Source organism: Paenibacillus turicensis, from assembly GCF_017873435.1.
Taxonomy (GTDB): domain Bacteria; phylum Bacillota; class Bacilli; order Paenibacillales; family Paenibacillaceae; genus Fontibacillus; species Fontibacillus turicensis.
Genome location: NZ_JAGGKG010000001.1, coordinates 230,687 through 288,357, shown reverse-complemented (window position 1 = coordinate 288,357; position 57,671 = coordinate 230,687). Strand labels below are relative to the sequence as shown.

Genomic DNA, 57,671 nt, shown 5'->3' with positions numbered 1-57,671 from the left:
ACTAAAGCTTCTGTAGCGACACTAGCAGAACTTAGCTTCCCGATGGTGAGTGTATTAATGAACTGGTTTATTATGAATGAAGTGATCACATGGGCACAAGCCTTTGGTTTTGTATTGATCTGGTTGGCATTGTTCTTTATTTCTAAAAAAGGGCAAGCCAAAGCACCACAGCTTTCAGTTACAAATAAATAAATAAATGAACATTAAATCAATATATTGAGGAAATAAATAAAATGGCTTGATTTTTACAAAGACGCCTTTTACAATAGGTGTTATAAATTGGAATTTGGTGAAGCACACCAGAATCATTTGAGGTATCATTTGATGTCATTAAGATGTCACATAGATATACCTGATGAGAGGTGTGCTTTTTATTTTGCGCATATTCCTGTATTTCTCAATTTATCCTGATTGAAGGAGGTAAAAAGGGAGATTTTGTCGAAAACATATAGCTAGATGGGAATGGTGTCCTAGGAGAAAAGGAGGAAAAGCTTAGAGGTGGTATAGATGAAACCATAGAAGTGGTATTAATAAAAAACTGTAGCAGTGGCATCCATGAAACTATAGTAGAATCAAACAACTTTGTGTAACAGCGTACATAGTTTGGGAATTAAAGAGATTTAAGAACTTAAAGAAGAACTTAAAGAATCTAAAGCATTTAGAGGATTTAAAAGAAAAGAGAATCCCGTTTTAAAGAGCTTTATGAAATCTTTGAGAAGACATTAATCAGAGTTTATGAGTTCTTTACCATAATTGAATTGCAAAGGAGAAGGGAAATGAATAAAAAGGCGATTAGTATTATTTTAGGGATGGCGTTGGTAGCTGCAAGTGGAGGCACACTTTGGGGAAATGGGAATGAGGTGAAAGCACTAGATAGTGAGAAAGCAGGTACATCCGCGACATCAACAACAACAGCGGAGAAAAATGATACAGCAACTAAAACAAATTTAGATACTTCGGTGGAAAAGACCAGCACCAATGAAGACCTGACAGACAAGGATCGTACTAGTGGAGAAAATAATGGGGAAAAAGATAACGTCAATCAGGAGAGTAGTAGTCCAGAGGCTAACGTATCGAACCAGCAAGTGACCTCCTTTTCAGATATAAAGGATACACATTGGGCCAAAAAAAGCATTACGGCTGCGATTGAAAAAGGGTATGTAAGTGGCTACCCAGGTGGTATTTTTAAGCCTGAGCAAGCGATTAAACGTGATGAGTTCATAAAGATGGTGGTTACAGCGTTGAATCTACCTGTTGAAACAGAGGGAGCATCTACATGGTATGAGCCTTATGTAAAAGTGGCAAAAGAGAACAAGTTTTATGCAAGTAGTGACTTTTCAGATAGTGATCTAGGTTGGAATAAAGTCATTACACGTAAGGAAATGGCGCGTATTGCTGTACGTGCAGGACTCGGAGAAGAGGCAAAAGAGGATAGCAAATGGATGTATTTAGCGACCAAAGCAGGTTTAGTTACAGGGCTAGGTAAAGGTGAGCTGGGTGAAACAAAGACAACGACCCGTGCGCAATCTGTGACGATTATTGAGCGTATTTTAGCCGTGAAAAATGGGGAGAAGTTACCTGTAGATAAGTATGCCGTAGGGAGTGCAGAGTTAGCTTGGCATGGGACAAATATATTTACAGTGATGCCTGAGATTATGGTGACGAAGGGAGAGGATTATAAGGGGAAAACGATTGAGGAGTTGTGGAGACAGGATAAGATGACAGTGGAGACACGGGACGGAAAGTATAAAGGTGTTCTTGATGCTTTAATTGCGATTGATTTAGAGGATCCTAATGACCCGAATTTGAAGTTGGTGCCGCCGGTGAATGAGTTGAAGTGGATGGGACATGGCGGTGTAATTAATTACGTCCCTATCGAACAATATCCCATTAGTAAATGGAAAAAAAGCTATCTCCTATACTATAAGGGAAGAGAAATTTATAACAAGGATGAAACAAAGTATAGATCAGATGCTTTCGGTCCTTCTAGAATGCTAAACGGATTTTCATCTCCTGATATGCAGAAATTTTCTAATGGCACCCTGAATCGTTCAACTATGGTTTATCATAAAAAAATCAATGATTTACCTATTCAGATTGTCCCCAAAACAGGCTGGGAACAGATGGAGACGATTAAAATTAAACTTAGCGCACCTAATCTTAGCGCTGCTGGGTATCACTCCAATTTGTTATTAGAGTTAGATGGCCCTGAGTTAAATAAATAGTAAATCATTTTAAAACATAAGGAGAAAACGGTTGAAACTTATTCCTAAAATTAGTGCGTTTATGGTATTGGTCCTATTCATACTGTCCTTTCCGTTAGGACAATTAACTAATGCTACAGCAGCAGAAGAAGAACAATCATTTCCTATTAAGAAAATATCTGATTTTGAAGTAAATGGGGATGTCATTCGTGATAAGAAGACACAGAAAGATGAACGTTATAAGGGGAAAATTTCTGGGCTTCCAGATACTTTTAAGATGGAATATCAGGATGGACTCTTCACAGCCTTTCCAACCATGCAGGCGGAACTTAATGAGGATGCAGGACAAGGCAATATTATTACCAAGATTGAGTTTTTAGAGGGAACTAAAGTGGTAAAGACTCAAAATGTAGAACAACAAAAATTTAATAACAAGGTGTCTCTGACAGGAGAGGAAGTATTAGTTGTCTCAAAAGATAATGAGACGCCTTCAGGTGCTACAATAGCCTTTCAACGCAGTGGGAATAAATGGGTAATGAGTAAATCGTCTAGTTGGTACAACCCACTTCCTGATAAAGCAGTAAAGCCAACCAAGAAGAAAGGTAGCAATATGGATGCTTATCCTGGAACATTTATACAGCACCGAGCTGACTTTCCTAGACAGGAGCCGTATAAAAGTGAAAAGTATCCTGGTGTAGATCGATTTAATGAAGATGTCATTGATCACCGAGAGACAACGTTAAAAAAGTTAAATCAGGCAATTACAGATCCAAAAAGTTCTGAAGCAAATGTTAAGGTGGCATGGGAAAAAGAAGATATTAGGTATCCACTTGGAATAGGCGTTACTGATAAAACAACAACAGTATATGATTTGAAAGTTCCTTCTCTAGGACGTGCTTATGTTTTCTTTACACAGTTTTACGATCATCCAGGTTATGAGCATGGCTCAGTGATGTTCTATCTCTCTGCTTATCAGTACACAATTAAATCGAATACTTATCGCTATCCAGATCGTATAAAAGTATATTATAAAAAAGGAAAAGATAAGCCGAAACCATCAGATCCTAAATGTACTGATCCTATTCCTGCTCAAACGGTGGACGGAAGGGATTTAGATCCTGCTGTTCGTGCCGAGATCAAAGCAGATACACGTGGGGGCGAGCAATTTAACGTTCTTCAAGGTATCCCCACATCAGAGTCCTTGTACGGCAATGTATTCGCTAAAAATTACTTATATCAAAATAAATTTGTACAGATGACAGGGAAATGTACGTTTGAGGTCACGGTCAATAAAACATTTACGCTACAATGGGAGGAAACAACAACCGTCACCGATGCTAACGGAAATAGCACTGAAAAAACAGAAACGAAAACGAAACCACAAACGGTAACGAAAACGTATGAAGTTAAACGTCCCTTTTCCTACTGGATCATAGATAATTTAGAAGTCTATCAAATCGATGAAGCTAGACTGAGGAATTACGCCTTTGATGGGGAGGAAATTTCAATCAGTCCTCAAAACTATGATCCACCTCTATACAGTACTGAGGAAACAGGAGGTTATGAAGCCCCTGATCCTCCTAGCAGCATCGATACCACAGGGGGGGTAATCCTTGGTGAGGACGCTTCCGGTGAAGAATTTCCAGAAGATGCAGAGAACGCCGTAGACAAAGTCAGAGTCACCAACGACACCTTCACCTTCGAGGGTACGACGATCATGGACGGTGCTCAGACCGAAGAAAGTGGACCGACGCCAGGTCGCATCCAGCAAGCATCACAAATCGGAAAGGACGTTTTATATAGCCCTTACAATATGATTCCAACCACCAAAACCAACAAAGCGAATCAGCCAAGTACCGGAACGATTTTCTACGGACTGATGTCTGGCAATATCAATGGGGGCGAAAATAAGGAGTACCCGATCAACGGGATTAACTCCGTCACCGTACATACGCCAGTGGTGTTATATCCTTCGGTGTCCGACGACCAGGCACATAATCAAAAAACGGAGCCTGCACAACATCGCTCCGCCATTATTTTAGAGCGCCCGTTTACCGTTCATTTACCGAACCGTGGGCAACATACGAACTATAAAGGTTATGGCACCCGAGATTATGGCAAATATGTACGCGATAAGCAAGTGAAGTTTCCTTTTGATGTGTATGATGTATTCCGCACCACTTTTTATCCGAAAGGGACTTGGATTGATGTCGCAAGCTATGAAGAGGAAGTGGAGTTTTATTTACCCGTTTGGGTAGACGAAGGCTTTTACGATGTCGAGATGCGCACGTTTGCCGAAAATGCACCCGAAAATCCGAGTGAACAAACCAATGCGAACTTAGATTTAACACACCATGTTGCAAAGGCAACTGTACCTGTGGATGTTGTGGGCAGGTTGTACGATTTTCATGTGACGGACATCGCAGATTTTAACTGGGAATCCGTGTTTCGGATGGAGCAAGGGAGCCAGATGCATACGGGCAACAGCTATTGGGTCGGACAAGGGGATATCGATGGGGATCCAAGATATACTTCATCTCAATATACTCTACCCCTGCGTCCAGGAAGTCACCCTGTGTTTAAAAACCTGGTGACGAAAACAGGGTATCACTTTAAATTTGAGCTAAAAACAAAAGGAAATATGTTTAGTGCAAAGGATGGGATAGAGATCGTCCCTCGTTTTTACTTTATTCCGCTAGAGAAGGTGGAGGGCAACCCGACGCCACAGATCGGGGAACGGGTAGAGGTGGATTTGTATTACCATACGAATGATAAATACTTTATCCAGATCGGCTCGAAGGAGGATAAGGAAAGTAGATATGTTATTTTAAACGAACGATTACGCAATGTACCGCAGGTGGAGCTAGAGGATACGGCACGTTATCAGTATGATGTAGAGAAGAGCTTCTCAGAAGTCAATCAAATCAGCCGCGCTCAATATCTAGCGCAATATAAGGACAAAACGACAAAGCAAAAGACAATGGTGGGTGGGTATGGTGGTTTATTTTTAAGTGCACCCATCCGCACCTATATTGGACCAAAGACCGAGCTACCCACAGGCGTAGACCCTTACCGCGCGAATGCGGCGATCCAAAAATGGTATGGCGAATATAGCATCCCTGCTGGAGTGTATGCGGTAGAGAAAGGCACCAATATTGCAGAATATGGACGTACGCACCAAGGTCTTGATGATGCTTCCCCGATCTTTTTAAAGGAGGGCTACATTGTCGTGAACTTTGATCTTCGTAGCGTGCAAAATGGGCAGAGGGATACACCGCACCTGCAATATATTCAGGGCAAGCTCATGAATCAATGGAGCCAGATGGAGGGCTTTAAGAAGGATGTCATCGATCCCTATGGCAGAACCTTACCCATCCAGGATGGCGATGTGATTTATTACGATGGTAAATACTCGAGTCGCAGTGACTTTGTCCCGATGGTGACGCATTAAGCAAAGAAAATAGAATCATAGATGCTAGTTTTACTTAAAATAGGCTTCTCTTTCGTAGTGGTGTAAGGTGACACACCAACTGCGAAAGGGGGGCTTTTTCAATGTAGAAGAGGTCATTGTTGGTGTCGTACCCTAGAGAGTTACATCTATAATTGTGAATTTTTAAGGAATAAAGGATATATTTCCTATTCTTTATGTTATTATTTTCCTATAAATATAAAAATCATAGGACTTTTGGGGTTTTTTAGGATGTGGGTAGCAGATATGAACCTAGGTAAACAGGAATACATAGTAAGAGAAGAGGGAAATAACAGATGCAGATAGAAGTGAGAGCTTCGGATTTAGAAGAGCTTGGCTCGAAATTAAGAAGATCTGGACGCGAGATGGAGGACATCCGTGCTGAATTACAGCGAGCGATGCGCTCCCTCACCTTGCGAAGTCAAGGAAGAGCGGAGGTAGATGCGTCTTATCAGATGATTGAGCGGATGCTTCAGCAATTGGAGCAAGACCTTGATCGATTTAGTCGTGGGGTCAGTCAAAAAGGCAAAGGCTTTGATGAAGCGGATGGGAAGGCCCCTCCGTTTGAGTGGGGAAAGGTGTGGGAAGTATTTAAGGTTGTCACCAGCATGGCCTTAGATTTTGTTCCTATCGTAGGCAATATTAAAGGTGTGTTAGAGGCAATAACTGGGCGTGATTTGATTACGGGCGCAGAATTGAACTGGTATGAACGCGCATTAGCCTTAGTGGGTCCATTGGGCAAAGGTCTCAAAGGGGGCGCCAAAATCCTGAAGGCCAGCAATGAGGTGGTCACAGGGATTAACAAAATCGTGAAAGCCACCCATACCGTGGTTTCCGTGGTTGACGATGGCAAAGGGATTGTCGAGGCGATCACGGGCGTAGATATGATTACGGGTGAAAGGTTAGCGCCATGGCAACGACTGATGGCCATAGGGGGTACGGCAGCGAGTGCGGGGATAAGCAAGGTGAAGAATAAGAAAGATAAGCTGTTCCAAGCGGCAGATGAAGTGACAGAAGGCATGCCGAAGATGAAGAAAGCGGATGCGCCTTTGGATGGAATAAGAGAGGGGAGTATCCACAAGGAAAAAGGAAAGCATCCTGAAATTTCTGAGGGGAACCGAACTGGGGATGGAGGCCATCACGGACTTGAAGCAACTGCGGCAGGGACAACGGTAGCAGCGGCGAGTGCCATGAGAAATCCAAAGGACGGCAAAGCCAGTGTGTCAGATTCCTCTCCTAAGCAGGACAGGGGAACCCATAGGAATGAGACAGAAACACCTTCACAGCAAAGGGAGAAAAATTCAAACGAACAGCATGTGGAGCGTGCGAATAATGATGCTGAAATAAAAAAACAGGAAGATACGCGACGCGAATGTACGGGCGGAGACCCTATTCATATTGGTACAGGCCAGCAATTTATTAACCACACAGCCTTAAAGCTTTATGGTGCGACAACGTGGGATTTTATAATGTATTACAATTCTGGATTGTTACAAAAAAGTGGGCTAGGTTTAGCATGGACTCATAATTACGACATGCGGCTTGAACTTGGTGAGCGAAATGATACTAACACAAATACAGGCACAGAAAGCATTACCGTTTTTTGGACAGCAGGAAGAAGAAATCGATTTACACTCCATGAAGAAGGAATCTATCGCTGTGACGATACAGATGTGTTACTTGATACGTTATGTAAGCATTCCGAGGGCTATGAACTACGGGTAGGAAAAAGTCGAGAACGGTACTATTTTAATGAAAATGGTGTTCTTTTACGACATGTAAATGCTGCAGGCATGGTCCTACATGCTACACATAATGAGCAAGGACAGCTGGTGCGGTTAGAGGATGGTCTTAGTGGACGGGCATTTCAGCTTTCGTATGAAAAGGAATTATTAACTAAGTTAACTGATGGAGTCCGCTCTATTACATTTGACTATGATGAAGCAGGGTGGATGTCGCAGTTTATTGATGCCGTTGGGATGAGCACCACCATAACCTGTGATGAAGCAGGTCGAATTTTAACGATGTCAACGGATGGTCAGCTTGATTTAAGAAATGAATATGATGAATATTACCGGATTGTGAAGCAATACGATGCTAAAGGGAGCGTTACGACTTTATCCTATGATGCACATAGTCGGCCAGGCTATTTCTTAACCACCATTACAAATCGCGCAGGAGAAGTGGAGCATCATGTCTACAATGATCGCTTTGAGATACTTGAAATTCGTGGTGAAGAAGGCATAATAGCAAGTTATACGTACAACGAAAGAGGGCAACGGTTGACAGAGTCCCATGCGCTAGGTGAAGTGAGCCGAAGAACGTATGATGAAAAAGGGCTACTACGAAGTATTTGTGATGCGTTAGGAAATGAAACAACTTATGACTACAATGAATCAGGTGTATTGATTGCGCAAAAGGATGCATTAGGTGGTATAACCCACTACAGCTATGATGATCATGAGCGACTCATTGGGGTCACACGTCCAGATAGCTCATCCTGTCGTTGGGATTATAATGAAGTGGGACAACTTCTTGCCTATCATGATTATAACGGAGAAACGAAACGTTACATTTATAACGAATGTGGTGACGTGGCTGAAGTCCTTGATGAGGAAGGACGCCGAACTACGATTCTACTCGATGACGTAGGGCGAATCAAAGGCTTACAGCAGGCGCAAGGTAAGGCTACGATTCGTACCTATGACGAAAATGATAAGCTCATTCAAGTGAAGGATGAATTAGGTCGAACGTGGCAGCAAAGCTATGATTTGCATGGAAGAATCACAGAAAGTACTGATCCGACTGGGGCAAAAACAACTTATACGTATACGCCAACTGGGAATGTAGCTACAGTGCAGGATGCCCTTGGGGCTATTCAGCGTTATGAGTATGATGATGAGGATCGCCTCATCCAGCATGAGGATGCCAGAGGTGCCATTACAAAGCTAAAGTATGATCAACGAGGACGACTCTCTTCGGTCATAGACCCGCTAAATCGTAGTATCTATTATCATTATGATGCTGTAGGACGCTTAGAGGTGGTCATGGATGCCACAGGTAATCCCGTGCAGTCGTTAACCTATGACCAAAATGGGCAACCTATTGCCATTACCAATGCTTTAGGACATACGACGCGGCGCCGATTTAATGCTTTGTATCAGTCTGTTGAGCAGATCGAAGCAGATGGAGTAAAAACGGAATACCATTATGATGAATTGTCGCGGTTACATGAAGTGATCCAAGATAGCGAAACGTGGCGTGCCCGTTACACGCAAAATTATGATGCAGAGCATCGGATAACGATGTATCAAGATGCCAATGGCAACGAAACAAAGCTAACCTATAATCGTAGTGGACAGTTAACGGAAGAAACTAATGCTACTGGCCATGGACTTTCCTATCATTATGATGAGCGAGGACGTCTGAGTAGCAGTGTAAATGGACGTGGACAACTTAGCAATTACAAATATGATGCGGCAGGACAACTGCTTGCCCTCAAGGACGAAGTGGGCAAAGTGAAATGGACCTATGATGAAGCAGGTCGCTGGATTGAAGGGAAGGAAATTCATGCACAAATAGATGAGCCATGGAAGCGTCCAACCCATGATCGGAGGGCAAAACAAGGTCAAACAGAAGAACAGCATGGAGAGCAACATGATCAGCTTGCTGATAAGAAACAAGAGAACGAAGAGAATGCACAATCACTTTCACGTAAGTATGATGCTTTAGGTAGACTCATTGAACAACGGGATATATGGGGAAATGTGATTGGTTATCAATATGATGAAGCCCATAACTTAACTCACTTAACTTATCCTGATGGCAAAGTGGTAGAATACCGCTATAATCTAGCAAATGAACTTGTGGAAGTAAAGGACTGGGCAGGTAGACTAACGCGGTATCGTTACGATGAAAAAGGACATGTGATTGAAACTCACCGCCCCAATGGTACACGAGAACGCCGAAGCTACGATGCTTTAGGGCAACTATTACGACAACAGGATGTCACGAAGCAAGGGATGATGCTTCAGGATTTAAAATATGAGTATAACGAAGTCGGCCAAATCATACGAGAGCAAAATAAGCAATTTACGTATGACCAGCTACGGCGCCTAGTAAGTGGGGCAAATCAAGGGCAGATTACCTACTATCGCTATGATTTAGGTGGGAACCTGACGGAGCAAACGGAAAGTGATCCTGTAGGTCAACGTATAAGCAACTCGATGTCCACCTTAAGTTACAGCACAGATAATCGCTTGCATCGCATTGGCAAATATCCAACAGAGCTTGATGCAGATGGAAACCTGCTGTACTTCACGGATGGCGAAAAGATGGGCGCCTATGAATACGATGCGCGCAATCGCCTCATTCAAAGTGGAAGAATGAAATATCGGTATAACTGGAAAAATGAGCGAATCGAGACGATATGGCGAGGCAAAGTAACCCGGTATGTCGTGGACGATTCAAGCAGATTAAGCCGTGTGCTGATGGAACAAGATCGTGAAGGTAATGTCCTAACAAGATACGTATATGGACTTGGCTTAATTGGTCTAGAGGATGGTAGAACAGGGAAATATTTGAGCTATCATAGTGACCAAAGAGGAAGTACGACCATGCTAACAGATGAGCAAGGCATCGTAACAGACCGCTATTCATATGGCATTTATGGAGAAGTCGATCACTACGAGGGCAGCATAAACCAACCGTTCCAGTACAACGGTAGAGATGGTGTCATGACCGATGCCAATGGTTTATACTATATGCGAGCTAGGTACTACCATCCTGAACTGAAAAGATTCCTGAATCGGGATACTGTGCGAGGCGACATTACCGATGGGCAGACCTTCAACCGGTATGCATATGTGAATGGAGATCCCGTGAAGTATGTGGATCCGTTGGGGTTGTCGAAGGAAATAATACCGATGGGGAGTACTTGTCCTAAGGGGACGGGAAAAGATTTAGTAGGTAATAATTGGGAGTTTGATCCAAATAAAGATTTAGATTGGCGCGGTTCTGATAAGACCTACAAAGATGCACTTGATGAAGCATTCAATCGAACTGGTCTATCAAGAGACCAATTTACAGTAGAAAAATGGGGCAAAGATATCAATGGTAAAAGTGTTCCAGTAGAATGGTCAGGACCTAATGGAGCAAATGTAAATATGGATATACCGGAATGGAATAATGTTAAACCGAATGGGTCTTTAGGTGAAGGGCCACATCAACCACATATTGGTTATCAGACACCTGGAAAGGGCGCAAATCGAACTAGGGGACACTTGTTTGTAGATGATGTTCCAGCTACAAGGAGATGATTGAATGAATGTCAAACCAAATACACAGGAATTAATTCAAGTAAGTGCTGATCTAGGTATAGATATGGTTGTATTAGGCGAAAACGAATCTAAACAGTACATTAAGCAAGTAATTGATATCTACAAGCCTTTTAAGATAACTGGACACTTATCAATTGGCGAAAATATTAAAACAATTCCATTAAACGATTACGAATATTCATTCTCAACATTCTTAAGAAGTGAGCCAGCTTACATTTTCTTTGATCAAGAAAGTCGTGATAGAAATGTAGTCGTTGTTGTGAAGGATGCTAACTTGGTAGGAAGACTAATGGAAAATTCATATGGTATGGAGTACTTTGTATCTAATGAGAAAATGGAGTTCCTGATTTCCGTAAATTGGTATGTAATTGAAGTAGCAGGGACTGCAATAAATGCTCTGCCAACAGATAATTAAAAAAAAGAGAAAGACCTTGTCGGGCTTCATGCCCTTCAAGGTCTTTTTTAGAGTAAACCTATGATTCAACGAACAACACATATTACCTATGATAACAAAATAAAGATTAATCCATATTATTGTACGCTACTCAGTTACATTAGGCAGTTGATTAGGTGAATTTAACAATTCTGTTTAGATTAAATCATAACCGTAAACTACCTCGCTAGAAGGTATTATAAATGGTGTGGAAATTGATGTGCGCTATGAGTGCACTATTAAAGCTAAGGATTGATAGTGATTCAGTCTTTACTACAGATTTAGATCCATTTGAAAAAGAAATGACATTAAAGTTTTTAAATGATAATGACTGGTAAAATAGTGTTGCAATTGTTTTCCTTGTCCTTACAAGATGGCGGAAAGTTCAAGCCATAATGATAAAAAAGGAGAGGATAGAGTGGAACTGAATTATTCTATTCTTGATGATAGTAGTGAGTTAATAATTGGATATTGCAAATCAATAGAAGGGTTAGATGGAAATATATTTAATGATGAAGATTTTTTCTATCATAAAATTAAATTGCTAGGGTTTGTTTTTAATAAGGAATTTAAAAAATATCTAATTAAAACAAAAGAATCCATAGGCAGACTTGCTTATATTTGTATCCTTAATAAGGAAAAAATTCGATTGGTAAAATTCCGGTTACTATATATGATGATATTTACTATCATAAGATTGGTTTTCCGGATAAGGTAATAGATATAACATGGAGAGGCTCTCTATGGGAAGAAGTATCAGATAAAGAAACTGAAATTTGGAACAAATGGAGAATCTCTTACCAAGTTCAAAAGAACGAATGGTCTAGTCTTTCTAAAGATAGTAGAAAGGTATGGTTAAAAGTAGTTAAAAATTATAATAGCAATAATTCAAATTATTCTGAGGTAGAGGGAAATAGTTTTTGCTTAGACGGAACATATATAACAGACTACTCTTCTTTCTTTTGTGCACTAGGAGAAGCAATGAATGGTCCCGGAGGTTATTATGGTTTTGATCTTAATTCATTAGTTGACTGTTTTTATGGAGGATTTGGCGCAAAAGCTCCCTTTACTCTATTGTGGGAGAACCATCAGGTGGGAAAAAGGTATTTAGATAAAAACTGCTGGGTCGAGGAAATTAATTATAAGCGTATTTTAGAAAATAAACTTTTAGACCATTCTGGATTCGAAGAAAAAGGGGACAGACCTTTGTTTGAAGCACTTATTGAGAACATACAAAATAGTGGAGTAACAGTAGTACTAAATTAAAGAGTATTTTTAATTTTTAAACCTATGTTTTATATTCCTCTTGCACCCTAAAATACACCAAAATAGCAGTTACCTACTCAGGTAATGAATTTAAGCTTAAAAAAATAAAAAGGCTGGAGATAAAACAAATTTTTGTTTTTACCCAGCGTTTTTTGATTATTTATTGTTTTACATAGGAGTTTTCCCACTATACCCTAGCCTTTAACCTCTACTCCTCATCCAACCACAAAATCGCCGTAACCCCTCTAGGGTAATATTTACTTCCGCATGCTACGCCAGCGAGCATTTGGTCGCTCCAGCTCCAGTATGCATTTTCAGGGGCAAGCAGCCAATCTACATGGGCGGCATCTGCGGCTTGACCTTGCTCATCCCATGGTAGTTCAAGAATTTGTCGTGCGATGAATTGGCACAAGTAAATTTTGCTCAGCCATGAGTTGTTGCTTGTTGAAGACAACTTCCAGCCCCCATCTTCAAATAAGCAAACGCCGGGTTGCAACACATTGGTTAAATGCTGCTTTAACACTTCTAAATATTGACTGTATGTGCCATTTGGATCTAAAGCTTCTTTACAGCCTGTATAAAGTGGGAAAATTAAGCCTTCGATCGCAGGAATAATTTTAGAAAAATTATTTTCCGCAATAACAGCAGGGATATAGCCTTCTGGTGTCATATGGGCGCTAATCGTAGCTGCACATCTTTGAGCTTGAGTCGCTGCGGTTTGTGCTTGTGCATTTAGACCAGCGTCATTAAAGAGCTTCTCTAATGCCACATAAGCTGCCCAACATTTCCCAGATAAATAAATGTTATTACGTGCTTGCCCTAACGAAATATCTAAGCTGTCATAGGTTGTAATTTCTGCACCACCCATACAACGCGAGCTATCTAGTCCCATAATGCCGTTCCGCTTAGCTTCATCTGGATGATCCCGATTAATCATACTCGTTAAGCATTCTTCCATTAATGAAAGATTTTCCTTGAGCCAAGCTTGATCACCTGTATGCTCAATATAGGCCGCCGCACATAAAATCCAATTGACTAATTGCTCATGTGTCATATGTGAGAAGCAATCATCTAAAGCATGCAGCTCATAGGAGGAATAACCCTTGCGTGAGAACGCATTTGCTACACCCATATCATGTGTAAAGCTCACTCCACCAGGATATTCCTTGGAATCCCCAGGGAAGGACACGGTATCGTAATAACGGTATCTTGTAATAAACTGCTCTAATTCATTTTTAACGGTCCAAGCATTCATTTTTAGCTCAAAAAACAGTTGATCAACAGTCAGGTCAAAGGTGTTCATCATGCGATATTCGCCTTCATTAACGACCCATAATGGCTTATCCTCATGCAGAAGGAACTCCGTACAGCCATAATAGCTACGAATGGCATGTGCAAGCATGAACTTTTGATCTTCATTTAAGGAAGAATCGCTCACCAGTTGATTTGTTTTGTGTGACTCTGCAATTTTTTGATCACTATGCTTAAGCGTATAATCGGCAACGTCCTCAATATCTTTGAAAAACTTTGTATAATAATAACTCGTGTCTAGACCCGTTGTTACGTAACCACCACGATAGAAGCAAAGTGCAAAACGGAAGGTTTGCTTTTCTCCAGCAGGTACATCCATTAATAATGCCCCAACCTGACCTAGTCCAAAATGTAAATTTTCTTTTACACGTGGTTCAAGAATCCCTTCCATTGTAAAAAAACTAGCACTTGTTACGCGTTTATCTAACGTTGCAATTGCAACATGTCTTCCTTGTCCTACGCCACACAGCTTGCCATCCGTTGTATCTGATAAATGGCGCATAGAAGAATAAGGATCATTGCCTTGGAAACCCAAAAAGGCTTGTCTTGTATTTTTCCCCTTCGTATTGTCGATGGTCAATTCTGCGATAATAGAAGGAACAATCGCTTGCTTTAGCTCATCCTCTTGGGCAAGAGCTGGATCAGGCACACTAGTAAACGGAGAGTATAACTTAAACGAAATGTCACCCGCTTGCCATTCATCTGTAGCCGCTTCAAAAGTACGTTTAATCTCTTGATCAGAGAAAGGTTCTATATAAATCGAGGTAGCATTGTTTACTTGATGGTGAATTTCAGTTTGAATGCCATCCTCAGTTTTAAACCCTTCTTCAGCTTGATCTAAAGCTTCTATTCCCGCAGCAGTCTCTTCTTTAATTGCATCTTGTTCAGACGTATAACGTGCACGCTCATCCTCACCTTGGCCAAAGAATGGCAACGCCAAATACTTTTTGCTCCCATCTTCCTGTAATCCGATATATATATTTTGATCAGGGGGATGCCCAAGCTCAAGATCGAAGCCTCCAGTATTCCCTTTGTGACCTAATGTAAAGCTAGCAAATGCCCCAATAGGGGAATGGTGTGCATTAAAAAATATATTTTTACCCATATTTATTTCCTCCTATTCATTATCATTTTTATATGATAAGTTGATTATAACAAGCTAAAATTAAAGGGCCTATGTCCAGATCAGTTAACTTTTTACCCAAATTAATCAGCCAAATCAGTAAAGTAGAGGAATAGACAAATAATTTAAGATGGAAATAGATGTGAAGTATTCAGTATCTTATAGAGGTAATGTAGGGGGAACCTATGGAGCAAAATATGAAACAAGATAAAGTGGATTATAATAAATACCATGTGACGGAATATATGCTTCCAGATATGGAATCGACCTTTCGCGTCTATGCGGCGCACATTCGTACAGTGACGAAGGATTGGGCGTATGAGGAGCATAGCCATCCTTTGTTTGAATTAAATGTTGTGTTGTCTGGTGCTCAGAAAATGATTGTGAATGGACAGGTTTATGTTCAGCATGCAGGGGACATCATGTTGTTGCTACCTGAGGATGTGCATCAGAGTGAGGCAGAAGGGGAGGAAGATTTATGTTATTATTGTCTTCATTTTAATGTGGATGATCGGATCGTTCGTGAACGGCTATTTCGCCTTATCGACCGATTTTATTCTGCTGAGCATGGCTTAACGAAAGTCATTTTACCTTCCCTTGACCAGTTAGTCATGATCACAACCCAAGTGGATTCAGCTAAAATTGATAACAAAATGAGAACCTTATCTATTATTTTTGCCCTATTTGCAAGTATAAGTGAATATGTTTCTGAACAAATGCTAGTCTATCGAATGGGAAAAAGCAGTGATGAAGTTGCGGTCATGATTGCCGAACGCTTGGAACGACTAGTGTCTGGTGCAAACGAAGACAGTTTAAATAATATCATATCGGACAACGAGCAAGGAGCGGTAGCGGCAGTCATTGCAGATACAGGGTATAGCGCATCATCTTGTAATCGGAGATTTCATGAGGTGTACGGCATGTCCCCAAGACAATATTTATCCTCCCTTAAATTAAAACGGGCAAAATTGCTGCTGATGAATCCTCAATTATCCATTGAACATATTTCTATCATTTTGGGATATAAGGATATTGCTCATTTTAGTAGACAGTTCAAGCGATGGACGGGGGAGCCCCCAGGGAAATTTAGAGCTCGGTTTCATAATTGAAGGTTTGCTAAATAGTGAAATCATGATGACTACGTGATAAATTGGTAATGTGGGTTTTCGTAATTAATATGAAAATATAAACTTAGATAGGAGAAAAAATTATGAAATTTATTTTTATTTCAGACATACATGGGTCTGCTCATTGGTTAAAGCAAGCATTGCAAAGAGCAAAGGAAGAACAGGCAGATGAAATTATTTTGCTAGGGGACTATTTGTACCATGGGCCAAGAAATCCGTTACCTGACGAATATGATCCTCAGCAGGTGACTGATCTATTAAATGACCTAAGTAATCGTATTGTTGCTGTACGTGGTAACTGTGATTCAGAAGTAGATCAAATGCTTTTACAATTCCCAATGATGACGGATTATACGATGTTATATGTGGAAGGGCGCCGTATTTTTGTTACACATGGACATGTGTATGATATGGAGCAGCTACCTGCTTTACGTCAAGGGGATGTATTTATTCAAGGGCATACGCATATTCCTGTTGCTGAACAAAGGGAAGGTGTATACGTTATCAATCCAGGCTCCATTGCTTTGCCTAAAGGTGGTTTTGCTAATTCCTATGGGGTGCTAGACAATAATCATTTCTATATCAAAGATTTTGATGGCAACGTGATTAAGGAAATTGAATTTTTGAATGAGTAAATGCCTCAAAACAAAAATTAGTGGATGAAAGTTAAGAGGAAAGCAGCTACGGGGCAGAGGGGGGCTTCGACCCCTGTTACAGCCTGATTTTCTTGAATTAGATTTTTATCGGTTGAAAAACAGTCTGTAAAGGCGGACGTGTTCACTTCTCCACCATCCCTCTACCCCTTCGCTATTTTGGCTTCCTCTCAACCACTAATTTCTAAGCATGATTGAAGTATATTTGTGGATGGAATTAGATTTTTATGATTGCGTTTACAATTGAAATAAAGTATAAAAATGATAGATTGCTTGAGGATGTGAATGGAATGAAAAAGATGATGTTTGTTTATATTTTGCTCATCTCGGCGTTTGTGTTATATGTGCTGAGGTTTGAATATACCAATCAAGCGAATCGCTCTTGGGAGGATCGGGGGCTTCGCGGGGATATTGGGGAGAACTACATTATGATTACATTCCAATCTGGACTAGAGTACTGGAAAAGTCCACTAAAAGGCTTTGAAGACGCGGCGGACGCACTTGGTGTAACCGTAGAATACCGCGGAGCAACTCGTTATGATGCTAAGGAGCAAATAACGGTGATTGAGCAGGCGATTGCGCGTAAACCTGCAGGCATTGCGATATCTGCAATTGATCCAAAGTCGTTACTTCCCGCCATCAACAAGGCGATTGATGCTAACATTCCTGTTGTTTTATTTGATTCGGATGCCCCAGGTAGCAAAGCTTACTCTTTTCTTGGAACTAATAACTACAAGGCAGGGGTAACGGCGGCGGACAAGATGGGAGAGCTGTTAAAAGGGTCTGGGGAGGTTGCTGTCTTAACGCTGTATGGGCAACAAAACCATGAAGAACGAACCAAAGGCTTTCGTGATACGATCTCACAAAAATACCCTGGAATTGAAGTGGTTGCGGTAGCGAACGGGCATGGTGATTCCATTGCTTCAAGAGATGAAGCCATCAAGCTGATGAAGGCACATCCTAATTTAGCTGGCATATTTGTAACGGAGGCAACTAGTGGGGCTGGTGTGGGAGAAGCGGTAGAAGGAGCCAATTTAGAACGTCCAATGCAAATTATATCGTTTGATACCAATAAATCCACATTAGATATGATCAAAAAAGGGACAATTTCAGCGTCAATTGCGCAAGGCACATGGAACATGGGGTATTGGTCGCTTCAATATTTATTTCATTTGCATCATCATTTAACGATTCCAGCCCCTTCTTCCTTTGGAGAAAATGCCCCCTTACCTGTTATGGTGGATACCGGTAATTCTGTCGTGACAAGCTCAAATGTGGATGATTATTATGCGAAATAAGGGAGAACGACAGGTTGGTTTTTGGGCTAGAAGGAAGCAGGATATTGGATCCCTGAAGTCATCGTTGAATTCAGCTTTGGATGGATTACGCTTACGCAATATGCCATTACGCTATCAGCTCATGCTTCTGTTTTTATTGTTTGCGATTGTGCCTTCCTTAGGCTTAGGTTTACTTGTGAATTATACAGTAGAGCGCGTCGTGGAGCAGCAGGTGGAAGGGCATACGATGCAGCTCATCGGAAAAGTGAATGAAGCGATTGACAGCAAGATGGAAAATTTGCAAAACATGACTTATTTGATTGCATTTGACCCAGATGTCCATTCATTTTTGCAGGGCAAGGTTCAACTTAAGAGTGACGAAGGTCGTAACGATATGAATAGTAATAAAGGTAGTATCGATCTAAATAGCGATGAGAATAGCAAAAGTATCCATCCCTCTGTAAATGATGAAAAAACTCAAGATTGGCTTTATGGCGTGAAACAGAAGCTACAAGGCTTTACGACGTTATATTCTGAAATAGCAGGCATTGCGCTTGTCAATGAAAAGGGGGATTACATTAGCAATGAGATGTATCCTCGGACAGAGCAAAATTTAACGCAGGAGCAGTGGTATTTACAGGCAGCAAAAAATCCTGGGATTTTTACGGTGCTTGGACAACCGCAAGATCGAAATATAACGACACATGTTCAATATAAAGATGATGAAATCGTCTCTGTAGCACGTTCCGTCACAGATGAAGGTTCTGGACAAATACAAGGTGTTATTTTAATCGACCTAAAGCTAAGAACGGTAGCACAGGCGGCTAGAAATGTTACGTTAGGCAAATCAGGTTATGTAATGGTAACCGATCAACACGGGCGAAGTGTATATAAGCCTCATAAATCTCTTATTGATCACATTCCAACACAGTGGTTTCCAACTAATGAAAATGGCACATTTAATGCTAATGCGGAGGGCAGAGACCTGTTATTCATGTATCAATCCTCTACCTTTACGGGCTGGCGGACTGTAGGCGTATTTCCTGTCAAGGAAACCATTCCAGAGGTGCGTCAAATTCAGTTTTATGTGGTTAGCTTTGTGTTTGTTGTCTGTTTATTTGGGCTTAGTGCTTCCTTATGGTTTTCAGGCTCGATTGCACAGCCTATTTTTAGATTGATGTCTTATATGCGAAGGGCAGAAAGTGGAGATCTTAGAGAGGGACGCTGGAGTGATCGCAGAGAGGAAATTGGTATGCTTGGTCATAGTTTTAACCGGATGTTAGCTCAAATACAGCAGCTTATCTCCCTGAACAAGCTTCGAGAAAAGCAGAAGCGAGAAGCAGAGATGCGTAGCCTACAAGAGCATATTAAACCTCACTTTTTATATAATACACTAGATACGATACATTGGATGGCACAAAAGGAAGGGGCGAAGGATGTCTCTGAAATGGTGGGAGCCTTGTCACGCCTGTTCCGCATTGGACTTAGCAAAGGGAATGATTTTATTCCTTTAAAAGCAGAAATAGAGCATATTACGAGTTACTTACAAATTCAACAAACAAGGTATCGTAATCGATTGCAAATTGAGTTAAATATTCCTGAGGCGTTACATGAACTCGTTGTACTTAAATTGTTGCTTCAACCCTTGGTTGAAAATGCAATTTACCACGGAATCAAGGGAAGACGAGGGCCAGGTAAAATCACTGTTGAGGCGACAGTGGAGCAAGGTAAACTGTTGTTACGAGTTCAGGATGACGGTGTAGGAATGTTGGCTGAACGGCTTGAAGAGATGGAACGTTTCTTAGCAGAGCCGATGGAAAGCTTGGACAGTAGCGGTTTAGCTAAAGATAAAGGAAGTAAAAGCTATGGCATGTTAAATGTGCAGGCGCGTCTTCGTCTTTCCTTTGGTCCAGAGTATGGGATCAAACTAGAGAGCAACGAAGGTCAAGGAACCTGTGTGACGATTATCCATCCATTACTGCAAGCGGTGCCCGTGATGCCATCTATGACGCAGGAGGAAGATTAACTGCTTGCTGATGACACTTACATGGAGGTGAAAATACTTGGTGACTGAAACAATTCATCTGAAAACGCACTATCGCGTGTTGATTGCAGATGATGAACCGATTATTCGAGAAGGACTACGAGATTGTATAGACTGGACGACACTTGGGATGGAGGTTGTGGGTGAAGCGGAGGACGGGGAAGAAGCATTAGAATTAGCAATGGAATTAAATGCCGATATTTTGCTCGTTGATATGAACATGCCCTTTTTAAATGGGATTGAGTTGATTCGCCGCCTTCAGGAGAAATGCCCACAATGCCGTTTTTTGATCGTATCAGGGCATGATGAATTTTCTTATGCTCAGGCAGCAGTTCGTCTTGGGGTAGATGATTATATCCTAAAGCCTGTGCAACCCACACAGCTTAATGATGCGCTTGCGAGCTTGCGTCAGCGAATGGATGAGGAACGTAAGCGACTTGCCTATGTAAAGCAAGCAGAAGGTCAGATTGAACGCAATATTCCGTTACTTCGCCAACGTTTTTGTCTGGAGTGGTTGGAAGGACAAGGAAGTGGAAAGGAAATTACTGAATATGAAATCACGGAACGGCTACTTTTTTTAGGGTTACCCTCAGCCCCTCCTAACTACGTTGGTGTCGTGCGATGGCCTTTGGCAGAAGCAAGGCAGACAATGATGTCAGAAAACGACCGCCAGTTGTACCTATTTGCGATAGAAAATATAATTGAAGAATTGGTTGCACCCACGCCATATGTTTTGTTTAGAGCATCTAATGGATTGATTGGGGTATGTTTATGGGGACAGATCACGGATGATCTGGATTCTTCTATTGAGCAGCATGTTCTCAGCTATTTAAACATTGCCATTCATGCCCATTTTGAGCATTATATTGGAGCTTTAGAGGGAGTAAGTGACCTTTACCGAAAGTGTCGTGAACGTATTTATGGTCATACACAGCTCTCCCCACTCGTTCGTCGCGCAAGGGGACTAATTCAAGCCAATTATGCCGATCGTGATTTAACGTTAGAGGAGCTTGCTTCTCGTTTACAGGTATCCTCAGTTTATTTAAGTCGGGTGCTGAAAAAGGAATTAAATGACTCATTTGTGACCTTGATGACCAAGGCGCGGATTCGCAAAGCGATACAATTGCTTGATACTACGACTTTACCTATTCATGAAATTGCAGAGCGTGTAGGTTATGATACTCAACATTATTTTAGTACAGCCTTTAAAAAAACAGTTGGCGTCTCACCGGCACAATATCGCAAAAGTAGTGGTACAGATATAAAATCGTTGTAGTATGACGAAATTTAGCCACAAAAAACTTAGTAATAACTTAGTAATAAAGGACTTATTTTGCTTTGCAAAAAGCGAATAAGTCCTTTTTGTGTTGTCTTTGAAACGAAGCCGACATTTAACCACAAAAGTTAAAATTTTATAAAAAAGGTTTCGTTTGTAGCAAAGACCTCCCAATGCCCCGATGCTACGATAGATTCAAATAGAAACAGTAGCTAGAAGCTATTTGTAAGCGTTATCTTTTTCTGTTCAAGCTAGTAGGCTTGATGCATTTCATGATTGGAGAAAGGGGAACTTCTGATGAAAAAAGGGGCAGTAATGATCTGGCTTCTCTTGGTGACAGTGCTTGTATCAGGCTGTAATTTGGCTGAAAGTAAAGTCGGCAGCAAGGAAAAAGGATATGTTGGAATTTCAATGCCAACTAAATCGTCCGAGCGTTGGGTGGGAGACGGAGAAAACATGGTTCGTCTGTTTCAAGAGCAGGGTTACAAAACAGATTTACAGTATGCGGAGGATGTAGTAGAAAATCAAATTTCGCAAATCGAAAACATGATTACTAAAGGTGTAGACGTCATGGTCATTGCTTCTGTGGATGGAAACACGTTAACAGATGCCATTAAAAAAGCACATGATCAAGGTATTCAGGTTATTTCATATGACCGACTTATCCGTAACACACCTTATTTAACCTACTACGCGACCTTTGACAACTTCAAGGTAGGGGTACTACAAGCCTCATATATTGAGGAAAAGCTTGGACTAAAGGAAGGAAAAGGACCATTTAATATTGAGCTATTTGGTGGCTCACCTGATGATAACAACGCTTATTTTTTCTTTAACGGGGCAATGTCGGTTCTGAAGCCATATATAGATTCCGGTAAATTAGTTGTGCGAAGCAAGCAAACCACCATGGCACAAATTGCTACATTACGCTGGGATGGTGCTTTAGCACAATCCCGTATGGATAACCTGCTTAGTGCCTATTATTCTGGAGAAAATTTGGATGCTGTGTTATCTCCATATGACGGAATTAGTATTGGGATCATTTCATCACTAAAAGGGGTAGGGTACGGCAGTGCCAAAAAGCCATTACCTGTCATTACAGGACAAGATGCTGAGCTTGCTTCGATTAAATCGATAGTAGCAGGCGAACAAACACAGACGATTTTTAAAGATACGCGCAAGCTAGCAGAGCAAACCGTACAGATGGCAAATAGCATTTTGCAAGGAAAACAAGCCGAAGTCAATGACGAGGAATCTTATGACAACGGGATTAAGGTAGTTCCGGCTTATTTGCTTGATCCTATTTCAGTGGATCGAAGTAATATTGAGAAGGATATTTTAGGCAGCAATTATTATACCAAGGAAGAAATCGGACTGAAGTGAACATAGAAGGGAGTTAATCCTATGAGTGATATCATTCTGGAAATGAAAGGCATCACCAAGACGTTTCCAGGCGTCAAGGCATTGGAAAATGTCAACCTCAAGGTCAAAGAGGGAGAAATTCATGCCTTATGTGGTGAAAATGGGGCGGGCAAATCTACGCTCATGAAGGTGCTTAGTGGTGTTTATCCGCATGGAAGTTATGAAGGAGATATTTTGTTCCGGGGGAAACGATGTGAATTTAAGGATATTAAGCAAAGTGAGGAATTAGGTATCGTAATTATTCACCAGGAGCTTGCATTGATTCCGTACCTCTCCATCGCAGAAAATATTTATTTAGGTAATGAACGTGCGAGTAAAGGGATTATTGACTGGAAGGAAACGTATGTTGGTACACGTGAATTGCTGACAAAGGTTGGTTTAAGTGAGGACCCAAATACTTTGGTGTCTAATATCGGAGTAGGTAAGCAACAGCTAGTGGAAATTGCGAAAGCGCTCTCCAAAAAAGTGCGCCTGCTTATATTAGATGAACCTACAGCGGCATTAAACGAAAATGATAGTGAAAATTTACTTCAATTAATGCTGGAATTTAAGAAACAAGGTATTGCTTGTATTTTGATTTCACACAAGTTAAATGAAGTATCAAAGGTTGCCGATTCCGTTACGATTTTGCGTGATGGTAAAACGATTGAAACTTTAGATATGCTAAAGGATAACGTGACAGAAGATATGATTATTAAGGGCATGGTAGGGCGTGACCTGACTCACCGTTATCCAGAGCGACATCCAAACATTGGGGAAATCTTACTTGAAGTAAACAATTGGACGGTTTATCACGAGCATCATGCAGATCGAAAAGTACTAGACAACGTAAACCTAAACCTTCGTCGTGGTGAAATTGTAGGTATTGCTGGGCTGATGGGTGCTGGACGAACGGAATTTGCTATGAGTCTATTTGGTAAATCGTATGGACGTAATATTACAGGCGAGCTCATTAAAGAAGGGAAATCTATTCAAAATAATAGTGTAGATGAAGCAATACAAAACGGTTTTGCTTATGTTACAGAGGATCGTAAGGAATATGGACTTATTTTAATGGATGATATTAAACGAAATATTTCTCTTACAGGCATAGATAAGCTGACCGCAAAGGGTGTTGTCAATGAAAGAGAAGAAGTGCTTGTAGCTGAAAAAATGAAAAAGGATATGAACATTAAAGCATCTAGTATTTTGCAAAAAACGAGTGATTTAAGCGGGGGGAATCAACAAAAGGTTGTATTAAGTAAGTGGATTTTTATGGAGCCAGACATTCTTATTTTAGATGAACCGACACGCGGGATCGACGTTGGTGCAAAATACGAAATTTATACTATTATTCACCAGCTTGCTGCCGAAGGAAAAAGCGTGCTTGTTATTTCATCGGAGTTGCCTGAGGTGCTAGGCTTGTGTGACCGAATTTATGTAATGAATGCTGGACGTATTACAGGGGAAGTAAACCGAGAGGAAGCAACACAAGAAACGCTGATGAGATATATGACGAATTCAGGAGGCGGGAAGCATGGAAACGATAACCAAACTGTTTAAAAATAATATACGTCAATATGGGATGATTATTGCACTTATTGTAATTATGTTATTGTTTGAGGTTCTTACTGGGGGACTACTGTTAAAACCAATTAATATTACGAATTTAATTTTGCAAAATAGCTACATTTTAGTGCTAGCGATTGGTATGGTGCTTGTCATCATCACTGGGCATATTGATTTATCTGTAGGTTCGATTGCTGCCTTTGTGGGTGCATTTTCCGCGATTATGATGGTAAATTGGCAACTACCAACTTGGCTTGCAGTGATTGCCGCATTGCTTGCTGGTGCTTTAATTGGGGCATGGCAAGGCTTCTGGGTAGCGTATGTGCGGATTCCCGCCTTTATCGTGACCTTGGCAGGGATGTTATTGTTCCGTGGACTAACGATGATTGTATTAGAAGGACAATCGATTTCACCTTTTCCAAGTGGTTTTCAAAAAATAAGCTCTGGTTTCTTACCGGATTTTCAGTTTGCAGGCGTTAGCTTTGTTTCGATTTTAATCGGTTTGGTCCTAACCGTCTGGTATATTTTAACGGAATTACGTGAGCGGCGCGCTCAGCGCAAATATGGCTTTGACGTCTCGTCTCAAACTATATTTTTACTCAAGCTTATTGTAGTTGGTGTTATCATTAATTTATTTATGTTCATGTTAGCAAGCTACGCAGGGATTCCGAATATTTTAGTCCTAATGTTTGTACTCATTATTATGTATTCCTTTGTGATGAATCGAACAGTCATGGGACGTCATGTGTATGCACTTGGTGGTAATGAGAAGGCGGCTAGCCTTTCTGGAGTAAAAACGAAAAAGGTAGCATTTTGGGTATTTGTAAATATGGGTGTGATGGCGGCGATTTCCGGGTTGATTTTTGCAGCACGGCTGAATGCAGCTACACCTAGGGCAGGTACAAACTTTGAGCTTGATGCAATTGCAGCATGTTTTATTGGTGGGGCTTCAGCATCAGGTGGGATTGGAACCGTGTTTGGAGCAATCATTGGTGGTTTAGTTATGGGTGTTTTAAATAACGGGATGTCCTTGATTGGCTTAGGGATTGACTGGCAACAGGGAATTAAGGGATTAGTGTTGTTGCTAGCCGTTGCTTTTGATATTTATAACAAAAATAAAAGATCAGCTTAAAAGGATAGTGTGAATGATTTGCTGTAAAAAATAAGAGGATACACTCGGAGCCGTTTTTTATCGCTTCGTGTGTATCCTTTTGCATTAATGAGACTACTTTAGGCTTGATTTGAGACCGTTAATGTTGACTTACGAGTAAGAGAGTATACTGCAAATACAGCTGCTATGATAATAATTCCTCCACCAAAGTAGGCGTTGCTTGCGACAGAGTTTGTTTGATCAAGCACCATTCCGCCAAACAACGAACCAAGCGCAATCCCGATTTGCAATGCAGAATAGTTAAAGCTTTGCTGGATATCCGAAGACTCAGGTGCGTATTTAATAAGATAGCTTTGTTGTGCTGGTGATAATGCCCAGCTTAAAATCCCCCATATAAATAATACAAAAGTAAAGACGTATAAATGAATCGTTGACCAAGGTAATACAAACATAACTGCAATAAAGGTACCTACAATGATAAGAATACTTTTTGTTGATCCAAGCTTATCTGATAAAATTCCACCAATTAACCCACCACTTACTGCGGCGATTCCGAATAGGAAATATGAAATACTAACTTGGAATGAGTCCAAATGAAGCAATGTTTCCATAAATGGTGTTAAATAAGCATACACCGTATAATGTCCTGCTAATGTTAAGGCGGTCACAATATGAGCGCTAGCAATTTTAGGATTACGTAGAGACTTCAATTGTGTTTTTAGTGGAACTGTTTGTTCAGTCATGTGAATCGGCTCAAGGAAAAATTGTACGGTCATCATTGCTACTAATGTTAAAATTGCAATAATGAAAAATAGCATTCTCCAGCTAATATAATCACCTGCCATGACGCCAAGTGGTACACCAAGCACAATTGCCGAGCTTACGCCCATCGAAATTACACCAATTACTCTAGCTTGAAATTCCTTTGGAACAAGCTTTACTGCAATGGTAAGTGATAAAGTAACGATTAAAGAGCCGCTTGTTGCAGTGATAATACGTGATATAAAAAGGACAGCATAGCTAGGGCTCCATGCAGCAAGGAAGCAACCTAATGTAAAAATAAGCATGGAAGAGATATATAGCTTTTTACGTTCAATTTTTCCCGTTAATGCAAGTAAAGTAGGTCCGGCAATTGCGTACATTAAGGCATAAATCGTAATAAGCTGTCCTGTCATACTAAGTGATACATCAAGGTCTTTGGCAATCGTAGGCAGCAAACCTCCGATAATAAGTTCAACAAGACCAACGGTAAATGTTGCAATCGTAAGTACATAAATTTTCAAGTTCATAATCTAGCTATATCCTCCTATTGATATATAAGTATTTCCATTTTTTTGTAGTGTCAGTTTTAAGGATGTTAAACTTCTTGATTGGCTACAGTGAAGTTTTGAAGGATTGTGGACAAGCGGAGCGGTCGCTTTTAAAATCTGAATTTCTACCTCATGCTAAAATTAAGGAAACTCAGATTTAAGGGCGATGGGAGCAACCTTCAAAACGTAACGCTGATGCTAATAAGTTGTAATATCCAATTTACAAACACAACAAAAAAATCCTGACCAAAAGGAAAAATGCAAAACGCATTTTACTTGTAGTCAGGATTTAAAATGATTGGTTCCTGGTAGAGACCCTCAAACCATATTATTGAGGTTATACAATTATTAAATTTTTTAAAAAAATAATAGTGTTCAGCTGGCACAATAGCCATTTTATCTAAAATTTTGTTTTAATTCAAGAGGAATTTAAAAACAATCTAACAAACGCTCGACTCTTATATGTGAATATGGTATCATGGAACTCTGATAACGTATTAACGAACTAAAGCGTTTTATACTTGGGGGAGAAAAAGATGAATAAGAAATTAACATGGATGAGTGTACTTATAGTTGTATTATTAATCACTGTTGTGGGATGTGGAAACAGTAATAAAGCAGGGAATAAAGGCGATAAAATTGTTATTGGGATTGATGACAAGTTTGCACCGATGGGCTTTAGAGACGACAACAATGAAATTGTTGGCTTTGACATTGATTATGCAAAGGCAGCAGCAAAGGAAATGGGCGTAGAAGCAACCTTCCAGCCGATTGATTGGAAAACAAAGGAATCGGAATTGTTAAGTGGTCGTATTGATTTGATTTGGAATGGCTATACAATTACAGATGAGCGTAAGCAAAAGGTATTGTTTACTAAGCCTTATTTGAAAAATAGTCAAGTAATCGTCACCTTAACGGATTCTTCCATCAACTCTATTCATGATCTTGCTGGCAAAAAGGTAGGCTTGCAGTCCTTATCCTCTGCATCAGATGCGTTAGATGCAAATGCAATTAAGTCTCAGGTTGCGAATGTTTCAGAGTTTCCTGATAATGTGCTAGCATTAAGTGATTTAAAAACAAAACGAATCGATGCGGTTGTCATTGATGAGGTTGTAGCTAGATACTATTTGTCTAAAGACACTGCTAGCTTTAAAATACTAGATGAAGCACTAGCACCAGAGGAATATGGCATTGGTGTGAAGAAAGGAAATGAGCAGTTATTAAATAACCTGCAAGCCGCTTTAGATAAGATCAATGCAGATGGAACTGCCGCTGAAATCTCTAAAAAATGGTTTGGTGAAGATAAAATTTTAAAATAAACTGCATCATTTAAAGGTTTACTATTAAATTAGTGATTGCCAATCACTGATTTTGAGCCTAATTAAAACCGGAGCAAGCTTCCGGTTTTTGTTTATGAAGGGGAATGTGAATATGGATTACATTACAAAGATTATTGGACCCATGCTTGAGGGGGCACAAACCACGGTTTTATTATTTTTCATTTGTATTATTAGCTCTATCCCATTAGGATTTTTAATTACGTTAATGGCAAACAGCAAGGTGAAGCCAGTCTCATGGTTTGCACATTCGTTTATTTATGTCATGCGTGGCACACCACTATTACTGCAAATGTTGTTTTTTTGTTATGGTTTGCCCGTTTTACCTGTAGTAGGCGAGTATTTGATTATGGATCGCTTCCTTGCCGCAGGCTTAGCTTTTGTTTTAAACTATGCGGCATATTTTGCAGAAATTTTCCGTGGGGGCTTACTTGCAGTGGACGGTGGGCAATATGAAGCGGCAAAGGTGTTAGGCTTAAGTAAGTTTCAAACGATGACACGCGTCATTATTCCGCAAATGTTCCGAGTAGTTATTCCTTCTGTATCTAATGAATCTATTACATTAATTAAGGATACAGCTCTCTTGTATGCTGTGTCTGTTCCAGATTTATTACATTATGCTTTAACCGCAGTAAATCGTGATTTTTCAATTGCTCCATTTTTTATCGCTGCTGTTATTTATCTATTGATGACACTAGTGCTAACGATCCTTTTTAAATGGTTGGAAAAGAAGTTTAAATTCCAGTAAGCTTACTGTAGGCAAGTAGTAGTAAGTTTTAGGTAAGGTTTATGTAGGTATATAAGGTATAGGAAGTAAATAGGTTCAGGTTTAATTTAAATCTAGTGAATATATTGAGGGAATGAAGTGTTATGACATTAATAGACGTGAATAATTTACAGAAATCATTTGATAAGCTTGAGGTGTTAAAAGGCATATCCTTTGAGGTTCAGCCGAGTGAGGTCATTGCGATTATTGGCCCGTCTGGCTCTGGAAAAAGCACAATGCTACGTAGCTTAGTGCACTTGGAGCAAGTAAACTGGGGAACGATCAGTATTGGTGATCAGGATTTGGTTAAGGACGGAAAATATAGCTCCAATGAAATTATAAAATCGATTACAGCTAGAATGGGGATGGTTTTTCAGCATTTTAATTTGTTTCCACATCTGACTGTACTGGGAAATCTGGAATTAGCACCACGTATGCTAAAGCGTGCTAGTCAAGAAGAGATCCAGGCTCAGGCGATCTCCATGCTTGGTAAGGTAGGACTTTCAGATAAAAGGGATGTATATCCTTCGAATCTATCAGGTGGACAAAAACAACGGGTAGCCATTGCAAGAGCATTAATGCTGAACCCAGAAATTTTATTGTTTGATGAGCCTACCTCAGCCCTAGATCCAGAGTTAACGGGCGAAGTGCTACAGGTGATGAAGCAGCTTGCTAGTGAAAATATGACGATGCTCATTGTTACGCATGAAATGGGATTTGCGAGAGAGGTAGCGGATCGCATTTTATTTATGGCGGATGGCGAAATTATTGAAGCGGGAACACCTGAGCAAATCTTTAATCATCCACAACATCAACGCACAAAAACTTTTTTAAATCGGCTTCTGTAGTTAGGTCGCAGTCGTTATAATAGTAGAGTATAAGTTAAATTTTGTTATCGCTTACCGGAAGGGGTTTACAGCAATGACCAACCTTAACAATCAACCTAATTATAGCAATATGCCGATGCATGATGGTTTTACTTCTGCAATTGTAACATCCACTACTGCGAATCAAATCATGGTGTGTGATGCTCCCTTTACACATACATACCGGACCTATGTTAAGCTCAGAGAAGAAGGTAACCTAAAGCTGAAATTTTGGCATAATAATGCCATAGATTCGACTTGGGATCAAGGACAGGTGACACGTGCTAGCGACCTAGGAGGGGAATGGACTATTCTATCTGCTTATGTTGCAGATGGGGGTACAGAGCCAAATGGGGGAATTATAGCAGATTCGTCAGTAAAGCTTACATTTGAAGGGCAGTCCTCCAAAGAGGTGTCTGCTGGAGAGCATTTTTGTTCAGATGAAGCCTTGTTTCATTTACCAGAGGATCATTATTTAGCCTTTACATGGACGATTTCTACTAAAAAAGCAGGTAGGTCCTTTACATACAATGTGGAAGGAATGCTTGTGACTGGTTATGATGGTACAGGAGATTTATCATTGGTAGATGCTGCGGATGGATTTACATTATCGGAAAATAAACTTGTATTACCTAGTTTTTTGGGATATGAAAAGAACGTGGATAAGCAGGTTGTTTTTTTAGGAGACTCCATTACACAAGGTGTTAGAACAGAGCGAGATCAATATGAATATTGGGTAGCCAGAATTGCCAATGCATGGGGAACAAACATTGGAGTATGGAATTTAGGGTCTGGTTGGGGCAGAGCGTATGATGTGGCAACAAATGGATCATGGCTTCATAAAGCGAAGCAAGGTGATGAACTGATCATATGCCTAGGTGTAAACGATATTGACATCGGACAGCGAAGTGCAGAGCAATTGCTAACAGATTTGAGTTATATCGTGTCAGAAGTTAAAACACACAATCCTGCAATCAAGATTATTTTGTTTACCGTTCCTACCTTTAATTTTTCCGAGGAAAGAGAACGTGTGTGGCGGTTAGTTAATGAAAAAATTTCTGCATGTCCACCAACTGGTGTAGATGCAGTGTTTGACATTGCAAAAATTTTATCACAACCTGCACCACTGGATCATCTGCAACAGCCGCATTTTATGAGCTCAGAATTTGACCCACATCCAAATGGAATAGCAGGTAAGGCAATTGCTGATGCTTTTTTGCAGTGGTATGAAAGTAAAAAATAAATAGCCGTAGCATGTAACTCTGCTAAGCCATTGCGGCTAGGGCAGGGTTATTTTTATTGCGTGGGAAATTGTAATTTACAAATAGAGTCACATCAGAAAATTAATGTTGCACATTTACATTTTTTATTATATATTATTTCCGAGTTAATCAATGTGTTTTATTATATATAATTATAGGGGAAGTAAGGAGATGAGTACTAGAGATGAATAACAACCTATTAACAGCTCTACAAGATAACTGGATTACGTTGCTTATTTCTGCGGTTGTAATTGTGGGGTTAATTTACTTAGCTAAAAAGCGAGTTGGCTTTGGTACAAGAGTGATGATTGCGCTAGGAGCGGGCTTAGGTGCGGGCTTGTTGTTCAATTCCTTTGCATGGGCGTTTGAAGGCGTAAGCACGATTGGTTCTATTTATGTGAATTTAATACGAATGATTGTTATTCCTTTAGTATTTGTTTTAGTCGTGAATAGTATTATTTCAATTACGAATATTGCGTTTCTAAGAAAGATTGGTATTAAAACGATCAGTTGGTTTCTAGCGACAACAGGAATTGCTGCTATTATTGGTTTGACAGTAGCGTTACTCATTAATCCTGCTGGCTCGTTTGAAGCGAGTACACCTCAAGGGTTTGAAGCGCGTGAAATACCAAGCTTTTTTCAGGTTATTTTAGATCAGCTTCCTAATAATCCGATTCAAGATGCAGCAAATGGTAAGGTGTTACCTATCCTCATATTTGGTTTATTTATTGCAGTTGCAATTGTAAAGGTAGGGGCGAAGAAGCCTGAGGCAGTAGAGCCTGTGAAGGCACTATTTGCTTCTCTGACAGAGGTTTTACATCAGGTGGTAAAATTCGTACTCCGCTTTACGCCTTATGGTGTGTATGCTCTGATTGCGACGATGGCAGCCCGTTATGGCTGGGAGACGTTAGAGCCACTTATTTGGCTAATTATCGTTAGCTATATTGCACTCATTATTCATTTTGTATTTGTTTTTGGTGGATTAATTTCTGGCGTTGGCAAGCTAAATCCATTCCAATTTTTTAAAAAGGCTTATCCGACGATTGCCGTTGCTTTTTCTACAAGAAGCAGCTACGCTACACTTCCCGTTAATCTAGAGGTTTTAACGAAGCGAGTAGGTGTATCCTCACGTATTGCTAGCTTTGTTGCACCATTAGGCGCAACGATGAACTTTAATGGCTGTGGTGGCATATGGCCTGCTATAGTAGCTGTATTTGTTTCCAACGTATATGGCGTTCCGTTAAGTGTGACGGATTATGTTCTTATTGTCGTGGTAAGTGTTATTTCATCCATCGGGGTAGCAGGTGTACCTGGACCCGCTTCTATTTCTACGACCGTTGTTTTAACAGCACTTGGTTTGCCGCTTGAAGGGATTGCACTTGTTGTTGCGGTAGAGTCGTTGATTGACATGGGACGCACAGCAGTAAACGCAACGGGTACAACGGTGGTTGCGACATTGATTGCCAAGTCTGAAAATGAGTTGGATGAAGCAGTATTTGGACGCAAGGATACTGAGCTAGAGTTAACGAGTGCTGTATAAGTAATGGACTTGTCCATAGTTGCCTTTAATAGACTATAAAAATAGAGATATTGAAAAGGTGTAATAAAGAAGAAGCTACTCCTGTGATGTGTCAAGGAGTAGCTTCTTTAGGTTCCTAACGTTCTAAGGTTTGGTTAGTTAAATTTCACGTTAATTGGATAGGATTTAAATTAAATTTGGAATAGAAACCTCTTTATCCAAGTCTTCTTCATAATCCACACCTTCGGTTTCAAAGCCAAACAATTGGAAAAATTCCTGTGTATAGCCTTTAAGGTCAGTAATGTCATAGATGTTATGTGAATTTACTTCTTCCCATAGCTTTGCGACTTCGGCTTGGACATCGTCACGCATTTCAAGATCATCAATGCGGATTCTTCCTGCTTCATCAACGGGCGTATTCCCTTGACCATATAAATGCTGGGAGAATAGGCGATACATTTGCTCTATGCAACCTTCGTGAATCCCTTCACGCTTCATCACCTTATACAAGGCCGCAATGTAAAGTGGGACAACTGGAATCGCTGAGCTGGACTGAGTGACAAGAGCCTTACTGATTACAACATGCGCTCTACCGCCACCCGAGGATAATTCATTATGGAGATGTCTAGCTGTTGCCTCTAAATGTTCCTTTGCTTGCCCAATTGTTCCTTCACGATAAATCGGTGTTGTAATTGCAGGGCCAATATAAGAAAACGCAATCGTGGTTGCATTTGCTGCTAATACGCCACCTTGCTTCAAGGCGTCCATCCATAGCTGCCAATCCTCACCACCCATAACCGTAACGGTATCCTTAATTTCCTGCTCTGTCGCTGGTTCAAGTGTGACCTCCGACACTTCACCTGTATGGAAATTTACGGTTTTATTTTGATAGGGCTCTCCAATTGGCTTTAAGACAGAATTAGAGGTCTCACCGGTTGCTGGATTGGTACGGCGTGCTGTAGCGACGCTATATATAACTAGATCAATTTGCCCAAGCTCCTTAGCAATAAGTTCAACTGTTTTTTGCTTTGTCTCATCACTAAATGCGTCCCCAGTCACACTGTACGATTTTAAGCCTTGTGCTTGTGCCATTTGTTCTAAGGCAGCCGAATTATACCAGCCTGCCGAAGCTGTTCTACCAGAGGTTGGTGTACTTTGACGATATACGCCAACCGTATTTGCACCTGCACCAAAAGCAGCAACGATGCGTGAAGCAAGACCGTAACCTGCTGATGCACCGATGACAAGTACGTTTTTAGGCCCCTTCACTGTAGGCTGTGTCTGCACATATTTAACTTGCTCTTCTACCTGTTTAGCACAACCTTTTGGGTGTGCAGTTGTACAAATAAATCCACGTGTTCTAGGTTTAATAATCATCGTAAATTCCTTTCTATGTTACAGTGTGCTTTTTACCTTTGAGCCTTTATTTTAACGTTTTTTCTGCTCAATTAGAAGATGATGTAACTCATCATAGCTTTTCGCTTCGAAATGAGGGCGGTGAGTAGTAGCAGGCTGTACATTTCGATGATTAAACCATACTGATTTCCAGCCTGCATTAAGTGCACCTACTACATCGTTGCGCCAAGAGTCACCAATATAATAGCAATGTGCGGATATTAGCCCAAATTTGTTAGCTACATGATCAAAAATACCAACATCAGGTTTTGTATAACCAACATCGCCAGACACAAAGATCGCATCTAATGGTATAAAGGCTTGGAGGTTTAGCGCCTCTATTTTTTTCATCTGATGGGACAGAGGGCCATTCGTAATGATTCCAACAAAAATAGAATCGGACTGTAAGACTTCAATCAGTTCCTTAGCTCCTTTAAACAGTACAATTTCAAACTGCTTATTATAATAGGCTTGTTGCACAGCAGCAGCCTGTTCTTCCGATAAATGAAGCCCAAATTCCTCTAATGCTGATCTAAAACGCCCATGACGTAGCTGACTTAGCTCTGGTTCAGTCGTTGGTGTTCCACCAAAACGATCAGACAGCAGGTCACTGTAATAGCGCATACGATGATAAGCTTTTTCATAGGGGAAATCGGTGGGAGTATGCAAAGTTTGCATTAGTGCGCCTTGGAACGGAGTAAGGTGGTCATATAACGTATCATCTAGATCAAAAAATACGGCTTGTATCATGTTATTTGCTTAGCACTCCTTTGGTTGAAGTCTTGAATTCACATCTTTTCATTGTCTAGCTATTACAATAGGAGGGTATCCCCGTTTAAAAAAGAGGAAGCCCATTTATCTTTATTTCCTAAATATAATTTACCAAACTCATCAATGAGACCATGAAACTCCTGTGCCTGCTCTAATGTAAAATCTGTCTTGAGGTCAACGACAGCCTTCAATTTTCTGTAATCAGAGTACTGCTGAATCCCCAATTGATTAAACAGTTTTTGTGCATATTTATCGGCAATGAACTCCACTCTATCAAACACATATAACAGGAGGACATCCGCCGTCTCATACCCGATTCCGAACATACGCAATAGTTGTACCCGAAGCTGATCATTATAGGTATTATTAATTTTGTCCAAATCGAAATCGTATTGCTTTAACCAAGCATACATCTCAGCGATTGCTCTGCTCTTATTTTTATAAAACCCACTTGGCGTAATAGCATCTTGTAACGCAGGGAGTGGCAAAGTCGCGATGTGTTGAGGTGAAAACTGCGTTAAATGTTTTAAATTATGAAGTGAACGAACGACGTTGTTCCAATTCGTATTTTGAACTAAGATCGCCCCTAAAATAATCTCCCATTTACTATCCGCAGGCCACCAGCCTTGGGGTCCCATCTGGGCAAGCATTTTATCAAAAAGCTGTTTCATCGTTAATTGCAAAGTATCACTCATTTCTTATAATTCCATTTCATTTACATTAAGCCGAATTGCGTAAAAAGCATCCTCTCGAAGTTCAGGTTCTATTTCCTCAATATGCTCAGCCAAATAACTCAATGGTTTTCTAGCATAGTCAGTGAGTAGCTGTAAAATATCCTCTTTGACTTCCTTACTATGACACTCGAATAAATTTTTTTCTAAAATTAAAGTGATTTCATCATGATTAGGTAAGTGATAACCATAATAAGGATCTAATAACTTGTCTAAGCAAAATAATAAGCTACGCTTTTCAGCATTGTTTTGTGATTTCAAAAAAGAATCAATTTGATCAGTGCTAGAGGTAGCTATTTGCTGATGATATGAAGTGTAGGTAATATAGGTTACACCTTGATTTAAAATCAGATCAATTTGCTGTATAATGCTTTCCTCACTTGCAGGTATACTTGCGGAGGCATAAGGTGCTAGTTGGTCATGTTGGCCTACCATGATTGCCTGTTTTGCATGCTGAAACATTGTAATATCGTTACTATCATACCAAAAGCAATATAGCTTTGTTCAAGGATACCTAGTTTTTGTAATGCATACCACTTATTTATGCCCGAAGGACTGATATCAATCAGATTTTCATCAGTATACGTATGAACAACAATATCATACTCTGCTAATTTTTGTTTAAGAGTCTCATAATCATTTGCACTTAAAATAAGAATTTTTACAATATCTTTTAATTGTTGGAGTTCTCTATGTTTTGCTAATTTATGTGTGTCCAAATTATTCAGAATAGGGTGAATTAATGGACCAGTGTATGCGTAATCCCAATCTGAATCAATTAAATATGTGGCTTGATGTTCAGCTAGTAATTGCTCTAAACAGTGACGTAACTCAGGATGAAATGCACCAGTATGTAGCGCCTCTCCTTTTTTATAGACCAGAGCCCCATTCCCACCAATAAGTGTGTGCTGGTGAAATCTAGGATGAATGACAGGTAACATATCTCGCACAGGTCTTGCAGAGGCGAAGATAATTTCATGTCCTTGCTCCTTTAGTTGGTCAAGCTTAGTTAAAATCAACTCTGAAACTGGCTTTCCTTTAAAGCAAATAGTCCCGTCTAAATCAAACACAAATATCATAATCAAATTCACCTCAACTCTATGATAGAATAATATATCTTAATTATGGCTCAATTTTGAAACCAGAGCTATACTTTAATATGACTAGGATTAATCATACTATTCCGATATAATATATTTATTACTTGATGTCAGGAGTGAAGTTTAATGAGCCAAGAGCAACGAACACGACTATCTCAATGGGACGCATTATTGTTGGAATCTTTACGTGCTTTAGGATGGTCAAATGAACAATTAATAGAACAGATCACGAAAGGTGATTTCCCAGAGGATCATAGTAAATATGAATTTAAATATGAACCACTACAGCAGCTTGCAAAGCAGCAACCTGAACAGTTGAGACAAGCTATTCAGCAGGGCTATCAAATTAAATTCAATACTGTAGGTGGAATTCGTTCTTGGGTGGATGTGGCTTTACATAAAACTGTAGAGCTGATTGAGGTGGATGGCTTGTTTAATATTAAAGCTTCCTTGACTTCAGAAGAGCAACAACGCTTAGCCAGCGTATTGTCTTATGGATGGGTGATTGAGCAAGTAGAGGAAGGAGCAGGGAAAGCAGAAGGAGAGGGAAATTCCTCTTTATATTTAATTAAGCCACTTTCCCAAGTTGATGTCATATGATGTATGAAGCAAGCTTTAAAACATGGTTAGCTGCATTGTTTTATTTACTGTTTTTTCGAGTAATGATCTGATTAAGCACCTCAGATAAAATTAAACCAATCGCAATCGAACCAGACATCAAAAAAGCACCAGCTGCTAATTGAACTGCTTCGTTATAGTTATTTTCAACAAATCTGCGCATGGCATCGTAAGCGAGTCCGCCTGGAACAAGTGGGATAATCCCTGCTACGCTAAAAATGATGACGGGCTTCTTCTGATAACGTGCACAGATTTGACCTACAATACCAACAATAAAGGAGGATGCCACAATGGAAAACATGGCATCCATTTCTGTTTTTAATAAAATATAGGCAGCCCAGCTTAACATACCTGATAAGCCACATAATAAAAGGCTTTTTTTAGGTGCGTTAAACAAAACCGCAAATGCGGCTGAGGCGATAAAGCTAGTGATCAACTGTACAATAAATGTCATTTCTTAATCGTAACCTCTCTATTTAAAAAATAGTAAAGCCCACGGCGATGCCAGCTCCGATCGCAAAGGCAGTCAGAAATGCCTCCGCGCCACGAGATAACCCTGATACAAGATGTCCTGCCATTAAGTCTCTAACGGCATTCGTAATTAATAAGCCAGGAACTAGAGGCATGACTGAACCGATAATAATTTTATCCAGTTCTTTGCCGATTCCAATGTGGACAAGTAGCATAGCCACCAAGCCAAGCAGAAAAGAAGCCGTAAATTCAGCAAAAAACTTAACCTTAACCAGCTTGTGAAAAGCAATAAATGTTGCAAAGGCTAATCCCCCACTTAATACACTAGGTAAAAAGTCAATATAGCCACCTTGAAACATAAGTGTAAAGCAACCACTTGAAATGGCTGCACCAGCAATTTGGACAGAAACGGGATAAGCATGCTTGGCAGCTTCAATTTCCATTAGCATATGGTGAGCTGTAAGTGATGACACAACCCCATTACTTAATTTGCGGGAGACATCATTGACGGCTGCTACCTTTTGTAGATCTGTTGTGCGTTCTGCAATGCGAATAAGCTTTGCTACGCCAGTTTCTTCTAATTGAAACACAATTCCTGTTGGAGTAACGTAGGTTTGGCAATTGGCAATCCCCATTGACTTAGCCATACGTGCCATTGTATCTTCAACCCTGTAGGTTTCAGCTCCACTTTGTAGCATAATTTTACCCGCAAGCAGACATAACTGTGCGGGATCCTCGATTGTGGAAGCGTGAGCCGTATCCTGACTCATGATTCTCATCCTTTACAATAATTAATTTTCAAAACACATTATAACATGATCCATGACGATCTTATACATAATAAGCAATTACGATACCGTTTGTTTTTTGTTTTTTCTATATTTGTTTACTCTAACTAGTCCTTTTTGTGATATGCTAAAAAAAATTGCGCAATGAGAGGGTCATAAATGTTTCAAAGCTTAATAAATAACTTTACGATGTTAACTGCGTTTTTATTTTTCGGAAATTTAATTCGTACGAAGTATTTAGTTCCACAACATAGGTCCAAGAAAATAAGTCAATATGCGATTGGTGCTTTTTTAGGTTTTCTTGGCGTAGTCCTCATGTATTTTTCCTTCCCGATTCATGATAAATGGATCACTGATTTTAGGCAGATTCCTATTTTGGTTGCAGCATGCTTAACTGGATTTCCAGGTGCAATCGTTACATCAATCATTATATTTGTTTACCGCTTATTTTTTTTCACAAGTGGATTGGTCGTTTCCCTTGCATCCCTTGCTAATATTATGGTTGCTTTAGTTGTTGGTGTATTCATGCTTAATCGCTTACGCTTTGAATTGTGGAGGTGGGGAGTTGCATTATCGGCCTCTATGCTGTCTACGGGTATTATATTTTCATTGATCTCCAAGGAATTCACGGCAGAAATTATTACTATTTATGAAAGTGTTTTTTTAATTTCTGGTTTATTTACGCGTTCCATGCTGCAATATTTAAAGCGATCCAGTGAGTATTTAGGGTTAATGCAAGAGCATGCAGAACGGGATTTTTTGACGGGATTGTACAATTCAAGAGCCTTTGATGGCCTGATGCAAAAAACAATTACAAACGCGATCGAAGAGAAAAGTTACTTTAGTGTGCTGATGCTAGATATTGATCATTTCAAGCATGTTAACGATACGTATGGACATCCAGCAGGGGATAAAGTGCTTATGTCATTAGCAAATATTTTAAAGAAGCAATTTAATATTGATGATCTCATTGCCCGTAAGGGTGGAGAAGAATTCGTAGTTGTTGTAAATGGCTATACTAGCGTTGAAACAAATGACATTGCAGAGCAATTACGACAGGCAGTAGAAAAGTATAATTTTGTATTACCTGATGGACAAGTCATTCATATTACCATTTCGATTGGTATTGCATGTTATCCACAGATTAGTTCAGATAAACTGATCGATATTGCCGATCAAGCATTATATTTAGCAAAACAATCAGGCAGAAATTGTGTTTGTTTGTTTTCTGACTTATATGTAAGGGAGAAGGTGATGCTGTGACGTTACAACAATTGAAGTATGCTATTGAAATTGCGAATTGTGGTTCGATGAATGAGGCAGCTAAACGTTTGTTTATTTCGCAGCCTAGTCTTTCCAACGCAATTAAAGAACTAGAAAACGAGCTAGGTATCGCTATTTTTGAACGTAGCAATCGAGGAATTGTTACTTCTGAGGCAGGAATTGAATTTCTTGGTTATGCAAGACAAGTGATTGAACAGATGGAATTTATGGAAAGCAGATATAAAGGTGAGCAATTTAGAGGAGTTCAGTTCTCTATGTCCACACAACATTACCCCTTTGTCGTTGATGCTTATGTGCGCTTGCTACAAAGTTATGATGCAGAGGAATACAACCTTGTTTTACGGGAAACACGTACCTTAGATATCATCGAGGATGTACGTTCTTTACGCAGTGATATTGGTGTGTTGTACATTAATGAACAAAATGCGAAAGTGATGAACAAGCTCTTTAGTGACCATCACCTGAAATTTACACCATTATTAAATGCAAGTCCTCATATTTATGTATCCTCACAGCATCCTTTAGCGGCTAAGGAGGAACTAACGATGGAGGATGTTTCTCCTTATCCGTATTTGTCCTTTGAGCAAGGAGAGCAACATTCCCTTAATTTTATTGAGGAAATTGTGCGTACGGTTCAACCTGCTAGAAGTATTAAGGTGAGTGATCGTGCAACATTACGAGATATTTTACTTGGTACTCAAGGATATACGATTGGGACAGGCCTGCTAACGTCGGATTTAACGGGTTCAGAGCTGAGATCGATCCCACTTTTAATTGAACAAGCTGCGACGATTGGCTGGATTGCCCACAAAGATATTCAGCTTGGTGACATTGCCAAGAGGTATATTGATATTTTGAATGATATCGTAACAGAAGTACAATTTAATTATAATTATTGGTTGCTGTAATAATGGGAGGTAATTATGAACGACTTTAGTCAAGCGAAGCCTAGAAGTATCCCGCCCTTTAGATATGATATTGTAGGTAGCTTTTTGCGACCGATCGAGCTGAAGCATGCACGCAGATTATTTGAAGAAGGACAGCTGAGTCAAGCTCAGTTAACAGAAGTAGAAGATGAACACATCTCTGCCTTAATTAAGAAGCAAAAGGAAATGGGACTGTTGGCCGTTACTGATGGTGAATTTCGCCGTTCGTGGTGGCATCTCGATTTTTTCTGGGGAATTGGAGGAGCACAAAAGGTAGAAATGAAGCAAACGGTTAGTGTAGCAGGAATGCAAACAAAACCTCAAAGCTTTGAAATTGTAGACAAATTAAGCTATAAGACACATCCGATGGTAACTCATTTTAAACAGCTACGCCAGCTTGCAGGAAACTATCCTGTGAAATTTGCGATACCTTCCCCAAGCCTTTTTCATTTTGTCAGCTTACAGCATGGAAATAAGATTTATGACAATGCTGAGCAATTTAAAGCCGACATTGTTGCAGTGTATCAGGCTGCCATTCAGGATTTTTACGATGCAGGGTGTAGATACTTACAATTAGATGATACCGCATGGGGGAACTTGTGTAGCAGCAGACATCGGATTCACTTAAAAGCTCAAGGCTATGATCCAGATCAATTAGTGAAGGATTATGTTCAAATGTTAAATGACAGCATTGCTAATCGTCCAGACGATATGGTCATTACGCTTCACGTCTGTCGTGGTAATTTGCATTCTACTTGGTTTGCTTCTGGTGGTTATGAGCCTGTCGCAGAGCAGTTATTTGGACAAGTTAACGTGGATGGCTTTTTCCTTGAATATGATAACGAACGTTCGGGTGGCTTTGAGCCGCTAAAATATATTAAAGACCAACAAGTCGTCTTAGGGCTTGTTACAACCAAGCATGGTGGTTTGGAAAGTAAGGAAATGTTAAAGGCACGTATTGCAGAAGCAGCTAACTATGTAGACATTAATCAGCTTTGTCTAAGCCCACAATGTGGGTTCGCTTCCTCAGAGGAAGGCAATATTTTAACAGAGGAAGAGCAATGGGACAAAATTAAGTTAGTGGTGGAGACGGCAAAAGAGGTGTGGGGAGATCATTAACTCGCCCATTTTACATTGCAATTAAACTGAACACAAATATAACATAGGCTGTTGTTGCGATATGTAGCAGCGGCTTATTTATTTATCTTTGTCTCATTTCTAATGATTTTCAGTACAAAAATAAATAATTTTGTTGTCGCACCTGCCTTTCACGTTTATGCTAGTATAGTAACCTATTCGTATATTTCCAACATTACATATTCTTTCTAGCAAAATTATAACGATTATCACGTTAACATAATATATAGCAGGCATACACTGCATCTAAGGTTTGAAAGTAATTAAAGGTGATTTGGACAGTAATATTGAAGTTTACACGATCCTAATATTTTATTGGCAGGGGTGCTGAAGTAATGAAAGCTTTTTATAAAGCTTCGATTGTGATTGTGGTTGTATTAACCATTATTTTTTATGGAGATTTATTAAAGAATTCAAGTTCTGCTCCAGTAGAACATCATGTTATAGATCAAATAGAAATGACTTGGGTAGATAAATTTGATGTAAACATTAGCAAGGCACAATTAGAGCGTTTACCTGATTGGGAGCAATATAGTACAAAAAAGGCTCAGCTTAACAAGCCTTATGGAGAGTCCTCACAATGGTTTCGCATTAAAATTCCAGAAATAGATATGAATTCAATGGCTATACTTTTTGAAAAAATATACGGCTATCATGTTGTAATAAAATACGAAGATAAAATATTGTATGAGACAAATAGAGATTTCAATTATGAAATTGTAAAAGTATTAGTCCCTTTGGCAAACAATGGAACTGATGATTATTTTTATTTAGGATTACAGTCTAAAAATAGAATTGGAATTCAAGATCAAATTATCGTTGGTGACTACTTTCAATTAGAACATGTGTATATTAATAGTAGTAATGCCGATTATATTTTAGGTTCAGCACTTATCTTTATATCTATCATTATGTTGTGTTGTTCATTTTTCTTAAACACGGTTCATAAAAAGAGCTGGATTTCATTATGTGTGCTCATTTTTTCTAGTGGTATAATTATGATCACATATAATCCTTTTTTGTACACAATGTATGAGAAATATGGCAAGCTATATGTTGCATTGTTTGATATGTCTTTATATATTTTATTACCTGCGTTTACTATATTTTTTGAAAGCACCTTTGGGCAAGGTTATAAATCGATTACAAAAAAACTACGTCAGTTTCAAGTTGTTTATTTTACGTTTTGTATCTTTTTAATGATTATAAATGAATTATCTAATTATAAACTATATCCTATTTATAGAATTATTTCAGGTAATCTTGTTGGCTTTATTATGATTGTTCAGTTTATTATTTTAATAAGTTCTGTTGTTGTGTATGTAGTACAAAGAAATAAAGATGCTATTATTTTTTCAATCGGTTTTATGATTTTTGCAATTTTAGGTGTAGGTGAATTGATCTGGTTTTATTTTAGATCAGGATATTATGATTTGTCTTTATGGAAATGGGGAGTATTAAGCTTCATGACTTCTCTTATTATTATTTTAGGGAGACAGTTTGCTGAAAATCATCGTAGAGTTGTTGAATATTCTAAACAACTTGAAATGTTTAATAATGAACTACAACGTTCAGAGAAGATGGAGATTATTAGTGAGTTAGCAGCATCTGTTGCGCACGAAGTGCGTAATCCTTTACAGGTTACAAGAGGGTTTCTTCAATTAGTAGCTGAGAAGCAAGAAAACTCTGATAAAGTGTATTTAAATATGGCTTTAGACGAGCTGGATCGTGCATCTGGGATTATTACAGACTTCCTTACCTTTGCGAAGCCAGAGGTTGGGAAAAATACGACCTTAAATATATTGGAAGAGTTTATTCATATTGAAGGGATTCTTATTCCGATGGCGAATTTGCAAGGCGGTAATATTACGGTGAATATTCCTAGAAATTTATTTATTAGTGGAAATTCTTCTAAATTCAAACAAGCCTTTGTAAACATAATTAAAAATAGCATTGAATCATTACATGATGAAGGTGATATTCAACTTTGGGCGTATGAAAATAAAAATCGAATTTTTATTCATATCAAAGATAATGGAGAAGGTATGAGTGAGGATGTATTAGCTAGATTAGGGGAGCCTTATTTCTCTAACAAAACAAAAGGAACTGGACTTGGATTAATGGTTACGATACGGATTATTGAAGTGATGAGTGGTACAATTCAGTTCAAAAGTAAATTGGGGGTAGGTACTGAAGTAATCATCAGTTTCCCATCTACTGTACCTACCTAAATGTCTAACCTAAACGCCCCATACAGATTGGGGCTTTACTTCTGATTTTAAAACCTCTGAGGGATTTTGGGGTAAAACAAAATATAACTCATCTGAGTTTTCCTCAACGGCCTTTACAGTGATGTGGTCTGGTAAAATAACTCCTAAAACTTCCTGCAATACTTTTTTTGGATTTTCTAACAGCCTTGCTTTGAAACTCGGATCTTGCCATGCCCTTTGAATAACTTCGTTGTGTAGTAGGGTACCTGTTGTCATAAAAATCACCCTTTCTATAACTTATAAGTTAATATTGACAAAGAAATTATATCATATTAATTGGCGTATTTCTAGCAATTTTATCTATTTTTAGCAATCCAATATGATAAACCTCCACTTTGTAACAATAAACGATCCTTTGCGATTTGAGATCCGGCCTCAATAAGATTTTCATATAAAAATTTGTGAAATAAAACGAGATCTGGCGCATATTGTTGAATTGTTGTCATCTGCTCATGGTGATTAACCGCAATTTCTGCATATTTCACAAGAATGTCTTGGACAAATAATGCTTGTTTAATTTCTTCTACATTAGGTCTTCGACTTCGGGGGATGTTAAGCTCTGCTTGGATCATAGAAAGCAAGCAATTATAACTCCCTTCTTTCAAATCTTTTTTCCAATCCTCATAATCATCTAGCATTTGTAATGTTAGCAATACCAAATCAACTGCGTCTTCGATCTGAACAATCAATGTGCTATTTGTACAATGTGTTACAAACATTGAACCTACAATTGCTACTTTTACAGGCGATGCCTTATGAGCAAGCCTGATCGGATCGGTTTGGAAATAATCATTTTCGCTTTCCTCTGTAACTGCTTCGGCCCATTCGACTATGTATTGTTTGTAGTAAGACCAAAATGGCGAATCATAGGGGAAATACTTACTATAAATAGTGTGAAACTCCAAGTAAATTAAATCTGCTAAAGGTAATTGATACTTAGAAGGCTTGATAGGCTCGTCCATAATTTCATCAATTAAATGGTAATACATCATACCAAAAATATTTGCTACTGCAAAATCACGTGTCGTTGTCATACTCACATTAAAATAATTTTGTAGCCAATAAGGTAGTAAGTAACAAATGTAATTTTTTGAACGTTTGTGTTTAAGTGCATGGAATTTATCCAAGTACTCTAAGGCCTGTTTGTTAAAGCTTGGTGGTAAGGTGTTCAAGATTTGTGCTGCTTGGTTAAAAGCGAGGTCTAGTTCTTGTTCATAATTGGACAACCAAATCATAGTAAAAATCTCCTGCTTTCGTTTGGCTTTAGTCCGACTTTGTGCTTAGATATATCTAGGAGTATAGAATTATTTTATCGGCTATTTTTATTATAGATGATTTAAACATGAAAAAAAGTAATAATATAGGAACAATATTAAAATTTTCAAAACATTAAGTAATACTGGGGTAGGAGGCAATATAGTTATAAGTCCATTTAGTCAAAGTGCAATGTATAGGTTATAGCCACCCACCACAGGGGCATAATGCTAAAACATTTGATTAATGCCGATTAAAACTAATAATAAACCAGAAATTACAGTCGCTACGTTGCCAAAACGCTCTGCAATATATTTTGCACCTAACGCTGCACATGCCCACAGCAAAACATAACTAATGACGCCAACTGCCAGTGAAGTACACCAAATGTTTAACGAGGTGATTCCTGCATTAAAGCCACCAGCTAACGCATTCATCGCAAGTGCTGTCCCTAACAAGATGGACTCAGGTAGGCTAATGGATTGAGATTGGTCCTTATCTGCTTTTTCTGGGTTGCTAATAAAATGAGTGAAATTGTTGGAATTGTTATGGCGAGCTCGAAGCTGATTTGCAAGTGGTTGTAATAAAACCCATACCCCAACGGAAACAATAACAATGGTTCCGATAAGATGGCTAATCCATACTGGAATATGAGTGGATATCCAATTACCAAATAATCCTGATACGAGCGTAGCTAAAAAAGAAATGAAGGAAATAGTGAGGTTAGAGTACCAAGGAATACGGATATTCCGAACGCCGTAGGCGATACCTACGCCTGCATTATCAAGGTTTGATGCAAGCCCAATCACGATAATTATCCATAGATTGTAAGAATCCATGCCATTCGCTCCTTTATTGCTTGATGACATAGCATATGCCCAGATCGTGGTTTTGGTTTCAACTTCTGTAGTAATATCGAAAATCGTCAAATATTGTGGTAGAGTATATAAAGCAACATAGGTTATTTCCAAGATAGTACGGAGGGATATTTATGCAGGATGATTATTCGCGTAAATTAGAGGATCAAAAAAGTTTATTTAAACAGCTTGGTATTAAAATGGATGCGCTTAGCATTCATGAAAAAGATTTTGACGTTAAAATGCGTGGGTATGAAAAGGAGGAAGTGGATCGTTTTCTCGATGATATTATCGTTGATTATGAGCGCTTCTACGATATAATTACGGATTTATTAGACAAATATAAAGAAATCCAGCGTCGTCAAGCTTATGCAGAGGAAGAAAAAAAGGCATATCAACGCCAGCCAAAATATGAAGCGGTGCAAGAAGGTGTAGATCGAAAAATTGTAGAAGATGGCTTGCGTCAACTGGAACGGAGCTTAGAGCAATTTAAACTACAAATTCGTAAAGATTGATCGGTTGAATTCATTAGAATTGATTTCATCAGATTTATGACGAATTTATAAAGGTTGATTCAATCACTGAAAAATTGGATAAGTTATAACTACAACAGAAGAACTGGCGCTTACGCTGGTTCTTTTTTTCAAATGAAGGATGATACCATGCTTACTTACCTTGCATACAAATTAGCAAATTTGCACAAACTTGCTGTAGCGTTGTAGATGTAATGTTATAAATGAATTCATGACAATTTCATCTAAAATTCATTGCATGGTAGTTCAGAAAGTGGTATTATTAATTCAAGTAATTTAGATTTAGTCTAAATTTAAAGAGTGTTAATTCATTTAAAATTATGATATGAACTGGAGGATTTTAAAATGGCAAATCATATTGCAACACCAACAGAACAAGCGCTTCATACGAAATTAAACTTGCAGGTAGCTAACTGGACAGTTCTATATACGAAGCTTCATCATTATCATTGGTATGTGAAAGGGACAAGCTTCTTTACCCTTCATGAGAAATTTGAACAATTATATAACGAAGCTACAGCATACTTGGATGACATCGCAGAACGTCTATTGTCAATCGGCGGCTCTCCTGTATCTACTTTGAAGGAATCATTAGAGCTTGCAACGATTAAAGAAGCTAAAGGTGGAGAAAGTGCAGAAGAAATGGTAGCAAGTGTTGTTGCTGATTTCGAAAGCATTACAGATGAACTAAAACAAGGTATGGAAGCTGCAACTCAAGCAGATGATGAAGCAACCGCTGACTTGTTGTTAGGCATCGTATCCGCGCTAGACAAGCACAGATGGATGTTAAATGCTTATATAGCTAAATAATTGAAGTAGGTTTGAATTAACTAAGTTAAATTTTTGAGATAGAAAGTAGGTTGGCGTCAATGAATTTTGGCGTCAGCCTTTTTTGTTGTTAATGTTAACATTGTACATGGTATCGTGATCGAGGTTGGTATCAGCCGAAAAGACTTATTTTAGAAGTAAAAACAAAGAGAAATTTAATATAAATCAATAAAATTAAAAATAGCGCAACGCTCAACCATAAAATCTATCTTTATGGCTGAAAAGCCTGCGCTATTTTATCTATTTACTTAACTAGATTGAAAATCCCCTAAACCCGAAACTCCTTCACTAACAAACGAAGCTTGTCCGATAAGCCTGACAAAAAGTTGGCAGAAGCCTCGACTTCTTGTGTTGCGGCAAGCTGCTGCTCAGATGCGGCAGACATGCTATGTGTACCGTCTGAAGCATGATTAGCAAGAAGCACAATTTCATCAATAGCTTGGACAAGAGAGGTAGCATTCGTATGCACCTTAGTTACAGTTGCTGTTAATTCCTCCATCGCGGTTGCTGTAGTTTTTGAAGAATCCTCGATGCTTTGAAGAGAGCCGCCCACATCACGTACAAGCTGTGTACCATGTGCAACCTCTTTGGCTGTCCATTCCATCGTTTCGCCGGTTTCTTCCATTTTACTTAAAATAAATTCAATTAAATGACGGATTTGGTTAGCTGATTCTTTAGAACGATCCGCTAGCTTACGAACTGAGGCAGCAACAACGGAAAAACCTCCACCATGCTCACCAGCTTGAGCAGCTTCAATTGCTGCATTAATCGCGAGCAACTGTGTTTCCGCAGCAATATCTGTAATGACATTTACAATATTATGAATTTCTTGGGAGTGACTGCTTAGCTCAACAATATTATGAGAAAGCGACACTATTTTTTGCTCCATAATGTTCATTTGATCGATGCTTTGTTGCAGTGATGCAGAGCCTTCTTGCGCTGTGGTAGAAGCATATTGAGCACGTTCAGTAACGTGTCTAGCATTCTCTACCATCGTATCGATATGCTGTGTTGTTTCATTTAAAGTATCGGTCCCATGCTGTAAATTTATGAGCTGTTTTTCTGCACCTGCAGCTAATTCTTCAGTTACCTGTACAGTCTGGTGAGCCGCTTTTCCTGTTTGTTCTGTCGTTGTGGACAACAAATGAGCAGAAGAGGACACTTGTTCTGATGTTTCACTAATTTTAAGGATAAGTTGTCTTAAATTTTCAGTCATAACGCCAAAGTCTTTAGAAAGTTGACCTACCTCGTCATTCCGATTCAAAAGTAAAGGCGTGATCGTTAAATCACCATGAGAAATTTGCTTAACTTGCTTAGATAGCTTCTCAATCGGTGATGCCATATGATGAATAAAGAAATACAATGCAATTGCTGCGAGCAAAAATACAACGGCACCTATAATGAAAGGTAAGGTAATGATTTCCCAAGTGCGATCCCAAATAATAGAGGCATCAAAGTTAATTGCCATAAGCCCAACAATTTCTTGGCTAGAATCATTGTTTTTATAAATTGGGCCATACCCCGTTAATAACTTTACATTATCGTAAGTGTATACAGAAGTATAAGCTGAGTGCTTCATTTCAGTAATCATTTTTTTTGCTTTTGGATCAAAATAAAAGTCATCCCCTGCTTTGTAACCACGTTTCTTAATGTTCTCATCTGCTGCGATAATTTTACCATCAAGAGATAAAATAAAAACTTCCTTGAATAAGGATTTATGAGCAACCGTCCAGTTTAATTGTTCTTCAATCTGCTTTAATTTATTTGTGTTACCACTAGCAAGCTCTTCAATGTCTTTTGGATTCACTAATCCAGTCGTAATATTGGCACAGCCTACCGTTTCGACCCCAACGGATTTTTCCACCTGCCGATACGCTGTGGAGTAACTGAACACACCAATTAAGCCCCCTACGAGTATTAGGATGCTAATTACTGTGATTGTAATTTTTTTTGCAAACCCCATATATTTTTGCCCCCAAGTTTATAATCGAAAATAAGTTCCTTGTCCATTATAATTGAGTACTGTTTTAAGAGATTGAGATATTTATCACAGTTTTTTAAAGGAATATAGTATTTTAACGATTTTGCTACGCAGTTTGCTTCAAAATGTAACTTTTGTACGATTGACTTGAACTGTAATCTGTTTTAGCTTATGCTTAAATAGAAAATATTTTTCTTTATTTATAATAATATTAATGAAATTTTTTTCAAAAATTCAATCTGAGGTGCTAACTATGCTCCCAATCTTAAATACACTACAGTCCAAAAAGTCGAGCTTTTCCTCCACTGAACAAAAAATAGCCCAATATATTTTAGCGTCGCCTACAGAAATTGTCTTAATGGGAATCACGAGGCTCTCTGAGCTTTGTGGGGTAAGTCCAGCAACGATCACCCGTTTTTGCAAAGAGCTTCACTTTAAGGGTTTTCCTGATTTTAAAGTAAAGCTAGCTGCCGAACTTGCAAGTGGAGAGTCGGAGGGGATGTCGGGGACTCCTGCTTATCAGGACATTATTGCAGGCAATAAAATATCTACTATTGTAGAGGCGATGCAAAGTAATCATATTGCTTCTATCCGGGATACAACCTCATTACTTAATATTGAACGGTTAGAAGCGGCTGTATCACTGTTGTGTGAAGCAAAACGGGTAGATTTATATGGGATGGGAACTTCGGCAATTGTTGCTCAAGATTTTTATCAGAAACTCATTCGGATTGGGGTAAATTGCACTGCTTTTTCAGATTCACATATGCAAATTACTTCGGCATCTTCACTGGAGGCGGGAGATGTTGCCTTCGCTATTTCATATTCTGGAGAAACCCCAGAAACGATTGATGCTCTTCGTTGTGCCGCAGCAAGTGGCGCTCATACAGTGGCAATGATGTCTTATGGAAGTAGCACGCTAGCCTCCCTTGCCGATATTCCTTTGTTTTCTTCTTCATTAGAGCAAGGGATGCGCCGAGGGGATATGGCTTCTCGTATTGCCCAGCTACATATCATTGATATTTTGTTTACGGGAATGGTAAGCACTAGATTTAAGGATTACATTCCTAAATTAGAGCAATCCTATGTTAACGTACAGCACTATCGCCATAAAAAAGGAGGCTCCTCTAAATGAACATTATGAAATTTGAGAATGACAACGATTTTGCTAGAACTGGTTCTGGACTGATTGTGAGTTTATTGCAAAGTAATCCTAAAGCCGTTTTAGGCTTGGCTACAGGCAGTTCACCTCTAGGTGTATACGCTGAGCTAATTGAAATGTACCGTAAAAAATTAGTGAGCTTTGCGAAAGCCACGACCTTTAATTTAGATGAATATGTAGGTTTACCAGATGGACATTCTCAGAGCTATCGCAGCTTTATGAACCAACATCTTTTTGATCATATAAATATTGATATTAGTAACACCTATGTACCTAATGGCAATGCGGAGAACCTGCAGCAAGAATGTGTAAGCTATGAGAAGCTGCTTGAGGATTTGGGTCCCGTTGATTTACAACTGCTTGGGCTTGGCAGTAACGGACATATTGGCTTTAACGAGCCGGATATAAGCTTAACGAGCAAGACACATGTGGTGGATTTGCTGGAAGAGACTAGACAGGCTAATGCTCGTTTTTTTAACAGTATAGATGAAGTGCCGAAGCAAGCAATTACCATGGGAATTGGAAGCATCATGAAGGCAAAACAAATTGTTTTACTTGTTAGAGGCGAGGAAAAAGCGGAGGCGATGTATCGCACTGTAGAGGGGCCAATTACAACTGAATGCCCCGCATCATTGCTACAAAGTCATCCAAATGTAGTGGTTTTGGTAGATAAAGGAGCAGGAAAATGGCTGAAATGATAAGTAAATTACTATTAGGTCAGGTATTGACACCTCGTGGACTGATTTCTGAAGGGGTCATTGCCTTTTCAGGGGAACATATTGCTTATGTAGGGGAATATAAAAACCTCCCAGCCCAATATCATAAATGGACAATTGACGATCAACAAGATAACCTGCTCATTCCAGGTTTTGTTGACGTGCATGTTCATGGTGGTGCAGGGTACGATTTTATGAACAGTAATAAAACGGCATTAGATGCGATTACAAAATTCCATAGTAAGCATGGCACAACCATGATGTTAGCAACCACCATGACTGCGCCCAAAAAAGCAATCGATTGTGTATTAGCTGAAGTGAATAATTATATGCATGAGGAAATGAGTTATGCCCAAATTGCAGGTGTTCATTTAGAGGGACCATTTATTAGTCCAAAGTGGTGTGGGGCACAAAATCCACAGCATATCATATCTCCAACAGTGACTTGGCTACAGGAATGGGAAGCTCGATACCCTAATTTGATTAGACAAGTGACATTAGCACCTGAACGTGAAGGAGCCAAGGAAGCAATTCAGTGGTTACGTCAGCATCATATTACAGCGGCACTTGGGCATACAGATGCAACCTATGAGGAAGTTATTGCGGCTATAGATGTAGGTTTAAATCATGCCGTGCATACATTTAATGCGATGACCCCGTTACATCATCGTCAGCCAGGGGCGGTAGGTGCAATTTTAACTGATAAGCGTATTTCTGCGGAAATTATTGCGGATGGAATCCATGTACACCCTGCTATGGTCACGTTACTTGCAAGCATTAAAAAGGAAAATAATCTACTATTAATTACCGATGCCATGTCTGCAGCAGGTTTAAGTGACGGGGCATATATGCTTGGAGACCTTCCTGTTACCGTATTAGAGGGGAAAGCGACTCTTACCGATAATCCAAGTGCATTAGCAGGCAGTACATTAACGATGATCGAAGGTTTTCGCTTCCTTGTAAAGCAAGCTAATCTATCCATCGAGGAAGCATCAAAGGTAGCAAGCTTAACGCCAGCCAGATCACTTGGACTAGATCATCTAATCGGATCGTTAGAGGCAGGGAAAAGGGCAGATATTTTAATGCTGGATGATCAGTTAAATCTCCTAAACGTATGGGTTAAAGGTAGAGATTTAAATACACTAAATCTTTAATTCATCTACTTTATCTTTAATTTATCTTCTATTTGAAAGCACAGAAATACGATAGATTGGTTTTGATAAAAAAAGTTGAAGTTAAGGAGGGAGAAGTTAGCGATACAGCGGTATACCTATTTATGAATGCGTTTACAATCACGAAGAGGAGAGTGGACAACATTTATAAGAAACAAAAGTCGCCTAGAAAAGTGAGGGTTAAGCCTAAATATGCAACTAAATATGCAACCATTACAGTTGTAGTTACGATGCTAACAGCTCTTTTGGCGCCGACAGCCCTAGCTGGGGATACATGGCCATTTAAGGGTGAAAGTGCTCACGGTGTCAATCAACCAAGTGTTCATGGTTATACGAGTAATCATATTGCAAATTGGAGTCCGCAAACTGATCCTGATGCAGAGCTATTACGATCAAGAGTACCGTTACAGCAACGAATTTCGCCTTTTGCTGCAACACAGGCAAATCCATCCTTAACGCCATCCACGCAAATGATGATGGTTGCAGGGGATTACGGGAACGCATTTATTGAAAATGCACCTTATACAAATAAATTTGCGCAATATCATTTTAACTTCTGGCAATATATTGACTATTATTCTTATTGGCATGGTACAGCAACCGCGTATACCCCTCCACAATATTATGATGATTTAGCGCAAAAGGATTGGCAGCAAAAGTGGTTTGAGTTTGGGATGTTAAACATACCTAACCCAACATATACAGATGCGGCGCACAAAAATGGAGTGAAATCGCTGGCTGGTATTTTTTTCTCCAACAATGACCGAGGACAGCAGACGTATAAGCAAATGCTTGTAAAGGACGCTCAAGGGAATTTCCCTGTGGCAGAGAAGTTGATTGAAATGGCAAACTATTTTGGGTTTGACGGCTATTTTGTAAATCAAGAGGAAATGAACCCTAATGTCGCTGTCGCTGACATTCCTGATTACATCGCCTTCATGAAGACCTTGCAGCAAGGTGGGTTATATGTACAGTGGTATGATTCATTAACAACAAACAATGGCGCGAATACTTTTACTAGAACGTTTACTGATAACAACATCTCCTTTTTGGTAGATAAACAAACAAAAGAAAAGGTTTCTAACTCGTACTTTTTTGATTACGGTGTAGGCAATAGTCATATTAATAGTGCAACATCTTATTTAAATCAGCTAAATACACAATTAGGTACAAATTATAACCTATACGATGTTGGTTTTGCAGGCTTAGAGGCGGGACGTGACCGTTTCTCAAGTGTAAATGGTACTGCGCTTAGCAATAAATTAAAAAATGGAATCCCTCAACTCAGTTTAAGTACACTTGGCGCTGATTTTGTTCATGCAGGACTCGACGAGGATATGAACCTGCCGTGGCCAAGCTCACGTCGAACAGATAATGCTTATCAATGGATGACGCATCTTAGAGAGCAATTATGGTGGTCAGGGCCAAATGTGAATCCTAAAAACACCACTAACCCGTCTGTCAATTCGGTCCAAGATGTGTATGCAGATAACCGTTATTGGCCTGGTATGGCTTCTGTCATCACAGAGCGCTCCGTTATTGGCGATAGCAATTTCTATACCCATTTTAATACAGGACACGGATTGTCTTACTACAAAAATGGGATCGTCTCTAATTGGGATGAATGGTCAAATATGAGCTTGCAGGATGTACCTGTGACGTGGCAATGGTGGCAGGATACGACTGGAAACCGATTAACCGTTGATTTTGATTATGGTCCAAAGTATAACTTATCAGGTACAAATCGCTATAACTACAAACAAATTGGTGGCTACCAAGGCGGAAGCTCATTAGTTGTACAAGGACAATTAAATGCTGAAAACTTCCTGCGATTATACAAAACAGAGCTTGATCTAAATCACAACTCGAAATTATCTATTACCTTTAACAAGACTTCTGCTACAGATGGATCAGAAATGGCAGTAGGCCTTGTGTTTGCAGATCAACCTAATTCAGTGATCAAAGTGCCTATCCCTAATAGTGGAGAACAAAGTAATGGCTGGGTCACAAAGGAGTTAGATTTAAGTGCTTATGCGAGTAAAAAGTTAGTTACATTTGGTCTTGTATTTAGTCCAGATCAGGCAGGTACAGCTAATTATCAAATCAATATAGGTGAGCTTCGGATTTATGATGGTTCTGCCATTACGCCTGCTGCACCTACAGGTTTGGAAATTACACAAGCCTTTACCGATACCAATGAAATGATCCTTAAATGGAACCTTAATCCTAACTACAATCAAGTGAAGCAATACAATATTTATGTAAATGATGTGTATGTGGGTGGAAAATATGATGATGTCTTTTACATTAAAAAACTACCTGCCAAATCAGGCACAATTAAAGTGGTTGCTGTTGGCGCAGATGGCGTAGAAGGCACTCCAGCTACAGTTCACTATGATTTAAATACGGTTGTATCTGATATAACTACAACGATGCATGATAATGGAGACTTCACAGTGACTTGGGCAAATCAAGGTACAGCAACAGGTGATATAACTGTAAGCTTAAAAACGGTCAACTGGACCACATCACCATCACCTATTAACCAGCAACAAAGTGTTTCATCAGCAGAAAATTCTGTTACCTTTACGAATCTTCCTGTAAATGGAGATGACTTTATCGTAACGCTAGCGAAGGGAACAGGCACACCAGTTTCAGTTAGCGGAACCTTCCTAGATAAAATTGCGGAACCGTATGCAGAGGCATGGAGCTGGGAGGGCAATAAGCTAAATTTACCGATGCCAAATGCTAAAGATTGGCGTTACATGTATGTATATGAGGATGGTGTAAGAAAGTCATTCCCAGTGACTTATTTCTCAGGAAATGCCGCGAATCGTGACAAAATTATTCGTGGACGAACAACAAAAGCAAGCTTGTCCTTCACGAGTCATGCCGAGGTCATGTATGTGGTGATGGAGGATTATGCAGGCAACTTGTCAGAGCGGGTATATTTAAGAGGAAATGAGTAGAGTAGAGATGACTTGTTAAATATTGTATATTTTGAGGCTCTATTTAGAAATTAGTGCTTGACCACGACTGGAGGCTGGTAGCTACGATCCAGAGAGTTCCTGCGATTGTTGTTAAAATCATATTCCTCTATTGAGGTATATTTATGGATGGAATTTGATTTTAAGAGACAACCTTCAGAATCTCTCTGTCTCTTCGCTAGTTACGTTTATTGTCAAGCACTGATTCCAAGCTTGAGCCCATTTCGAACCTACAGATTTAAATTGCCACCTACGGGTGGCTTTTTAGCTTAAAATCAGAAAATCTTAAAACACCGCACTCTCCATCTCAATAGAAAATATGTAGTTTGTAAAATTATTCTTTGTAAGCGGCATCAACACATATGATAAAATTAATAAAATAAAGATTTTTGCAACAGCCAGATATAGCATGAGGGGGGAAACCATGCTTCCAGCTAAAATATATAGAAAATATTTTAAAAACAACTTGTTTATAAAAATTATATTTTTATTTTCTATCGTAGCGGTGGTTACGATTATTACATTTTCCTATTTGATGTTTTATATGATGTCCCAATCTATTGTGCAGCGTCAGCTAGAGGTTCAAAAGCGTGTGGCGGAAAGTGTAAGTAACTATATCGGGCAGAAATATGAGTCGGTGCAGTCGATGCTTCGGGATGTGTATCGCGATGGTGATTTGATGGGGAATACCTCTTATTTACTGGAGCATCCTTATGAGGATTATGTGAAATATCGTTTAGATCAATATTTTTCAGCAAATAAGTCGCCGCTGGATACCGTTCAATATTTTCGGAATAAAGTGGAGGATGATGCTGATATTCGTAGCCTACTCTTATATAGTGCAACAGAGCAGCAATTGTATGGATTTAATGCAAAACAACAATTTCAACGCTTTTCTACCAATGCGGCACATTCATTTGTTCCTGATGCTATGTATCAGGAGGATAGCCCTGTATCGGGGACAAATATTTGGGTGCGTCGAAGTATTGGGTTAAGTGATGTCCCTATGTTTGCTATACGTGCACCAATCAATAACAAAGCAACCTTACTTAATATTGGTCAGCTGCTTGTATATTTTGATTCAGAACGGATTTGGGACAGCATGGGGAACGATAAGGATGATTTTAAAGGAACCATTGTCGCCTTAGCTGCAGATGGTGATGTATTATTTGATTCCTCAGGTCAATATTATGGCAAAAAGTATCCTTATGCTGAACAAGTACATGCCACCTCAACGGAAGGGGAAGAGACGCAGGGCATGTTTATTACAAGATTACTTCATAGTCAAGGTGGCTTCACTGTGCTTAGTGTCGTTCCGAAGCAGGAAATTAACGTGATGTATCGTGGGCTACGAAATACGATTATATTGATTTGCACGGTTTGTATTTTATTTGCGGTTTTTACCACCTCCTTATTTATAGGTAATTTTGCTAGACGGACACATAGCATTATTAAGTTTACACGCAGAGTAAAAAATGGGGATTTAACAGCGCGGATTACCGATATCAAGGACGACGAGCTAGGACAAATTTCTAAAAGCTTTAACGATATGCTAGAGGAACTAAATCTGTATATTGATCGGGTGTATAAAGCAGAAATCAAGCAAAAGCGTACAGAAATTGCTGCGCTAGAGGCTAAAATAAACCCTCACTTTTTATATAACACGTTGGAAGTGATTCGAATGCGGGCAATTTCCCAGGGGGCAGTCGATGTTGGGGAAATGATTTATAGCCTTTCGGTATTATTTAAAGGGTATGTGCAGACGAAGCCTAAGCATACATTACAGGATGAGCTTGAGGCCTGCCGCTTATATTTAGAATTGTTCCGTATTCGTTATCGGGATCGGATCAGCTACAAACTAGAGTGTGATGAGGAATTAGAAGGCAAGGTTGTGATGAAAATGTCTCTCCAGCCTATCATTGAAAATTATATATTACATGGGATGCAAGCACAGAGAACTGATAATGAAATTGGTATTACGGTGGACAAAGAAGGCAAAATGTTACGTGTCACTGTAACTGATAATG

At 39.4% G+C, this 57,671-nt stretch carries 44 protein-coding genes, 1 pseudogene and 1 riboswitch (2 of these 46 running past the window's edge); of the genes and pseudogenes, 33 read left to right on the top strand and 12 right to left on the bottom strand.

Annotated features, from left to right (window positions below; all coding sequences use genetic code 11):
- The 8 genes from J2Z32_RS01220 to J2Z32_RS22675 all read left to right on the top strand — a co-directional run.
- On the top strand, positions 1-192 hold the 3' end of the coding sequence (locus tag J2Z32_RS01220) for a DMT family transporter (protein ID WP_210087306.1). The gene continues 786 nt to the left of window position 1, outside the view; the window shows 192 of its 978 coding nt (coding positions 787-978); the start codon falls outside the window, past its left edge; its stop codon occupies positions 190-192.
- Positions 193-776: 584 nt separating this feature from the next.
- Positions 777-2,225 (top strand): S-layer homology domain-containing protein, encoded by a 1,449-nt coding sequence (locus J2Z32_RS01215; protein WP_210087305.1) that lies wholly within the window; start codon positions 777-779, stop codon positions 2,223-2,225.
- Positions 2,226-2,256: 31 nt separating this feature from the next.
- Complete coding sequence (locus J2Z32_RS01210; protein ID WP_210087304.1) at positions 2,257-5,655, top strand: DUF5704 domain-containing protein; 3,399 nt, start codon at positions 2,257-2,259, stop codon at positions 5,653-5,655.
- A gap of 314 nt (positions 5,656-5,969) precedes the next feature.
- Positions 5,970-10,991, top strand: a complete 5,022-nt coding sequence (locus tag J2Z32_RS01205; RefSeq protein WP_210087303.1) for a polymorphic toxin type 47 domain-containing protein — start codon at positions 5,970-5,972, stop codon at positions 10,989-10,991.
- 4 nt (positions 10,992-10,995) lie between these two features.
- Positions 10,996-11,427 carry a hypothetical protein gene (locus J2Z32_RS01200; protein ID WP_245251034.1) on the top strand — a complete coding sequence of 144 codons (432 nt, stop codon included), beginning with the start codon at positions 10,996-10,998 and terminating at the stop codon, positions 11,425-11,427.
- 221 nt (positions 11,428-11,648) lie between these two features.
- Positions 11,649-11,783: a hypothetical protein gene (locus tag J2Z32_RS22470; RefSeq protein WP_280921096.1), complete on the top strand. Its 135-nt coding sequence runs from the start codon at positions 11,649-11,651 to the stop codon at positions 11,781-11,783.
- A 35-nt stretch (positions 11,784-11,818) separates the two neighbouring features.
- Entirely contained in the window at positions 11,819-12,163 is a 345-nt protein-coding gene (locus tag J2Z32_RS22245; RefSeq protein WP_245251033.1) for a hypothetical protein, read from the top strand.
- Positions 12,094-12,711 (top strand): barstar family protein, encoded by a 618-nt coding sequence (locus tag J2Z32_RS22675; protein WP_425342976.1) that lies wholly within the window; start codon positions 12,094-12,096, stop codon positions 12,709-12,711. Before J2Z32_RS22245 ends, J2Z32_RS22675 begins: the two co-directional genes overlap by 70 nt.
- Positions 12,712-12,919: 208 nt before the next feature.
- On the opposite strand, the gene J2Z32_RS01190 is transcribed toward J2Z32_RS22675, so the two are convergent.
- Positions 12,920-15,127, bottom strand: coding sequence for a glycoside hydrolase family 52 protein (locus tag J2Z32_RS01190; RefSeq protein ID WP_210087302.1), 2,208 nt, complete (start codon positions 15,125-15,127; stop codon positions 12,920-12,922).
- A gap of 203 nt (positions 15,128-15,330) precedes the next feature.
- Here J2Z32_RS01190 and J2Z32_RS01185 point away from each other — a divergent pair, with 203 nt between their 5' ends.
- From J2Z32_RS01185 to mmsB, 8 genes are all read left to right on the top strand, one after another.
- On the top strand, positions 15,331-16,254 hold the full coding sequence (locus J2Z32_RS01185) for an AraC family transcriptional regulator (RefSeq protein ID WP_245251031.1): 924 nt from the start codon (positions 15,331-15,333) through the stop codon (positions 16,252-16,254).
- 101 nt (positions 16,255-16,355) lie between these two features.
- Positions 16,356-16,907 carry a phosphodiesterase gene (gene yfcE, locus J2Z32_RS01180; protein WP_210087301.1) on the top strand — a complete coding sequence of 184 codons (552 nt, stop codon included), beginning with the start codon at positions 16,356-16,358 and terminating at the stop codon, positions 16,905-16,907.
- 308 nt (positions 16,908-17,215) lie between these two features.
- Positions 17,216-18,223 carry a substrate-binding domain-containing protein gene (locus J2Z32_RS01175; RefSeq protein ID WP_210087545.1) on the top strand — a complete coding sequence of 336 codons (1,008 nt, stop codon included), beginning with the start codon at positions 17,216-17,218 and terminating at the stop codon, positions 18,221-18,223.
- Positions 18,224-18,323: 100 nt separating this feature from the next.
- Positions 18,324-20,228: a cache domain-containing sensor histidine kinase gene (locus J2Z32_RS01170; protein WP_245251066.1), complete on the top strand. Its 1,905-nt coding sequence runs from the start codon at positions 18,324-18,326 to the stop codon at positions 20,226-20,228.
- 40 nt (positions 20,229-20,268) lie between these two features.
- Positions 20,269-21,522, top strand: a complete 1,254-nt coding sequence (locus J2Z32_RS01165; protein WP_342453895.1) for a response regulator — start codon at positions 20,269-20,271, stop codon at positions 21,520-21,522.
- Positions 21,523-21,819: 297 nt separating this feature from the next.
- Complete coding sequence (chvE, locus tag J2Z32_RS01160; protein WP_210087300.1) at positions 21,820-22,905, top strand: multiple monosaccharide ABC transporter substrate-binding protein; 1,086 nt, start codon at positions 21,820-21,822, stop codon at positions 22,903-22,905.
- A 21-nt stretch (positions 22,906-22,926) separates the two neighbouring features.
- Positions 22,927-24,486, top strand: a complete 1,560-nt coding sequence (mmsA, locus tag J2Z32_RS01155) for a multiple monosaccharide ABC transporter ATP-binding protein (protein WP_210087299.1) — start codon at positions 22,927-22,929, stop codon at positions 24,484-24,486.
- Positions 24,461-25,624 (top strand): multiple monosaccharide ABC transporter permease, encoded by a 1,164-nt coding sequence (gene mmsB, locus J2Z32_RS01150; RefSeq protein WP_210087298.1) that lies wholly within the window; start codon positions 24,461-24,463, stop codon positions 25,622-25,624. Before mmsA ends, mmsB begins: the two co-directional genes overlap by 26 nt.
- Before the next feature lie 98 nt (positions 25,625-25,722).
- On the opposite strand, the gene J2Z32_RS01145 is transcribed toward mmsB, so the two are convergent.
- Positions 25,723-26,892: an MFS transporter gene (locus tag J2Z32_RS01145; protein WP_210087297.1), complete on the bottom strand. Its 1,170-nt coding sequence runs from the start codon at positions 26,890-26,892 to the stop codon at positions 25,723-25,725.
- A 280-nt stretch (positions 26,893-27,172) separates the two neighbouring features.
- Positions 27,173-27,278: riboswitch (purine riboswitch) on the bottom strand.
- A gap of 171 nt (positions 27,279-27,449) precedes the next feature.
- On the opposite strand from J2Z32_RS01145, the gene J2Z32_RS01140 reads away from it, so the two are divergent.
- The 5 genes from J2Z32_RS01140 to J2Z32_RS01120 all read left to right on the top strand — a co-directional run bounded on the left by J2Z32_RS01140 (position 27,450) and on the right by J2Z32_RS01120 (position 32,684).
- Positions 27,450-28,232, top strand: coding sequence for an amino acid ABC transporter substrate-binding protein (locus tag J2Z32_RS01140; protein ID WP_210087296.1), 783 nt, complete (start codon positions 27,450-27,452; stop codon positions 28,230-28,232).
- Between the two features lie 106 nt (positions 28,233-28,338).
- Entirely contained in the window at positions 28,339-28,998 is a 660-nt protein-coding gene (locus J2Z32_RS01135; RefSeq protein WP_210087543.1) for an amino acid ABC transporter permease, read from the top strand.
- Between the two features lie 122 nt (positions 28,999-29,120).
- The gene (locus J2Z32_RS01130) at positions 29,121-29,864 is read left to right on the top strand and encodes an amino acid ABC transporter ATP-binding protein (protein ID WP_210087295.1); all 744 of its coding nucleotides are present in this window, start codon (positions 29,121-29,123) and stop codon (positions 29,862-29,864) included.
- A 73-nt stretch (positions 29,865-29,937) separates the two neighbouring features.
- Positions 29,938-31,125 (top strand): SGNH/GDSL hydrolase family protein, encoded by a 1,188-nt coding sequence (locus tag J2Z32_RS01125; protein ID WP_245251028.1) that lies wholly within the window; start codon positions 29,938-29,940, stop codon positions 31,123-31,125.
- A 203-nt stretch (positions 31,126-31,328) separates the two neighbouring features.
- Complete coding sequence (locus tag J2Z32_RS01120; RefSeq protein WP_210087294.1) at positions 31,329-32,684, top strand: dicarboxylate/amino acid:cation symporter; 1,356 nt, start codon at positions 31,329-31,331, stop codon at positions 32,682-32,684.
- 165 nt (positions 32,685-32,849) lie between these two features.
- Here the strand turns inward: J2Z32_RS01120 and fabV are convergent, their stop codons facing one another.
- From fabV to J2Z32_RS22230, 4 genes and pseudogenes are all read right to left on the bottom strand, one after another.
- Positions 32,850-34,040, bottom strand: a complete 1,191-nt coding sequence (gene fabV / locus J2Z32_RS01115) for an enoyl-ACP reductase FabV (protein ID WP_210087293.1) — start codon at positions 34,038-34,040, stop codon at positions 32,850-32,852.
- Between the two features lie 51 nt (positions 34,041-34,091).
- Positions 34,092-34,808, bottom strand: coding sequence for an HAD family hydrolase (locus J2Z32_RS01110; RefSeq protein WP_210087292.1), 717 nt, complete (start codon positions 34,806-34,808; stop codon positions 34,092-34,094).
- A gap of 62 nt (positions 34,809-34,870) precedes the next feature.
- Complete coding sequence (locus tag J2Z32_RS01105; RefSeq protein WP_210087291.1) at positions 34,871-35,524, bottom strand: endonuclease III domain-containing protein; 654 nt, start codon at positions 35,522-35,524, stop codon at positions 34,871-34,873.
- Between the two features lie 387 nt (positions 35,525-35,911).
- Positions 35,912-36,639, bottom strand: a pseudogene (locus J2Z32_RS22230) (HAD-IIB family hydrolase); the annotation flags it as partial.
- A gap of 147 nt (positions 36,640-36,786) precedes the next feature.
- Between J2Z32_RS22230 and J2Z32_RS01095 the strand changes: the two are divergent.
- Positions 36,787-37,260, top strand: a complete 474-nt coding sequence (locus tag J2Z32_RS01095; RefSeq protein WP_210087290.1) for a hypothetical protein — start codon at positions 36,787-36,789, stop codon at positions 37,258-37,260.
- A 40-nt stretch (positions 37,261-37,300) separates the two neighbouring features.
- Here the strand turns inward: J2Z32_RS01095 and J2Z32_RS01090 are convergent, their stop codons facing one another.
- Both J2Z32_RS01090 and J2Z32_RS01085 read right to left on the bottom strand, forming a co-directional pair.
- Positions 37,301-37,732, bottom strand: a complete 432-nt coding sequence (locus J2Z32_RS01090; RefSeq protein ID WP_210087289.1) for a threonine/serine exporter family protein — start codon at positions 37,730-37,732, stop codon at positions 37,301-37,303.
- A 22-nt stretch (positions 37,733-37,754) separates the two neighbouring features.
- Positions 37,755-38,519, bottom strand: coding sequence for a threonine/serine exporter family protein (locus J2Z32_RS01085; protein WP_210087288.1), 765 nt, complete (start codon positions 38,517-38,519; stop codon positions 37,755-37,757).
- Positions 38,520-38,696: 177 nt separating this feature from the next.
- Here J2Z32_RS01085 and J2Z32_RS01080 point away from each other — a divergent pair, with 177 nt between their 5' ends.
- The 4 genes from J2Z32_RS01080 to J2Z32_RS01065 all read left to right on the top strand — a co-directional run bounded on the left by J2Z32_RS01080 (position 38,697) and on the right by J2Z32_RS01065 (position 44,115).
- Positions 38,697-39,800: a GGDEF domain-containing protein gene (locus J2Z32_RS01080; protein ID WP_210087287.1), complete on the top strand. Its 1,104-nt coding sequence runs from the start codon at positions 38,697-38,699 to the stop codon at positions 39,798-39,800.
- Entirely contained in the window at positions 39,797-40,729 is a 933-nt protein-coding gene (locus tag J2Z32_RS01075; protein ID WP_210087286.1) for a LysR family transcriptional regulator, read from the top strand. Before J2Z32_RS01080 ends, J2Z32_RS01075 begins: the two co-directional genes overlap by 4 nt.
- Positions 40,730-40,744: 15 nt before the next feature.
- A complete protein-coding gene (locus tag J2Z32_RS01070) occupies positions 40,745-41,866 on the top strand; it encodes a 5-methyltetrahydropteroyltriglutamate--homocysteine S-methyltransferase (RefSeq protein ID WP_210087285.1) in 1,122 nt (373 codons plus the stop codon).
- Positions 41,867-42,219: 353 nt separating this feature from the next.
- On the top strand, positions 42,220-44,115 hold the full coding sequence (locus tag J2Z32_RS01065; RefSeq protein ID WP_210087284.1) for a sensor histidine kinase: 1,896 nt from the start codon (positions 42,220-42,222) through the stop codon (positions 44,113-44,115).
- A 9-nt stretch (positions 44,116-44,124) separates the two neighbouring features.
- Here J2Z32_RS01065 and J2Z32_RS01060 read toward each other — a convergent pair whose 3' ends face one another.
- The 3 genes from J2Z32_RS01060 to ytaF form a co-directional block, all read right to left on the bottom strand.
- Complete coding sequence (locus J2Z32_RS01060) at positions 44,125-44,370, bottom strand: NHLP leader peptide family RiPP precursor (RefSeq protein WP_210087283.1); 246 nt, start codon at positions 44,368-44,370, stop codon at positions 44,125-44,127.
- Between the two features lie 80 nt (positions 44,371-44,450).
- Positions 44,451-45,389 carry a hypothetical protein gene (locus J2Z32_RS01055; protein ID WP_210087282.1) on the bottom strand — a complete coding sequence of 313 codons (939 nt, stop codon included), beginning with the start codon at positions 45,387-45,389 and terminating at the stop codon, positions 44,451-44,453.
- 249 nt (positions 45,390-45,638) lie between these two features.
- Positions 45,639-46,277 (bottom strand): sporulation membrane protein YtaF, encoded by a 639-nt coding sequence (gene ytaF, locus J2Z32_RS01050; RefSeq protein ID WP_342453902.1) that lies wholly within the window; start codon positions 46,275-46,277, stop codon positions 45,639-45,641.
- Positions 46,278-46,399: 122 nt separating this feature from the next.
- On the opposite strand from ytaF, the gene J2Z32_RS01045 reads away from it, so the two are divergent.
- Together J2Z32_RS01045 and J2Z32_RS01040 are read left to right on the top strand one after the other, a co-directional pair.
- On the top strand, positions 46,400-46,780 hold the full coding sequence (locus tag J2Z32_RS01045; RefSeq protein ID WP_210087280.1) for a DivIVA domain-containing protein: 381 nt from the start codon (positions 46,400-46,402) through the stop codon (positions 46,778-46,780).
- Positions 46,781-47,143: 363 nt separating this feature from the next.
- A complete protein-coding gene (locus tag J2Z32_RS01040) occupies positions 47,144-47,608 on the top strand; it encodes a Dps family protein (RefSeq protein ID WP_210087279.1) in 465 nt (154 codons plus the stop codon).
- A 286-nt stretch (positions 47,609-47,894) separates the two neighbouring features.
- Here J2Z32_RS01040 and J2Z32_RS01035 read toward each other — a convergent pair whose 3' ends face one another.
- On the bottom strand, positions 47,895-49,589 hold the full coding sequence (locus J2Z32_RS01035) for a methyl-accepting chemotaxis protein (RefSeq protein ID WP_210087278.1): 1,695 nt from the start codon (positions 49,587-49,589) through the stop codon (positions 47,895-47,897).
- A 271-nt stretch (positions 49,590-49,860) separates the two neighbouring features.
- Between J2Z32_RS01035 and J2Z32_RS01030 the strand changes: the two genes are divergently transcribed.
- The 5 genes from J2Z32_RS01030 to J2Z32_RS01010 all read left to right on the top strand — a co-directional run.
- A complete protein-coding gene (locus tag J2Z32_RS01030) occupies positions 49,861-50,742 on the top strand; it encodes a MurR/RpiR family transcriptional regulator (protein ID WP_210087541.1) in 882 nt (293 codons plus the stop codon).
- Positions 50,739-51,467 carry a glucosamine-6-phosphate deaminase gene (nagB, locus tag J2Z32_RS01025; RefSeq protein WP_210087277.1) on the top strand — a complete coding sequence of 243 codons (729 nt, stop codon included), beginning with the start codon at positions 50,739-50,741 and terminating at the stop codon, positions 51,465-51,467. The genes J2Z32_RS01030 and nagB overlap by 4 nt, the downstream gene beginning before the upstream one ends.
- Positions 51,455-52,639 carry an N-acetylglucosamine-6-phosphate deacetylase gene (nagA, locus tag J2Z32_RS01020; protein ID WP_210087276.1) on the top strand — a complete coding sequence of 395 codons (1,185 nt, stop codon included), beginning with the start codon at positions 51,455-51,457 and terminating at the stop codon, positions 52,637-52,639. Before nagB ends, nagA begins: the two co-directional genes overlap by 13 nt.
- A 62-nt stretch (positions 52,640-52,701) precedes the next feature.
- Positions 52,702-55,626 (top strand): endo-beta-N-acetylglucosaminidase, encoded by a 2,925-nt coding sequence (locus J2Z32_RS01015; protein ID WP_245251022.1) that lies wholly within the window; start codon positions 52,702-52,704, stop codon positions 55,624-55,626.
- 442 nt (positions 55,627-56,068) lie between these two features.
- Positions 56,069-57,671: the 5' portion of a sensor histidine kinase gene (locus J2Z32_RS01010; RefSeq protein WP_210087275.1), read on the top strand. It continues 218 nt past the right edge of the window; 1,603 of the gene's 1,821 nt are visible here — the first part of the coding sequence; the start codon lies at positions 56,069-56,071; the stop codon falls past the right edge of the window.

Bases quoted from the DNA above. Each gene is read 5' to 3' on its own strand.
- mmsB (WP_210087298.1), top strand. From the start codon at position 24,461: ATGGAAACGATAACCAAACTGTTTAAAAATAATATACGTCAATATGGG.
- J2Z32_RS01045 (WP_210087280.1), top strand. From the start codon at position 46,400: ATGCAGGATGATTATTCGCGTAAATTAGAGGATCAAAAAAGTTTATTT.
- J2Z32_RS01095 (WP_210087290.1), top strand. From the start codon at position 36,787: ATGAGCCAAGAGCAACGAACACGACTATCTCAATGGGACGCATTATTG.
- J2Z32_RS01120 (WP_210087294.1), top strand. From the start codon at position 31,329: ATGAATAACAACCTATTAACAGCTCTACAAGATAACTGGATTACGTTG.
- J2Z32_RS01035 (WP_210087278.1), bottom strand. From the start codon at position 49,589: ATGGGGTTTGCAAAAAAAATTACAATCACAGTAATTAGCATCCTAATA.
- yfcE (WP_210087301.1), top strand. From the start codon at position 16,356: ATGAAATTTATTTTTATTTCAGACATACATGGGTCTGCTCATTGGTTA.
- J2Z32_RS01185 (WP_245251031.1), top strand. From the start codon at position 15,331: ATGGAGCAAAATATGAAACAAGATAAAGTGGATTATAATAAATACCAT.
- ytaF (WP_342453902.1), bottom strand. From the start codon at position 46,277: ATGTCATCAAGCAATAAAGGAGCGAATGGCATGGATTCTTACAATCTA.
- nagA (WP_210087276.1), top strand. From the start codon at position 51,455: ATGGCTGAAATGATAAGTAAATTACTATTAGGTCAGGTATTGACACCT.
- J2Z32_RS01030 (WP_210087541.1), top strand. From the start codon at position 49,861: ATGCTCCCAATCTTAAATACACTACAGTCCAAAAAGTCGAGCTTTTCC.
- J2Z32_RS01175 (WP_210087545.1), top strand. From the start codon at position 17,216: ATGAAAAAGATGATGTTTGTTTATATTTTGCTCATCTCGGCGTTTGTG.
- J2Z32_RS01065 (WP_210087284.1), top strand. From the start codon at position 42,220: ATGAAAGCTTTTTATAAAGCTTCGATTGTGATTGTGGTTGTATTAACC.
- mmsA (WP_210087299.1), top strand. From the start codon at position 22,927: ATGAGTGATATCATTCTGGAAATGAAAGGCATCACCAAGACGTTTCCA.
- J2Z32_RS01205 (WP_210087303.1), top strand. From the start codon at position 5,970: ATGCAGATAGAAGTGAGAGCTTCGGATTTAGAAGAGCTTGGCTCGAAA.
- chvE (WP_210087300.1), top strand. From the start codon at position 21,820: ATGAAAAAAGGGGCAGTAATGATCTGGCTTCTCTTGGTGACAGTGCTT.
- J2Z32_RS01085 (WP_210087288.1), bottom strand. From the start codon at position 38,519: ATGAGTCAGGATACGGCTCACGCTTCCACAATCGAGGATCCCGCACAG.
- J2Z32_RS01055 (WP_210087282.1), bottom strand. From the start codon at position 45,389: ATGATTTGGTTGTCCAATTATGAACAAGAACTAGACCTCGCTTTTAAC.
- J2Z32_RS01110 (WP_210087292.1), bottom strand. From the start codon at position 34,808: ATGATACAAGCCGTATTTTTTGATCTAGATGATACGTTATATGACCAC.
- J2Z32_RS22470 (WP_280921096.1), top strand. From the start codon at position 11,649: ATGGTGTGGAAATTGATGTGCGCTATGAGTGCACTATTAAAGCTAAGG.
- J2Z32_RS22245 (WP_245251033.1), top strand. From the start codon at position 11,819: ATGGCGGAAAGTTCAAGCCATAATGATAAAAAAGGAGAGGATAGAGTG.
- J2Z32_RS01170 (WP_245251066.1), top strand. From the start codon at position 18,324: ATGCCATTACGCTATCAGCTCATGCTTCTGTTTTTATTGTTTGCGATT.
- J2Z32_RS01090 (WP_210087289.1), bottom strand. From the start codon at position 37,732: ATGACATTTATTGTACAGTTGATCACTAGCTTTATCGCCTCAGCCGCA.
- J2Z32_RS01060 (WP_210087283.1), bottom strand. From the start codon at position 44,370: ATGACAACAGGTACCCTACTACACAACGAAGTTATTCAAAGGGCATGG.
- J2Z32_RS01190 (WP_210087302.1), bottom strand. From the start codon at position 15,127: ATGGGTAAAAATATATTTTTTAATGCACACCATTCCCCTATTGGGGCA.
- J2Z32_RS01145 (WP_210087297.1), bottom strand. From the start codon at position 26,892: ATGAACTTGAAAATTTATGTACTTACGATTGCAACATTTACCGTTGGT.
- nagB (WP_210087277.1), top strand. From the start codon at position 50,739: ATGAACATTATGAAATTTGAGAATGACAACGATTTTGCTAGAACTGGT.
- J2Z32_RS01215 (WP_210087305.1), top strand. From the start codon at position 777: ATGAATAAAAAGGCGATTAGTATTATTTTAGGGATGGCGTTGGTAGCT.
- J2Z32_RS01130 (WP_210087295.1), top strand. From the start codon at position 29,121: ATGACATTAATAGACGTGAATAATTTACAGAAATCATTTGATAAGCTT.
- J2Z32_RS01140 (WP_210087296.1), top strand. From the start codon at position 27,450: ATGAATAAGAAATTAACATGGATGAGTGTACTTATAGTTGTATTATTA.
- J2Z32_RS01125 (WP_245251028.1), top strand. From the start codon at position 29,938: ATGACCAACCTTAACAATCAACCTAATTATAGCAATATGCCGATGCAT.
- J2Z32_RS01105 (WP_210087291.1), bottom strand. From the start codon at position 35,524: ATGAGTGATACTTTGCAATTAACGATGAAACAGCTTTTTGATAAAATG.
- J2Z32_RS01200 (WP_245251034.1), top strand. From the start codon at position 10,996: ATGAATGTCAAACCAAATACACAGGAATTAATTCAAGTAAGTGCTGAT.
- J2Z32_RS01040 (WP_210087279.1), top strand. From the start codon at position 47,144: ATGGCAAATCATATTGCAACACCAACAGAACAAGCGCTTCATACGAAA.
- fabV (WP_210087293.1), bottom strand. From the start codon at position 34,040: ATGATTATTAAACCTAGAACACGTGGATTTATTTGTACAACTGCACAC.
- J2Z32_RS01080 (WP_210087287.1), top strand. From the start codon at position 38,697: ATGTTTCAAAGCTTAATAAATAACTTTACGATGTTAACTGCGTTTTTA.
- J2Z32_RS01070 (WP_210087285.1), top strand. From the start codon at position 40,745: ATGAACGACTTTAGTCAAGCGAAGCCTAGAAGTATCCCGCCCTTTAGA.